The sequence below is a fragment of the Caballeronia sp. SEWSISQ10-4 2 genome, from assembly GCF_030464885.1.
Taxonomy (GTDB): Bacteria; Pseudomonadota; Gammaproteobacteria; order Burkholderiales; family Burkholderiaceae; genus Caballeronia.
In genome coordinates this window covers 1-56,249 of record NZ_JALPRJ010000022.1, presented here as the reverse complement: position 1 = coordinate 56,249, position 56,249 = coordinate 1, and the positions used below count along the sequence as shown (strand labels likewise).

General features: G+C 59.0%; 57 protein-coding genes and 2 pseudogenes (1 of these 59 running past the window's edge). 31 read left to right on the top strand and 28 right to left on the bottom strand.

Features of this window, described 5'->3' with window-relative positions; translation table 11 throughout:
• Window positions 1-744 carry the 5' portion of a LysR substrate-binding domain-containing protein gene (locus M0D69_RS16840; RefSeq protein ID WP_301783089.1) on the bottom strand. The gene continues 174 nt to the left of window position 1, outside the view, so only the first 744 of its 918 coding nucleotides appear in the window; the start codon lies at window positions 742-744; its stop codon lies beyond the left edge, outside the window.
• A gap of 152 nt (window positions 745-896) precedes the next feature.
• On the opposite strand from M0D69_RS16840, the gene M0D69_RS16835 reads away from it, so the two are divergent.
• The 5 genes from M0D69_RS16835 (at window position 897) to M0D69_RS16815 (ending at window position 5,960) form a co-directional block, all read left to right on the top strand.
• Entirely contained in the window at window positions 897-2,219 is a 1,323-nt protein-coding gene (locus M0D69_RS16835) for an FAD-binding oxidoreductase (protein WP_301783088.1), read from the top strand.
• A gap of 103 nt (window positions 2,220-2,322) precedes the next feature.
• The gene (locus M0D69_RS16830) at window positions 2,323-3,087 is read left to right on the top strand and encodes a substrate-binding periplasmic protein (protein WP_367619722.1); all 765 of its coding nucleotides are present in this window, start codon (window positions 2,323-2,325) and stop codon (window positions 3,085-3,087) included.
• A 29-nt stretch (window positions 3,088-3,116) separates the two neighbouring features.
• Window positions 3,117-3,905 (top strand): amino acid ABC transporter permease, encoded by a 789-nt coding sequence (locus tag M0D69_RS16825; RefSeq protein WP_301783086.1) that lies wholly within the window; start codon window positions 3,117-3,119, stop codon window positions 3,903-3,905.
• Window positions 3,906-3,924: 19 nt separating this feature from the next.
• Entirely contained in the window at window positions 3,925-5,265 is a 1,341-nt protein-coding gene (locus M0D69_RS16820) for an FAD-binding oxidoreductase (RefSeq protein WP_301783085.1), read from the top strand.
• 11 nt (window positions 5,266-5,276) lie between these two features.
• Window positions 5,277-5,960 (top strand): SDR family NAD(P)-dependent oxidoreductase, encoded by a 684-nt coding sequence (locus tag M0D69_RS16815; RefSeq protein ID WP_301783084.1) that lies wholly within the window; start codon window positions 5,277-5,279, stop codon window positions 5,958-5,960.
• A 13-nt stretch (window positions 5,961-5,973) separates the two neighbouring features.
• Here the strand turns inward: M0D69_RS16815 and M0D69_RS16810 are convergent, their stop codons facing one another.
• The 6 genes from M0D69_RS16810 to andAc form a co-directional block, all read right to left on the bottom strand.
• Window positions 5,974-6,555: a histidine phosphatase family protein gene (locus M0D69_RS16810; protein ID WP_301783083.1), complete on the bottom strand. Its 582-nt coding sequence runs from the start codon at window positions 6,553-6,555 to the stop codon at window positions 5,974-5,976.
• A 118-nt stretch (window positions 6,556-6,673) separates the two neighbouring features.
• Window positions 6,674-7,924, bottom strand: a complete 1,251-nt coding sequence (locus M0D69_RS16805) for an FAD-binding oxidoreductase (RefSeq protein WP_301783082.1) — start codon at window positions 7,922-7,924, stop codon at window positions 6,674-6,676.
• Window positions 7,925-8,105: 181 nt separating this feature from the next.
• Window positions 8,106-9,329, bottom strand: coding sequence for an anthranilate 1,2-dioxygenase system ferredoxin--NAD(+) reductase (andAa, locus tag M0D69_RS16800; RefSeq protein WP_301783081.1), 1,224 nt, complete (start codon window positions 9,327-9,329; stop codon window positions 8,106-8,108).
• Window positions 9,319-9,642: an anthranilate 1,2-dioxygenase ferredoxin subunit AndAb gene (andAb, locus tag M0D69_RS16795; protein ID WP_301783080.1), complete on the bottom strand. Its 324-nt coding sequence runs from the start codon at window positions 9,640-9,642 to the stop codon at window positions 9,319-9,321. Before andAb ends, andAa begins: the two co-directional genes overlap by 11 nt.
• Window positions 9,643-9,653: 11 nt before the next feature.
• Window positions 9,654-10,145: an anthranilate 1,2-dioxygenase small subunit AndAd gene (gene andAd / locus M0D69_RS16790; protein WP_301783079.1), complete on the bottom strand. Its 492-nt coding sequence runs from the start codon at window positions 10,143-10,145 to the stop codon at window positions 9,654-9,656.
• A 3-nt stretch (window positions 10,146-10,148) separates the two neighbouring features.
• Window positions 10,149-11,390 carry an anthranilate 1,2-dioxygenase large subunit AndAc gene (andAc, locus tag M0D69_RS16785; protein WP_301783142.1) on the bottom strand — a complete coding sequence of 414 codons (1,242 nt, stop codon included), beginning with the start codon at window positions 11,388-11,390 and terminating at the stop codon, window positions 10,149-10,151.
• A gap of 269 nt (window positions 11,391-11,659) precedes the next feature.
• Between andAc and andR the strand changes: the two genes are divergently transcribed.
• Window positions 11,660-12,628: an anthranilate 1,2-dioxygenase regulatory protein AndR gene (gene andR / locus M0D69_RS16780; RefSeq protein WP_301783078.1), complete on the top strand. Its 969-nt coding sequence runs from the start codon at window positions 11,660-11,662 to the stop codon at window positions 12,626-12,628.
• Window positions 12,629-12,699: 71 nt separating this feature from the next.
• Here andR and M0D69_RS16775 read toward each other — a convergent pair whose 3' ends face one another.
• Complete coding sequence (locus M0D69_RS16775; RefSeq protein ID WP_301783077.1) at window positions 12,700-13,476, bottom strand: SDR family NAD(P)-dependent oxidoreductase; 777 nt, start codon at window positions 13,474-13,476, stop codon at window positions 12,700-12,702.
• 144 nt (window positions 13,477-13,620) lie between these two features.
• Here M0D69_RS16775 and M0D69_RS16770 point away from each other — a divergent pair, with 144 nt between their 5' ends.
• A complete protein-coding gene (locus tag M0D69_RS16770) occupies window positions 13,621-14,193 on the top strand; it encodes a TetR/AcrR family transcriptional regulator (RefSeq protein WP_301783076.1) in 573 nt (190 codons plus the stop codon).
• Window positions 14,194-14,246: 53 nt separating this feature from the next.
• Here the strand turns inward: M0D69_RS16770 and M0D69_RS16765 are convergent, their stop codons facing one another.
• Window positions 14,247-14,468 carry a hypothetical protein gene (locus M0D69_RS16765; protein ID WP_301783075.1) on the bottom strand — a complete coding sequence of 74 codons (222 nt, stop codon included), beginning with the start codon at window positions 14,466-14,468 and terminating at the stop codon, window positions 14,247-14,249.
• A gap of 359 nt (window positions 14,469-14,827) precedes the next feature.
• Window positions 14,828-16,144 (bottom strand): MFS transporter, encoded by a 1,317-nt coding sequence (locus tag M0D69_RS16760; protein WP_301783074.1) that lies wholly within the window; start codon window positions 16,142-16,144, stop codon window positions 14,828-14,830.
• Between the two features lie 298 nt (window positions 16,145-16,442).
• Between M0D69_RS16760 and M0D69_RS16755 the strand changes: the two genes are divergently transcribed.
• Window positions 16,443-17,228, top strand: coding sequence for a class II aldolase/adducin family protein (locus M0D69_RS16755; RefSeq protein WP_301783141.1), 786 nt, complete (start codon window positions 16,443-16,445; stop codon window positions 17,226-17,228).
• Window positions 17,229-17,287: 59 nt separating this feature from the next.
• The gene (locus tag M0D69_RS16750) at window positions 17,288-18,214 is read left to right on the top strand and encodes a glyoxylate/hydroxypyruvate reductase A (protein ID WP_301783073.1); all 927 of its coding nucleotides are present in this window, start codon (window positions 17,288-17,290) and stop codon (window positions 18,212-18,214) included.
• Between the two features lie 31 nt (window positions 18,215-18,245).
• Here the strand turns inward: M0D69_RS16750 and M0D69_RS16745 are convergent, their stop codons facing one another.
• Window positions 18,246-19,196, bottom strand: a complete 951-nt coding sequence (locus tag M0D69_RS16745) for a LysR family transcriptional regulator (protein WP_301783072.1) — start codon at window positions 19,194-19,196, stop codon at window positions 18,246-18,248.
• Window positions 19,197-19,235: 39 nt separating this feature from the next.
• On the opposite strand from M0D69_RS16745, the gene M0D69_RS16740 reads away from it, so the two are divergent.
• The 4 genes from M0D69_RS16740 to M0D69_RS16725 are packed head-to-tail and all read left to right on the top strand — an operon-like array spanning window position 19,236 to window position 21,071.
• Complete coding sequence (locus tag M0D69_RS16740; RefSeq protein ID WP_301783071.1) at window positions 19,236-19,631, top strand: transporter substrate-binding domain-containing protein; 396 nt, start codon at window positions 19,236-19,238, stop codon at window positions 19,629-19,631.
• The gene (locus M0D69_RS16735; RefSeq protein WP_301783070.1) at window positions 19,618-20,163 is read left to right on the top strand and encodes a transporter substrate-binding domain-containing protein; all 546 of its coding nucleotides are present in this window, start codon (window positions 19,618-19,620) and stop codon (window positions 20,161-20,163) included. Before M0D69_RS16740 ends, M0D69_RS16735 begins: the two co-directional genes overlap by 14 nt.
• A gap of 26 nt (window positions 20,164-20,189) precedes the next feature.
• Window positions 20,190-20,354, top strand: a complete 165-nt coding sequence (locus M0D69_RS16730; protein WP_301783069.1) for a hypothetical protein — start codon at window positions 20,190-20,192, stop codon at window positions 20,352-20,354.
• Between the two features lie 15 nt (window positions 20,355-20,369).
• Complete coding sequence (locus tag M0D69_RS16725; RefSeq protein WP_301783068.1) at window positions 20,370-21,071, top strand: CoA ester lyase; 702 nt, start codon at window positions 20,370-20,372, stop codon at window positions 21,069-21,071.
• Between the two features lie 5 nt (window positions 21,072-21,076).
• Here M0D69_RS16725 and M0D69_RS16720 read toward each other — a convergent pair whose 3' ends face one another.
• Window positions 21,077-21,736: an isoprenylcysteine carboxylmethyltransferase family protein gene (locus M0D69_RS16720; protein ID WP_301783067.1), complete on the bottom strand. Its 660-nt coding sequence runs from the start codon at window positions 21,734-21,736 to the stop codon at window positions 21,077-21,079.
• A 313-nt stretch (window positions 21,737-22,049) separates the two neighbouring features.
• On the opposite strand from M0D69_RS16720, the gene M0D69_RS16715 reads away from it, so the two are divergent.
• From M0D69_RS16715 to chrA, 5 genes are all read left to right on the top strand, one after another.
• Window positions 22,050-23,036: a dienelactone hydrolase family protein gene (locus tag M0D69_RS16715; protein WP_301783066.1), complete on the top strand. Its 987-nt coding sequence runs from the start codon at window positions 22,050-22,052 to the stop codon at window positions 23,034-23,036.
• 88 nt (window positions 23,037-23,124) lie between these two features.
• Window positions 23,125-24,678: a DUF2235 domain-containing protein gene (locus M0D69_RS16710; protein WP_301783065.1), complete on the top strand. Its 1,554-nt coding sequence runs from the start codon at window positions 23,125-23,127 to the stop codon at window positions 24,676-24,678.
• 97 nt (window positions 24,679-24,775) lie between these two features.
• Window positions 24,776-26,362, top strand: a complete 1,587-nt coding sequence (locus M0D69_RS16705) for a Na+/H+ antiporter (RefSeq protein WP_301783064.1) — start codon at window positions 24,776-24,778, stop codon at window positions 26,360-26,362.
• 126 nt (window positions 26,363-26,488) lie between these two features.
• A complete protein-coding gene (locus tag M0D69_RS16700; protein WP_301783063.1) occupies window positions 26,489-27,055 on the top strand; it encodes a histidine phosphatase family protein in 567 nt (188 codons plus the stop codon).
• Between the two features lie 711 nt (window positions 27,056-27,766).
• Entirely contained in the window at window positions 27,767-28,984 is a 1,218-nt protein-coding gene (chrA, locus tag M0D69_RS16695) for a chromate efflux transporter (protein ID WP_301783062.1), read from the top strand.
• 66 nt (window positions 28,985-29,050) lie between these two features.
• Here the strand turns inward: chrA and M0D69_RS16690 are convergent.
• The 5 genes and pseudogenes from M0D69_RS16690 to M0D69_RS16670 form a co-directional block, all read right to left on the bottom strand.
• Window positions 29,051-29,503: pseudogene (locus M0D69_RS16690) on the bottom strand (chromate resistance protein ChrB domain-containing protein).
• Window positions 29,500-29,889, bottom strand: a complete 390-nt coding sequence (locus M0D69_RS16685) for a superoxide dismutase (protein WP_301783061.1) — start codon at window positions 29,887-29,889, stop codon at window positions 29,500-29,502. Before M0D69_RS16685 ends, M0D69_RS16690 begins: the two are co-directional and overlap by 4 nt.
• 119 nt (window positions 29,890-30,008) lie before the next feature.
• A pseudogene (locus M0D69_RS16680) lies at window positions 30,009-30,155 on the bottom strand (hypothetical protein); the annotation flags it as partial.
• A 118-nt stretch (window positions 30,156-30,273) separates the two neighbouring features.
• Entirely contained in the window at window positions 30,274-31,458 is a 1,185-nt protein-coding gene (locus tag M0D69_RS16675) for a chromate transporter (protein ID WP_301783060.1), read from the bottom strand.
• The gene (locus tag M0D69_RS16670) at window positions 31,455-32,432 is read right to left on the bottom strand and encodes a chromate resistance protein ChrB domain-containing protein (RefSeq protein ID WP_301783059.1); all 978 of its coding nucleotides are present in this window, start codon (window positions 32,430-32,432) and stop codon (window positions 31,455-31,457) included. The genes M0D69_RS16675 and M0D69_RS16670 overlap by 4 nt, the downstream gene beginning before the upstream one ends.
• Before the next feature lie 227 nt (window positions 32,433-32,659).
• On the opposite strand from M0D69_RS16670, the gene M0D69_RS16665 reads away from it, so the two are divergent.
• The 6 genes from M0D69_RS16665 (at window position 32,660) to M0D69_RS16640 (ending at window position 37,469) form a co-directional block, all read left to right on the top strand.
• Window positions 32,660-32,935: a metal/formaldehyde-sensitive transcriptional repressor gene (locus M0D69_RS16665; RefSeq protein ID WP_122178109.1), complete on the top strand. Its 276-nt coding sequence runs from the start codon at window positions 32,660-32,662 to the stop codon at window positions 32,933-32,935.
• An 8-nt stretch (window positions 32,936-32,943) separates the two neighbouring features.
• The gene (gene dmeF, locus M0D69_RS16660; RefSeq protein ID WP_301783058.1) at window positions 32,944-34,209 is read left to right on the top strand and encodes a CDF family Co(II)/Ni(II) efflux transporter DmeF; all 1,266 of its coding nucleotides are present in this window, start codon (window positions 32,944-32,946) and stop codon (window positions 34,207-34,209) included.
• Window positions 34,210-34,212: 3 nt separating this feature from the next.
• Window positions 34,213-34,413: a DUF1289 domain-containing protein gene (locus tag M0D69_RS16655; protein WP_301783057.1), complete on the top strand. Its 201-nt coding sequence runs from the start codon at window positions 34,213-34,215 to the stop codon at window positions 34,411-34,413.
• 384 nt (window positions 34,414-34,797) lie between these two features.
• On the top strand, window positions 34,798-36,813 hold the full coding sequence (locus M0D69_RS16650) for an alkaline phosphatase family protein (protein WP_301783056.1): 2,016 nt from the start codon (window positions 34,798-34,800) through the stop codon (window positions 36,811-36,813).
• A 211-nt stretch (window positions 36,814-37,024) separates the two neighbouring features.
• Window positions 37,025-37,237, top strand: a complete 213-nt coding sequence (locus tag M0D69_RS16645) for a LysR substrate-binding domain-containing protein (RefSeq protein ID WP_301783055.1) — start codon at window positions 37,025-37,027, stop codon at window positions 37,235-37,237.
• Window positions 37,185-37,469 (top strand): LysR substrate-binding domain-containing protein, encoded by a 285-nt coding sequence (locus tag M0D69_RS16640; RefSeq protein WP_301783054.1) that lies wholly within the window; start codon window positions 37,185-37,187, stop codon window positions 37,467-37,469. Before M0D69_RS16645 ends, M0D69_RS16640 begins: the two co-directional genes overlap by 53 nt.
• A gap of 441 nt (window positions 37,470-37,910) precedes the next feature.
• Here the strand turns inward: M0D69_RS16640 and M0D69_RS16635 are convergent, their stop codons facing one another.
• Window positions 37,911-38,366 (bottom strand): HU family DNA-binding protein, encoded by a 456-nt coding sequence (locus tag M0D69_RS16635; RefSeq protein ID WP_047849174.1) that lies wholly within the window; start codon window positions 38,364-38,366, stop codon window positions 37,911-37,913.
• Between the two features lie 737 nt (window positions 38,367-39,103).
• Here M0D69_RS16635 and M0D69_RS16630 point away from each other — a divergent pair.
• The 3 genes from M0D69_RS16630 (at window position 39,104) to M0D69_RS16620 (ending at window position 42,027) form a co-directional block, all read left to right on the top strand.
• Window positions 39,104-41,029, top strand: coding sequence for an FUSC family protein (locus M0D69_RS16630; protein WP_301783053.1), 1,926 nt, complete (start codon window positions 39,104-39,106; stop codon window positions 41,027-41,029).
• 355 nt (window positions 41,030-41,384) lie between these two features.
• A complete protein-coding gene (locus M0D69_RS16625; protein ID WP_301783052.1) occupies window positions 41,385-41,627 on the top strand; it encodes a hypothetical protein in 243 nt (80 codons plus the stop codon).
• Between the two features lie 151 nt (window positions 41,628-41,778).
• Window positions 41,779-42,027 (top strand): hypothetical protein, encoded by a 249-nt coding sequence (locus M0D69_RS16620; RefSeq protein ID WP_301783051.1) that lies wholly within the window; start codon window positions 41,779-41,781, stop codon window positions 42,025-42,027.
• Between the two features lie 11 nt (window positions 42,028-42,038).
• On the opposite strand, the gene glmS is transcribed toward M0D69_RS16620, so the two are convergent.
• On the bottom strand, window positions 42,039-43,868 hold the full coding sequence (glmS, locus tag M0D69_RS16615) for a glutamine--fructose-6-phosphate transaminase (isomerizing) (RefSeq protein WP_301783050.1): 1,830 nt from the start codon (window positions 43,866-43,868) through the stop codon (window positions 42,039-42,041).
• A 172-nt stretch (window positions 43,869-44,040) separates the two neighbouring features.
• Here glmS and M0D69_RS16610 point away from each other — a divergent pair, with 172 nt between their 5' ends.
• A complete protein-coding gene (locus tag M0D69_RS16610) occupies window positions 44,041-44,532 on the top strand; it encodes an Lrp/AsnC family transcriptional regulator (protein WP_301783049.1) in 492 nt (163 codons plus the stop codon).
• 37 nt (window positions 44,533-44,569) lie between these two features.
• Here the strand turns inward: M0D69_RS16610 and M0D69_RS16605 are convergent, their stop codons facing one another.
• The 5 genes from M0D69_RS16605 to M0D69_RS16585 form a co-directional block, all read right to left on the bottom strand.
• Window positions 44,570-45,136, bottom strand: coding sequence for a cysteine hydrolase family protein (locus tag M0D69_RS16605; RefSeq protein ID WP_301783048.1), 567 nt, complete (start codon window positions 45,134-45,136; stop codon window positions 44,570-44,572).
• A 105-nt stretch (window positions 45,137-45,241) separates the two neighbouring features.
• The gene (locus M0D69_RS16600) at window positions 45,242-46,795 is read right to left on the bottom strand and encodes a methyl-accepting chemotaxis protein (RefSeq protein WP_301783140.1); all 1,554 of its coding nucleotides are present in this window, start codon (window positions 46,793-46,795) and stop codon (window positions 45,242-45,244) included.
• Window positions 46,796-47,063: 268 nt separating this feature from the next.
• Window positions 47,064-47,591, bottom strand: coding sequence for a GNAT family N-acetyltransferase (locus tag M0D69_RS16595; RefSeq protein ID WP_301783047.1), 528 nt, complete (start codon window positions 47,589-47,591; stop codon window positions 47,064-47,066).
• Window positions 47,588-48,778, bottom strand: coding sequence for an amidohydrolase family protein (locus M0D69_RS16590; RefSeq protein ID WP_301783046.1), 1,191 nt, complete (start codon window positions 48,776-48,778; stop codon window positions 47,588-47,590). Before M0D69_RS16590 ends, M0D69_RS16595 begins: the two co-directional genes overlap by 4 nt.
• 64 nt (window positions 48,779-48,842) lie before the next feature.
• A complete protein-coding gene (locus tag M0D69_RS16585) occupies window positions 48,843-49,334 on the bottom strand; it encodes a RidA family protein (protein ID WP_301783045.1) in 492 nt (163 codons plus the stop codon).
• Window positions 49,335-49,636: 302 nt separating this feature from the next.
• Here M0D69_RS16585 and M0D69_RS16580 point away from each other — a divergent pair, with 302 nt between their 5' ends.
• On the top strand, window positions 49,637-51,130 hold the full coding sequence (locus M0D69_RS16580) for an MDR family MFS transporter (protein ID WP_301783044.1): 1,494 nt from the start codon (window positions 49,637-49,639) through the stop codon (window positions 51,128-51,130).
• 78 nt (window positions 51,131-51,208) lie between these two features.
• On the opposite strand, the gene M0D69_RS16575 is transcribed toward M0D69_RS16580, so the two are convergent.
• The 4 genes from M0D69_RS16575 to M0D69_RS16560 all read right to left on the bottom strand — a co-directional run bounded on the left by M0D69_RS16575 (window position 51,209) and on the right by M0D69_RS16560 (window position 54,351).
• Window positions 51,209-51,526, bottom strand: coding sequence for an AzlD domain-containing protein (locus tag M0D69_RS16575; RefSeq protein WP_277045883.1), 318 nt, complete (start codon window positions 51,524-51,526; stop codon window positions 51,209-51,211).
• Window positions 51,523-52,194, bottom strand: coding sequence for an AzlC family ABC transporter permease (locus M0D69_RS16570; protein ID WP_301783139.1), 672 nt, complete (start codon window positions 52,192-52,194; stop codon window positions 51,523-51,525). Before M0D69_RS16570 ends, M0D69_RS16575 begins: the two co-directional genes overlap by 4 nt.
• 191 nt (window positions 52,195-52,385) lie before the next feature.
• Window positions 52,386-53,207 carry an AraC family transcriptional regulator gene (locus tag M0D69_RS16565; RefSeq protein WP_301783043.1) on the bottom strand — a complete coding sequence of 274 codons (822 nt, stop codon included), beginning with the start codon at window positions 53,205-53,207 and terminating at the stop codon, window positions 52,386-52,388.
• A gap of 76 nt (window positions 53,208-53,283) precedes the next feature.
• Complete coding sequence (locus M0D69_RS16560) at window positions 53,284-54,351, bottom strand: acyltransferase (protein ID WP_301783042.1); 1,068 nt, start codon at window positions 54,349-54,351, stop codon at window positions 53,284-53,286.
• A gap of 242 nt (window positions 54,352-54,593) precedes the next feature.
• On the opposite strand from M0D69_RS16560, the gene M0D69_RS16555 reads away from it, so the two are divergent.
• A complete protein-coding gene (locus M0D69_RS16555) occupies window positions 54,594-54,989 on the top strand; it encodes a GFA family protein (RefSeq protein ID WP_301783041.1) in 396 nt (131 codons plus the stop codon).
• A gap of 159 nt (window positions 54,990-55,148) precedes the next feature.
• Window positions 55,149-55,961 carry a transporter substrate-binding domain-containing protein gene (locus M0D69_RS16550; protein ID WP_301783040.1) on the top strand — a complete coding sequence of 271 codons (813 nt, stop codon included), beginning with the start codon at window positions 55,149-55,151 and terminating at the stop codon, window positions 55,959-55,961.
• Window positions 55,962-56,249: the final 288 nt, after the last annotated feature.

The following is a 56,249-nucleotide window of genomic DNA, read 5'->3' as shown; positions in this document are numbered from 1 at the left end:
GGTATCGGACGTGGCAAGCGGATTCACTACACCCACGCCCAAACCACGCGCGACCATTGCGCAAATGGTCGCGCCGTATGGTGTCTCAATGGTCGGCATCTGGGTCGCGCCAGCTTGCCGCAACGCGCGATCGAGCGACGAGCGTGTGTCGTCGGCGTATGAGGGCAGGATGAGGCTCTGATCCCTCAAGTCGCGCGCATGTATCCGCTCGCGCGCGGTGAGCGGATGTTTTGCAGGCAGCGCGCACACCCCAGCCAGCCGATACAACTCCGCGCTCGTCACGCCGAACGCATCGGGCGTGGTGGTGGCAAAACCAACGTCGCAATATGCGGACGACGCCCAGCGTTGGATCGTGCCCTCGCTGCGCATTTCCAGCGACACCGCGATACGCGGATACGCCGCCAGGAACCGCTCGATCACAAGGGGTACGAACGATAACGCCAACACCGGCGCCGCCACCAGACGCAGCCGGCCACTGCCGAACTGGCGTATCTCACGCGCTGAATGCGCGAGCTTCTCGAGTCCGACGAAACTGCGGTCGACCTCGCGGTAGAACGCGCTGCCTGCATCGGTGGCCTGAATCCGGCCGCCGTTGCGCGTGAAGAGCGCAAGTCCCGTCGACGCTTCCAGCTCCCCGATCAGGCGGCTGATACTGGGCTGCGAGGTGCCGAGTTCTTCGGCTGCGGCGGTCATCGATCCACGCAGCATCACCAGCCTGAACGCTTCGATTTGCTTCTGATTCATGTGCGTGCCTCCCTCTGATTTTCCTAGCCGACACCCAAGCTTGTCATATCAAAAATGAATAGCAGGCGTTTTTGGCCGTATTTGACCGGATGATGGCGGCGCTCCTAGACTCGTTCCTGGACTGATTGCCGACTAGCCATTCCAAGCGAACCATGCGAGCCGACACACTGCTTTTCCACGATGACTTCCGCCTCGCGCCCTATTGGTGGGACGCGGCACCACCCGAAACGTCTCGCGTTGCGCTGCCGCCAAGCGTGGATCTCGTGATCGTGGGCAGCGGCTATTGCGGGTTATCGGCGGCGGCGGAAGCGGCGCGGCAAGGTGCATCGGTGGCGGTGCTGGATGCCGCCGAGATCGGCTCGGGCGGCAGCACGCGCAGCGGCGGTATGGTGTCGAGCGGGCAGAAGCTGGCGCTGACCGACGCGATACGCGGGGTATCGGCGGAACGGCTGGGCCGCTTGATGGCAGAATCGACGGCGAGCTTCGACTACCTGAAGCGCCTGATAGCCGATGAGGCACTCGACGCCGACCTTGAGATAACGGGCCGCTTTTTTGGTGCCTTCACACCCGGTCATTTCGAGCGGTTGCGCCGGCAAGGCGACCTGCTGCGCGAGAAAACCGGCGTGACGGTGCATGTGGTGACGCGTGCGGAACAACGTGTGATGGTCGGCTCGGACTATTACTACGGCGGCATTCTTGTGGATGAATACGGCGGGCTGCACACGGCGAAATATCACCGCGCGCTACGCGAGCTTGCGCGGCGGCGCGGCGCAAGCCTGCACTCGCACGCGGCAGTGGAACAGATTGAACGGACTGGCGCGCGCTTCCGTGTACATACAGCGCGCGGCAGGATCGATGCCGGGCAAGTGCTGGTTGCGACCAACGGTTATACGGGACGCTTGCTGCCGTTTTTCGCGCGTCGCGTGCTGCCGGTGGCGAGCTATCAGATCGCAACGGAACCCCTGCCGCCAGGACTGATGGAGGTATTGAATCCAGGCCGCCGCATGATCAGCGACTCCAAGCGCAACCTGTTTTATACGCGCCCCTCGCCCGACGGCACGCGCATGTTGTTCGGCTCGCGACCCTCGTTTCGCGAGGTCGGCGAACGGGCGGCGGCCCGAATCCTGCACGCAAAAATGGTGCACCTCTGGCCCGCCTTGCGCGACGTGCGTATCACGCATGCATGGAAAGGATACGTTGCGATGACCGGCGACAAACTCGCGCACATCGGCAAGCGCGACGGCGTGTTTTACGCGCTAGGCTGCAACGGCAATGGCGTCGCGCTGATGACTTACCTCGGGCAGCGCATTGCGAGAACCCTGCTGGGTCTCGATGCCGCGCCCGGCGCATTCGGCGAAGGTCCATTTCCGCTGAGTCCGGGCGGCATCGCCAGCACCTTGATCGTGCCGCTGGGCGCTGCGCTGTATCAACTCGACGACTGCTGGAACGGACGCGTGCGCGGCGCGTTGTCTTAGCAGTACCGCTTTACTTTCAATCCACTGCTGTCTTCCTGGAGCAACCATCATGCGGTTCCGACATTTTCTCAGCCTCGTTTCCATCGTCGTTCCCCTCTCCTTGATGGCCGCGACCAGCGCATATGCCGATGACCTCGGCACGCTTGCTCCGGGCAAGCTGATGGCGGGCGTGGACGCCAATAACAAGCCCTATTCGTACATCGACGACGGCAAGATGACGGGCTTCGACGTAGAACTGCTGCGTGCTATTGGAGCCAAGCTGGGCTTAAGCGTCGACTTCCGCGCACAGGACTTCAGCGGCTTGCTGCCAAGCGTGTCGAACCAGCAGGTTGACCTTGCCGCCGGATCGATTTCGATCACGAAAGACCGGCTGAAGATGGTCGATTTTTCCGAGGGTTATCTCACAGGCCTGCTTAGCGTAGCGACCTTGCCCGACAGCCCGATCACCAGCGACAAGGCCTCGGTGAAGGACAAGCGTATCGGCGTGGTGCAAGGTACGATTGAAGATACGTATTCGGACAGCTACTTGCCGGGCGCGCAGATCGTGCGTTTCCCCAATCTGAACGCAGGTTTCCTCTCCATGCGTTCGAAATACATCGATGGTTTTTTCATCGATAAATCGCTCGTCGACGGTCTGCAAAGCAAGTATCCGCAGTTGAACATTACGGACCGGCTGGATATATCGGCCGTCAACCTGCCGGCCGGTTTCCCGATGCGCAAGGGCAACGCCAAGCTCGAAGCGGCGGTCAACAAGACGCTTAACGAACTGGTGGCCGACGGCACCTGGATGAAGCTCTACACGCAGTTCCATCCCGGCTATCCGAAGCCCGCCAGCCTGCCGCCGTACGAGATGAAAACCGGTAGCTGAATGTCCGCCGACCTGATTCGGAGAGCGCCATGAACGCATTCCTGCAGAACTTCCTCGACTGGCAGTTGCTCACGGGATCGCTGCCTGCGCTGCTCGAAACCGGGCTTGTCAACACGCTTGTGCTGTCGCTGTTTTCGACCTTGCTCGGGATCGTCGCGGGCATGGTGCTGGCGTTGATGGCGGTGTCGCATATGCGCTGGCTCGAAGTGCCGGCGCGTGTGTTCGTCGAGGTCTTTCGCGGTCTGCCCGCGGCGCTGGTAATCCTGCTCGTGGGGCAAGGGCTCGCGCCGCTCGGGCTGTCGATCTTCGGGCCGAATCCGTATCCGCTTGCGATCGTGGCGCTCGGGCTGATTTCATCGGCGTATATAGCGGAGATTTTTCGCTCGGGTATTCAGAGCGTGGGCAAGGGGCAGCTCTCCGCGTGTCAGGCGCTTGGCATGACGTACTGGACCGCCATGCGTCATGTGATCGTACCGCAAGGCGTCCGGCGCATCCTGCCCGCGCTTGCGAACCAGTTCATTTCAATCGTCAAGGATTCAAGCCTCGTTTATTTTCTCGGCTTGCTGACCTCGCAACGCGACTTGTTCACGATTGGACAGAACACGTCGGTGAACACGGCGAACCTGTCGCCGCTGGTCGCGGCCGGCCTCGTCTACTTGCTGATTACCATACCGCTCACGCATGCAATCAATCATATCGACCGCTGGACCAACCGGCATTCGAATCCGCGTTATGGCGGCGCAAGCGCCACCACTCGTAAGCAACTCAAACGCGAGGCTGCGGCAGCCCGCGCGAGCATGGCCGAACAACACAACTAAAGCCAGGGAATAACAACGTATGGGACCACCAGTCGAGACCGTCGCCGACGACACCACCCTGCCGGACGAAGTGGATGTCGTCGTGGTCGGTGGCGGGATCATCGGCGTGAGTACGGCGCTGTATCTGAGCAATAGAGGCTTGCGTGTAGCGGTATGCGAGAAGGGGCATATAGCGGGCGAGCAATCCAGCCGCAACTGGGGCTGGGTGCGTGTCACGCATCGCGACATGCGCGAATTCGAGCTGAGTATTGAAAGCCTGAAGCTGTGGCGCACGCTCGACCAGACGCTCGGCATCGATACCGGTTTCAAGCAGTGCGGCATCCTGTATATGGCTAATGACGACACGAAGATGGAAGCTCATCGCGTGTGGCTAGAGAAGGCGCGAGCGTTGGCCGGCCGCGATGCATTCGATACCCGCGAAGTCGATCCCAAGACCGTCGCCGGTTTGCTGCCGGGCGCGACAAAGGCATTCAAGGGCGGCTTGTACACGCCGGGAGATGGCCGCGCCGAACCGCAGAAAGCCGCGCCGGCGATAGCGAATGCACTGCGCAAGCGCGGTGTGAAAATCCTGACGCCCTGTGCGGTGCGTGGTGTGGAAACAAGCGCGGGCCGAGTCAGTGCTGTCGTCACCGAGCTGGGTACGATTCGCTGCAAGAGCGTGGTGGTTGCGGGCGGCGCGTGGTCGCGGCTGTTCTGCGGGAACCTGGATATCAACGTGCCGCAGTTGATGGTGAAGGCTTCCGTGTTGCGGACAGCGCCTATTGAAGGCGGTCCCGCGGTGAGCGCAAGCAATAAGGAATTCGCGTTTCGCAAGCGCGCGGACGGTGGTTATACGATTGCGTTCGGCTTTCGTACGTACACGGATATCACACCCGACAGCTTCCGCCTGTTGCCCAAATATATCCCCGCACTGAAGAGTCAACTGGGCGCGTTGAGGGTTGGAATGGGCGCGCGTTTCTTCGATGAACTACGTCGGCCGCGTCATTGGGCGCTTGATAAACCGACTGCCTTCGAAAACGTCCGCACGCTCGATCCCGAGCCAATTTCCGCTTATACCGATGCCGGCCTGCGTGAGTTCGTGAAGGTCTTTCCGCACCTGAGCGGCGCACGCATCGCGCAGCGCTGGGCAGGTCTCATGGACGTTACACCGGACGCTATTCCGGTGATATCGGGCGTCGAAAGCGTGCCTGGGCTTTTCATCGGCACGGGCTTTTCGGGGCATGGTTTTGGCATTGGCCCAGCCGCAGGAAAGCTGATGGCGGATCTGGTCACCAACGACAAACCGCTGGTCGATCCGCACCTGTTCCGGCTAAGCCGTTTCAGTGACGGCACGAAGATTGTTATCGACGCAGGCTTTTAAGGATCTCGATAGTGAACAAGGTAGCGATGATCTCCGGCGCGAATCGCGGCATCGGCCTCGCGGTGGCGACGGAATTGCACCGGCGTGGTTATCGGCTGTCGCTGGGAATGCGTGATCCCTTGTCGGCGCAGATTCCATTCGATGCATTCACGTTCGCTTATGAAGCGCGCGATCCACTAAGCGGACGCCGCTGGGTCGACGCGACCGTCGAGCATTTTGGCGGTATCGATGTCTTGATCAGCAACGCGGGAATCTGCACTCACATCACGCTCGAGGAAGGTACCGACGAACTGCTGGAAGAGACACTCGATATCAACGTGAAGGCGCCCTTCCGTCTGATCCAGGCAGCGTTGCCGCACCTGCGCAAACCCGGCGATGCACGCGTCGTGCAGATTGCGTCGTTGTCGGGCAAGCGGGTGAAGAACCTGAACGCGGGTTACCAGATGTCGAAGCATGCGGTGATCGCGTTGAATCATGCTGTGCGGCGAGCCGGCTGGGACGACGGCATTCGCGCGACCGCGATCTGCCCCGGCTTCGTGAATACCGACATGGCGGCGGGGATAGCCGGTCTCGAACCTCAGGCGCTGACACAGCCTGAGGACCTGGCCTTGCTGATAGCGAACACCATCGCGATGCCGAATACGGCAAGCGTCGCGGAGATCCTGGTGAATTACCGGCACGAGGATTTATTCTAGCCTCTAAACCGCTCTACGACTGCGGATAACGTACGTTCCACTGCTTGAGTGCCCTTGTTTCCCGATCGAAACCAAGCACGCTGACTGACGCTGTATCGAGTAGCAAATGCGCCCCCAGCACCGCTGAATCGGCCATCCAGCAGCCACCGAGCACACGCAGGAAATGCGCATGCGAAAACAGCGCGATGCGCCCGCTCGCGGAAAGCAGCCGCTGGATCAGGGATTCCGCCCGCGCCTGAATTTCTTCAACGCTCTCGCCTTGCGGTATTGGCGAAGTCCACACCGACCAGTCGGGATCTTCAGCGCGAATGTCCTTCGTCTTGCGGCCTTCGTAGATACCGTAATCCCATTCGCTCAGGCGCGGCTCCTCTTCTGCCTGACCGCCGAGACCCGCTTCGGCGCAGGTATCGCGGGCACGGCTCATCGGACTGCACAGCACTAGATCGAAGGGCTGGGCCGCAAGCACGGGCCGCAGCGAACGGGCTTGTACACGGCCGTGGTCTGTCAGCGGAATGTCAGTGCGGCCCGTGTGCTGGCCGGATAGGCTCCATTCGGTTTCACCATGACGGATCAGCCAGATCTCGGGTTGGTTCACGTGGTTTTCGGTAACAGTAGCGTTCATTGGCGTTGGCAGGATGAGGGTGGGAACGATTGCGCCAGACCGATTCTACGGCGCTATCGGTAAATTTTCAGAGCGCGCATTCAACCCGCCTTCAACCCGCGTCAAACCGGTCGGCCCTGAACGGCGTGACATCGATGAGCGGTTCTTCCCCCGTCATCATGGCAGCGATAAGCCGCCCGGTCACCGCGCCGAGCGTCAACCCGTGATGCGCATGTCCGAACGCAAACCACATCGTCTTGTGACGCGGCGCCGGGCCGATAATCGGCATCATGTCGGGCGTGCACGGGCGCCTGCCCATCCACGGTTCGTCATCTACCCGTTCGCCTAGCGGGAACAGCGAACGTGCCACGGGCTCGGCACGCATTAGTTGCACAGGGGTCTTCGGCGCATCGCGATCCGCAAGTTCAACGCCCGTTGTCAGTCGAATGCCTCGTGCCATGGGCGCGATCAGGAAGCCGTTATCCACATCCAGCACGGGATGATTCAGCACCGTCCCGGGTTTCGGTGCGTAGTGCATGTGATAACCACGCTTGACCGCAAGCGGCAACCGGTAGCCCAACGCCGAGGTAACGTCTTTAGCCCACGGCCCCAGCGCGATCACCGCCGACGACGCGCTCACCGGACCGTCTTGCGTCATCACGCGCCAGCCATCGCCCTCTGCTTCAAGCGACGTCGCGTCGCCCATCAGGAAGCGTCCGCCCAAACGCTCGAAGTACGCCGCATAGCCCGCGACCAGCGCGCCCGGATCAGTGACCGATACCGCGTCCGTGTAATGCAGGCCACCTACTAGCGAGCGGTCGAGATGCGGCTCGGTTTTTTGCAACTTCGCCGGATCGAGTGCGTTGTAGTGCACCCCGAACTCACGATGCCACCGCTCGGCATCGCGCAACTCTTCGTCCTGAGCGGCAGCGGTGTGAAAAACCTTGATCCAGCCCGTTGGACGCAGCAACGCTTCGACACCCGCTTCCTGCGCGAGGATCTCGTGCTCGGTCACGCAATGTTCGATCAGGGTGGCGTACTGACGCGCGATGGCGGCATGGCGCGCGGGCTCCGAATTGCGCCAGTATGCCCAGAGGAACGGCGCAAGTCCGGGCAGTGCATCGCGGTGGTAATGAACATCGATCGATGCGTTGCGGGCGTAGTGCATCAGCGTGCCGATGTCGCGGGGAAGCGCGTATGGGTAGACGCCCTCGCGCTGCAAGAGCCCGGCATTGCCGAAGGAGGTTTCGAGCCCCGGAAGCTTGCGGTCAACCAGCGCAACAGAACGGCCACGCTTCTGCAGATGAATAGCAATTGAAACACCCACAATGCCCGCGCCCAGCACGACAGTGTCAAACTTCATGCGTTGAATCTCTCCTCTACGTCTAGTTTGTTTGCGGCAAGTGGGTGGTGCACAGCGATCCGCCACCGACCCTTCACCGCTCCAGAAACTTCCAGACGTAGATCATACGCGCGCGCTCCTTAAGCTTTAACAATAAGCTTTCGCTTCAGCGCGAACCCGCTTACCCAGCCGATACGGACCGCTATTTGAGCAACCCTTTAAGCGGTGTGTTCGGGTCAGCAAGATCAGCATGGTCCAGCACCTTGCCCGCGGCCATCAACCGTCGGCACACCGCGACTTCCCGGCCGCAATTTACCGTCACCGCGGCCTCGAGTCTGTTGTCCGCGCCGAGCCCCAGCATGCAGAACGCGTCCCCTTCAGGATCGCCTCGCGTGACTATCGACTGATGCGCCACAAAAACGCCCAGCGTCTGCAGATTGCAGGTGTATTGATCAGACCAAAGCCAAGGCATCTCGGCATAACGTTCCTCGTTGCCCAGCATGTTCGCGGCCGCTACAGCAGGCTGATTCTCCGCGACTTGCCACGACTCCACGCGCACATGCCGGCCGAGTAGCGCATTGAAATGATTCGTCACCTCGCCCGCCGCGAAGATCAGCGGATCGGTGGTACGGCAGTGTTCATCAACCACAATGCCGTTATCGACGATCAATCCCGCCGATACGGCAAGCTCCACGTTAGGCAGTACGCCTATGCCGATCACCACTACATCCGCAGCCACTTCGCCGCGATCGGTTTTGATCAGCGCGCCGCCTTCGGCCGTTTTGTTTATCGCTACCGGCGTGGTCTCGAGCTGCATATCCACGCCGTGACGCCGATGCAAACCGAGCATGAACGAAGAGACCTCGGGCGGCATGGACCGCTGCAACAAGCGGCTTGCTGGTTCGATCACCGTAACCTTGCAGCCACGCGATACCGCCGACGCTGCCACCTCTAGCCCGATAAATCCACCGCCCAACACCGCGACTCTCGCACCCGGCACAAGCGCTTCGCGCAGCCCGCGGGCGTCGGCCACGGTACGAACGTAATGCAGCTTCACGCTCTCATCGACCGGTCTGCTAAAACGGCGCACACGCGATCCGGTCGCAATCAGCAGACGGTGATAACCGATCCGCGCGCCATCGCTGAGATGTACACACTGCTCCACACAATCGATCGCCGCCACTCGAACGCCGAGCCGAATCTCGATGCGCTGCTCTGCGTACCAGCTTGCGTCGCGGATGAAAGCGCGTTGCTCACCTTCGACCCCAAGCAACGCATCCTTCGATAACACCGGCCGGTCGTAAGGCAGTTCCGCCTCTTCGCCGATCATCAGGATGCGGCTCTCCGGCGCCTTCTGACGAAGCGTTTCGGCTGCACGCCGCGCGGCATGTCCCGCGCCAACGATCACATACGCGTCATTCAACATGGATCTCGACGTTGCCCTCGTTGATGCGAACCGGATACGTGCGGACCGCTTCCACAATGGGCGCACACTGCGGCGCGCCCGTACGAATGTCTACGAGCCCTTGATGCAAAGGACACTCGACACAACCGTCCTCTACGAAACCCTCTGAAAGACGCGCGTGACCATGCGTGCAGAGATCGTGCAGCGCGAAGATATCGTCGCCCAGACGGAAAACCGCTATGGGTTTGTTACCCGCAACGACCGCGACCGGTTCGCCTTCTTCGAAGTCATCAAGCGCGCCCACTGGATGCCACGCGTGAGCCAACTGGTTCATTGTCGCCTCCATCAGATCGGTGTGGCGAGCAGTGTCTGCACGCGCGAGGTGTCATAGATCACGCGCTTCGACTGGTAACGCAAACCGGCATCGGTACGCACCACCTTGTCGTAATACTTGCCCGCCTGATACACATTCGATTCGCCGTTCGTGCGCGTCTGGATCACGACATAATTGCTTTCCGTCTCGATCACGCCGTCTTTCTGCGCCACTACACAGAGCCCCGACGTCATGTGCCGGTAACTGTGTTCCTCGAAGATATTGGCGTTGCGCAACGACACTACACGGTCACGCAGCATCTTCTGGTTATTGCAGTAGATGATGCCGATAGGCAGGCCCATGTCGGCGTTTTCCTTCGGCACGATCTCGTAGAAACAATCCTCCGTGAAGAGCGCCGGCCATGCTTCCAGGCGATCGTTGTCCAGCGTGTTGATGTACTGGTCCTGCAGCACGTGCAGTTGGAACCACAGCGTCATATCGTCCATGATGTTCAACGTCTCCATCGTTCAATAACCCATCAATTTCTGGTAACCGACCCAGAATTTTCGGATCAGGCTTTCGGTGATGACCGTGTCCTGCTGGTCTGGATTACCACGCGACATCTCGATCACCGAAGTGGCGCCTGCATCGCGGATCGTGCCGCGCTGGACCAGTTCGGTTGCTTCCGTGTCTTCCATCGAGATATAGCCGGCAGGCCCCACCAGATTCGCCTGCTTGATGCGCAGCTCGCGCATCTCGGGGGTGTCGTCGGTATATCCGAAGAAGTGGAAAATCAGCTCGAAGCTGTTGGTTCCTTTAGGCAGCAACTGCCGCGCGACCAGCGTGTTGTGAATCTGCTGGATCACGAGTTGCGGGAAGATCGGCTGGATATGATTAGTCGTGTCTTCTTCGTATTCCGAAATCAAGCCGAGAATGGAATCGTCTTCCAGTGCGAAACCTTCGTCGAAGGAGCGAATGTTCTGCTGCTTGTACGCAGCCGATGTGTCCTCGCCCGTCTTCGTCACCGTGATGATGCTGTGCAGTCCGTGCGTTGCATCGGGTATTGAACGTGCCTTCATGCCGACACGAAAGATGTTGAATGTCGTATGGAACAGATGCAGCATGCTCGCGTGATACGGGTCCTTCACGTTCTCGAAATAAAGCTTCCAGTTCGACTTTGAAAACTGGCGGGTGCAGCCGAGATATTCAATCGGTTTATGAAAGATACGATCAATCCAAGGCCGCATTTCCGCACCCAGATAGTCCGGCAAAGGACCGACCGTTTCGCTGAAGGTCGCGAACACCAGGCCGCGATAACTCTCAACACGCAGCTTTCTCAAACTGTGATTTTTCGGATCGAAATCGGCGGGCATGCCGGTCATGCCTTTTTGTCCCCGGCGAAACGGCACGCCCAGGAGGTTGCCGCTTTTGTCGAAACTCCACTGGTGATACACGCATGTATGCGAGCTTGCGTTGCCACGAGACTTCCTGCACACAGACGCGCCGCGATGCGCGCAGCGGTTGACCCACGCCGCCAGCGAGCCATCGTCGTTGCGCGTGACGACCACGGGTGTATCGCCGACAAAGGTGCTTTTGAAATCGCCCGGATTCGGAATCTCGGCTTCCAGCGCCACGAAATTCCAGGTCGGTCCGCGATAGATCCGCTCCTGCTCGCGCTCGTACACCGCCTGCGAGCTGAAGACCTTGTACGGCACGCGTGAGCCGTCGTCATGAGGAAAAATTACCGCATCGGAGTCAAGCGGGTTCATCGGGCGCAAGGGGAATTCAGCCCTTCCATCCGGTGCGTCCAGGGCGTCCATCGCGTTCGTTTCCACGGCGTCTCTCCTTTTGTGGGGGATTGGGTGTGGAGCGATTTTTGGAGCGCCAAAATAGCGGGTCTATCCGATAACGGCTATGCGCAGGCTCCGTTATCCACTTCCGGCAGGTTTTCACCCGGCGTTGTGCTACGACGGCCTACGGTGTAGCGGCCGGGTTGATTTACCATCGTCGTGATTGTTTTCACCGAACGGAACCGTCCATGTCTCCAGCCATCTTTCGTGCTGACGCGTTGCGGGGCTATCGATTATTCGAATCGACCGACCTCGATGAAACCCGCGAACTGATCTCGCGCGTGATGCAGCCGCACGCGCTCGTGCCCATGGGCTCGGGCCGTGGCCGTTCGCACATGGATTTCGTGAAGCTCGGCGGCCTGGGTCTCGGCACGATCGCGTTCGGCGACGCCATGCGCGTGGACGTCCAGGCGGTGGACGGCTATTACCTGCTGATGTTCTGCGTGACCGGCAACGCCGAAGTCCGCACGATGGGACGTTCCATGCTCGTGAACCGCGACCAGGGCATTTTATGTGCGCCAGGGCAGCCTTTCGACGCACTGCTGTCGCCCGGCTGCGAGCAGTTCGTGCTGCGGATCGATCCCGTCGCGCTGAACGCGCAAGCGGGTCGAGGCATACCGCATTTCGCCTCGCTCGTGCCGGTGGGCGGCTCGCATTTACGCGGCTGGATGCACCAATTGCAACTGGTGGCGAGTTCGCCCGAATTGCTCGCGTGTGCGCGCAGCAACCCGCGCGTGGCGACGCAACTGGAAAGTTTGCTGATCGATCTGTTCGCCACGGGGCACGTAGACAACGGAACAGACACGGGCTTCGCTTCGAAGCGTTCGCTGGTGTCGCCGGGCTTTGTGAAGCGCGCGGAGGCGTTCATCGAAGCGCATTGCAGCGAGCCGCTGGAGTTACTCGATATTGCCGGTGCCGCCGGCGTCCCGGCTCGCACGTTGCGCGATGGTTTCCAGCAATTTCGCGGCGTGAGTCCGATGCAATATGTGCGGCAATTGCGCCTGGAACGCGCGCGCGATGCGTTGCGCGCAGCGCCATCGGATATGCGTGTCGCTGAAATTGCGCTCGATTGCGGGTTTGCGCATCTCGGGCGTTTCGCGATGGTCTACAAGGCGATGTTCGGCGAGTCGCCGTCGGAAACATTGCGGGAACGCTAGGCGCGCCTGCTGCGCCCTTCATACAGCGCGGCCACGCCCTTGCGCGCGCCGCGCCGGGGGCAAGCGCGAGCTTAGCCTTTGCGAAGCGCTGGAGCGCCCCACGGTGCGCCGATGGTCCCGCCATCGACGACGATTTCGGCCGCCGTGATCCCGGATGCTCCCTTCGATGCAAGGAACACCACCGCCTCTGCGACTTCTTCGGCGGCAGCGAGGCGTCCCATCGGAATAGTCGGCGACAACCTTTCTTCCGTGCCGTCGAGCGTCGCGCCAGTGCGTGCACCCCGCGTCCAGATCGGCGTGCGTGTTGCCCCGGGTATGACCGTGTTCACGCGAATACCCCGTTGCACGAGCTCGGTGGCAAACACTTTCGCCATGCCGGTGATACCGGCCTTGGACGCCGAATACGCAGCCGATCCCGCACTACCGAGCTCACGCATGACCGAACCATTGAGCACGATCGCCCCCCCCGCCGACATCAGCGGCAGCGCCGCCTGAACCGTGAGAAAGACCGCCGTAAGGTTGGTGCGAAGAATTGCTTCGAACGCCGCGGCTGTGGTGCCGCCCAACGGCGTCGGCCCTGAAATTCCCGCGTTGGCAAACACGATATCGAGCGAACCGAAGGCATCGCTCACTTGCTTGATCATCGAATCGATTGCAGCAGGGTTGTCGAGATCCGCGTGAATCGCGAGCGCATTTGCGCCAAGCTCTGACACCGCCGCGTCGAGCTTCGCGCGATCCCGCCCCGTGATAGCGACGCGGGCGCCTTCAGCGATCAACAACCTCGCTGTCGCAAAACCGATACCGCTATTACCGCCCGTAATCAAAGCAGTTTTATCTGTGAAACGCATGAGTGACTCTCCTGTGTTGAGTACCGCCCGGCCGCGGCTGAACAAATGCATCGAGTGAATCGACCAGACTCTCCATCTGAATGTTGAACATAATCCACATTTTCAGTATTATCCTCATCATGCAGATTGTCAAGCGAGGTTTGGATGGGTTACTCACAGGCGCAGAAGGCGGAGAGCAGGCAACGCGTGCTGGACACGGCGGCGCGGCAGATTCGCGAACACGGACTCGAAGCGTTGGGCGTGGCCGACTGCATGCGCAGCGCGGGGCTGACGCATGGGGCGTTCTATGGCCATTTTCCGTCGCGCGATGCGTTGATCGTTGCCGCGCTCGAGCAGGCCTTGACGCAAGGTGAGAAACGCGTGATGGCACGCGCGGCTGGGCAATCCAAGACACGGTTTCAAGCGATCGCCGATGCTTATCTGCATCATGCTCACGCGGAGAATCCGGGTACGGGATGTGCGTTATGCTCGCTCGCCGGCGATACAGCGCATTCGAGGGTGGACGTAAAGGCGCTTTACACCACGCACTTGCGGCGGCTTGCAGATCAGTTGACGCAAGCGGCGGGTATCGACGGTAAAACGGTGGGGCTGGGGGTAGTGGCCACTATCGTGGGCGCGATCACGCTGGCGCGCGCAGTGGATGATCGCGAACTGGCGCAGTCGATTCTCGCTGCCGCACATGCCCTCGTGATGACGCAGGACGGCGCTGGTGAGTAACGAACCGGGCTGCTGTCGTGATCGGTGATCGGTGATCGGTGATCGGCGATCGGTTACCGGTAGTCGGCGAACTGACGCGTGCAGAACCGGTGTAATTGCTGCAATAGCTCGGAGCCTTGCGAGGTCAGGCGCGGCATGGCCTGACCATTCGTGCTCGCCTCAATGCGCACGAGGTGCTCGTGTTCGAGACTCGCCACGTCGGAAGAGCGTGGTTCCACCTGCGACGGCGAATGCTGGATCAGAAGCAGTGTCGATAACTCGTGAGGGCTGAGCATGAAAATCTCCTTGCATGAATGCCACAACGGTTTGCATGTCATGCATCCTAGAGAGCCAAATCGGCATTTGCGCTACAGCCATTTTTCACGACGTTACACGGTTACATTCTCGCAATGGGTGGGGGTTTTCGTTCGCACTCGGTTTGGGGGATGCTGGGTTGCTGCTTTCGGTGTTAGCGGTCTGCGTGAGTTAGCTGTTCTCTTTATCACTATTAGCCACTGTGCGTGGCTAATAGTGATAAAGAGAACAGCCAGCATAGACCGGCCACGGACGCCGAAAGCACCACCCCGGCATCACCCCCGACCGCTACCCCCAAAACCGCCAGCCCCCAAGCCCGCCAACATCAAGCCATCTGCGCTCACAGCGTCCCAAGCGATTCTTGCAGCGAATCGCTCTCGCGGCGCCCATTCCGAAGACGTGCCAGCCCCCGAATTCCAATCAGCGACACCGCCGACAGGATCGTAAAGAAAAGAGCAAGCGGCACCCATTGACCCTGAAAACGCTGCGCGATCATCGTGCCGATTATCGGTGTCGTGCCTCCGGCAATCGTCGCGCAGAGCTGGTACGCAATCGAGATACCTGAATAGCGCAGATGCCTGGGAAAGGCATAGGTCATGAAGCCTGCGATAACCGCATAGATAGCCGACAACACGACCACCGAAAACGCAATACCGGCAATGATCGCCACCGGATTTCCAGTATTGACGAGCAGGAACATGGGGTACGGCGTCAGCATCGAGAGCAATGCGGCGGCGGTGAGGAAACGGGCGTCGCCAAAGCGCTCGGCCAACATCGCCGAGACAGGCTGCGAGAGAAGCTGAATGACAGTGACGGCAAACAGGCAGTCGAGAATCAGCGACTTCGACATATGCAGATAAACCGTCACGTACGAAATCATGAACGTGTTGGTGAAGAAGAATCCCGCAGAACCGATAGTCGTTGCAGCGGCTGCAAAAAGAATCGGCACCCAATGCGACTTGAGCACTTCCTTCACGGGCGATTGCACCATTTCGTCCGAGCCCTTCATCTCCTCGAACTCGGGCGACTCATTGACCCCTGAGCGAATCACAAGACCGGTCGCGAGCAGCACGAAGCTCGCGAGGAACGGCAAGCGCCATCCCCAGGAGATGAAATCCTCATGATCAAGCGATGTCACCAGCCGGAAAGAAATCAACGAAAGGATCAGGCCCGCGGGACTGCCCATTTGCGGGAACGATGCGAAGAAGGTCTTGCGCCCTTCCGGAGCGTGTTCGCTCGACATCAGCACGGCACCGCCCCACTCACCGCCAACAGCGATACCCTGCACGATGCGCAGCATGATCAGCATGACTGGCGCCCAGATGCCGGCGGTTGCATAGGACGGCAGCAACCCGATGCCGGTTGTCGCCACGCCCATCAGGAACATGGTCAGCAATAGCATTTTCTTGCGGCCAAGTTTGTCCCCCAAGTGCCCGAAGACAGCGCCGCTAAGAGGTCGTGCAATGAAACCGACCGCGAACGTACCGAACGAAGCAAGCGTGCTGATGAAGTGATTGCTGCTCGGGAAGAACACGTCGCCCAGCACGAGCGCGGCGGCCGTAGCGTAGGTGTAGAAGTCGTAGAACTCGACGGTCGTGCCGATAAAAGCCGCAAACGCTGCGCGGACGGGTTGCCTGCCGGGGGCCGCTGCCTTCATGATCTTTGCCTTTCTCGAAAGTAGCTCGCTTGCCGTTCGATGCCCGGCAAGCGAGAGGGGATATCGACTTATCGAGCGTCAAAAATCGTTCGTACAATCGCGTTTTTGCATTGTCAGTATCAGCGCAGCTAATACTTCCGTGGTCGCGTTGCGGCTCGGGCGGCAGCGATCATAAGTGCAAACATTAGCCGGATTGATGATGAGGATAAGGACAGGGAATTTGACGAATGCTTTCCGTTCGACGAACACTACGCCCCATCACTGAGCACGAACCTGAGAGGTCTCAAGCATGCAAGCAATGCAAAACCCGCTTCCCGTTGGGGACCCGGCCGTGTTCGATACCGACGAATGGCAGGTCCGCTCGGACCTCGCGGCGCTGTACCGGCTCACTGCCCATTTCCGCATGACGGACATGATCGACACGCACATCACGGCGCGTTTGCCGGGCGCCACGCCAACGTTCCTGATCAATCGCTACGGTGTTTTGTTCCACGAGATGCGTGCTTCGGATCTGGTCAAGATCGATCATCTGGGCCAAGTCGTCGATGAACGCGCCGCCGCCGAGCCCGAACGCTTTCGCGTGAATGCGGCCGGCTTCACGATTCATTCGGCCATTCACATGGCACGCGAAGACCTTGGTTTTGTCGTTCACACTCATACGGCAGCTGGCACGGCTGTATCGGCGCAAGAGCACGGCCTGTTGCCGATCAGTCAGCATGCGCTCAAGTTCTACGGCAAGCTCGGGTACCACGACTACGAGGGCATTGCGTTGAATCTTGGCGAGCGTGAACGTCTGGTACGCGATCTCGGTCCGAACAAGGCAATGATCCTGCGCAATCACGGCCTGCTCGCTGCGGGCGCGACGGTTGCCGAGGCATTCCATGAAATCTACTTTCTCGAACGCGCTTGTCAGGCGCAAATCCAGGCGCTCGCCGGCGGCACAAAGCTGCGTATTCCATCCGCAGAAGTATGCGAACTGACCGCGAGCCAGTTCAACCGCGAAGAATCCGCGGAAATCATGGACATGGCGTGGCGTGCCGCGTTACGCTTGATTGCCGATCCCGCATCCGATTACCGTTGCTGACTCTTGTCACTGCATCTGCATGACGCCTGCGTGTGCGAGACCTGCCATCGACCCGATCAATGACCAAACTAGTCCTCATTAGCCGCGACTTCGACCTGTCGCACCTTGCACCAGCCATTCTCCGCGCGGCGCCTGAACTTGAAGTCACGCTGCATGGCCACGAGGACGCAGCCGACGCCGAAGTGGCCGTCTGCTGGAATCCACCGGTTGGCGCCATCGCGGCGCTGCCGAAGCTGCGACTCGTGCACAGCATTGCTGCCGGCGTCGACAACATCCTGACCGATCCCAGCCTGCCGAGCGTGCCCGTGTGCCGCGTTGTCGATCCACGGCATGCTCGCGGCATGAGCGAGTTCGTTGCGTGGGGCGTACTGCATTTTCATCGACAACTTGATCGCGTCATATCGAACCAGCGTGACGAGAACTGGTTTCGTCCCGAGCAGCGAGATCCGTCCACGTGTTCGGTGGGCGTCATGGGTCTTGGCGAGATTGGCAGCCGAGTGGCGACTGACCTTCATCGGCTTGGTTTCGCTGTACGAGGGTGGGCACGCCGGGCGAGAGACCTTTTGGGCATCGAAACATTTGAAGGGTCGCCGGGGCTTGAGCCCTTCCTGCAAGGCACCGACATTCTCGTGTGCCTGTTACCGCTGACAGATGAAACGCGGGGCATCCTGAACGCGCGCACGTTCGATTCATTGCGTCCCGGCGCGAAGCTGATTCACGTGGGACGAGGGGAACATCTGGTGCCGGGGGATCTGCTCAGCGCGTTGAACGAGGAGCGGATCAGCGGCGCCATTGTCGATGTTTTCCCAAATGAGCCGCTACCGCAAGGGGATCCGTTCTGGGGGGCGAAGAACATGATCGTGACCCCGCACATGGCGTCGGTCGCGAGCCCCGACACGATCGGTCTACAGGTCGCGGAAAACGTCAGGCGCTTGGTGAAGGGTGAAGCTTTGCATAATGTGGTTGATGTCGCGCGAGGGTATTAGAACCGGTGCACGGGGTTTTGCCGGAACCCGTCTAAACCACTGCACCGGTCTCCCTGTCGATAAACTTGTGCAACGCATCCAGAAAGGCAGTCTCAGCCGCACTGAACTTCCGGTCGCTCGACCAGAGAAGATGCAGGTCGAGATCGGCCACGCCCTCATCCGGCGGTAAGCGCTGAAAGCGCCCCTGTGCAATGTCCTCGCGGACCACATGCTCCGGGAGACAACCAATCCCGAACCCGGCGAATATGAACCGCTTCACTTCCCACATGCTCGACGACGATCCGATCACACGTTCGGTGAAACCCATCTCGTCACGAAAGAACGTAAGCGGCGACATGTGATCGCCTACCTTGTCGCCCGTGAAAGACACGAACTTCTCGCTGACAAGATCCGAGGTACGCAGGTCCGTGCGCCCGAACAACGGATGATGACGCCCGCAAAAAAGCGCATAACGCTGCCGCAGGAACACGCGGCTCTCGACCTTCTTGGGCAAGGTCCGGCGCGGTGTAAGCCCGAGCGTTGCAGCCTTCTGCTGCAAACTGCTGACCACGTCTGCGCTGCGCATCTCCTGGCTTTCGAGCTCGATGCGCGGATAGTCGCGATGGAATTCGGCAAGGAAACTGTCATAAGCGGGGAAATCAATGCCGCTCACAGTATTCAGCCGGACGACACCGGAGATGTCATGATCGCCGTCGACCTTGGCCAGCGAAAGCCGCGAGATCGTGCCGTACACGTCTTCAGCGATCTGTTGCACTTCAATGCCAGCCTGCGTCACTTCTATACGCGGCCCGTGGCGATCGACCAGCCGCATGCCAAGCTGATCCTCAAGGCGACGCAGCGCCTGACTCACTGCAGGCTGCGTCAAATGCAGCCGCGTAGCCGCACGACTCACACTGCGCTCCCGCGCGATGGCGAGAAATGTTCGCAGCAGATTCCAGTCGAGCCGATCATTCAAGTAGGTATCGGACCGTTCATTGCTCATTGCTTACCTCGGTTGTTGCATTCGGCCGCTCCATCATCCATGAAAATTATACTTAAAATAAATATTGGAAATTGGACTAATCATTTTGTATTCCCGATAAAGCTAAGGCCTAAGACCAGCACTTCCATTCCGCGCTCCGGCATTGACAAGGACTTCATCATGAAAGCGTTTAGCCTGCCCCCTTCGGTTGCACGTTGCATGGCATTGGCGCTGCTTATCTCATCCGCGGCGCTTGGTGCTCTCCCCTCCGCCTACGCCGATTCGCTCGGCGACATCAAGCAAAGCAAAGTGATGAAGATCGGCGTGTTCCAGGACTACCCGCCGTTCGGCTCGATCGGCGCGGACATGAAACCGCGTGGCATCGACGTGGACCTGGCTGCGGTGCTTGCGAAAAAACTCGGCGCGCGCAGAGCTCGTACCGGTGACCGGCACTAACCGGCTGGCGTATCTCGCCGATCACAAGGTCGACTTGCTGATGTCGGTCGGACAAACGCCGGCGCGCGATAAAGTCCTCGATTTCACGCAGGCGTATGCGCCCTACTACATCGCCGTGTTCGGTCCGAAGACCGTCGAGATCAAGCAAGCGGCCGACCTGGGCGGCAAGTCGGTTGCGACTGCGGGAGGAACAAACGAAGACATCAGCCTCACGAAAGTCGCGCCAGGCAATACGACGATCAAACGCTTCGATGATCAAAGCGGCGCAATTTCCGCGTATCTCGCGGGTCAGACTCAACTGATCTCGTTAGGCGGAGACGTGGCTGCACGCGTTCGCGCGATGCATCCGCAAACATCGATCGACGAAAAAATCCGTCTGCTCGACTCGCCGATGCACATCGCCGTGAACAAAGGCGAAGGGCCGCTGCGAGACGAATTGAATACCGCACTCGACGACGCCCGCAAAGATGGTTCCATCGACCAGATCGAGAAGAAGTGGCTTGGCGCATCTGTTCCCGCATCCTCATTCTGATGCGCTCAGGTCACGAGGAAACCGACATGAAAACCCCACGGCCTTCCCGTGCGCCCGCGTTGCGACGCGCATGGTTTTTCGTTCCCGGCGTCGATGCCAGCAGCCATGCGACCGCACTCGCAAGCGGCGCGGACGCCATTGTTGCCGACCTCGAGGAAATGACCACGCCTGAAGATCGGCCCGTGGCATGAGAGCGGATCGTCGCAATGCTGCGTGAGACCGAACGGCTGGGACTGATCGGCGCCGTACGCATCAACAAGCTGGAGAACGAAGGCCAAGCCGACCTTGAAGGTGTCATGTCCGGAGCCCCCCATGCAGTCTTCCTGCCCCACACCGAGACAACGGATCAACTCGTCGCGCTGGATGCGGCACTCAGCGAGTGCGAACGCCTCCACGGGATCGCGCAAGGGACGACGGAGATTGTTCCGACTATCGAATCCGCAAAGGGTCTGGTCGCTCTCGGCGCGTTATTGAACGTGAGTCCGCGCATTCGATGCTGCATGCTCGCGGTAGAAGATCTCGCGGCGAATCTGGGCGCGCGCCGCACGCCTGAGGGACGGGAACTGCTCTATGCGCGCAGCCGGTTTCTCATCGAATGCATTGCGGCGAATTGCGTAGCGATCGACCTGCCTTGTACTTATCGATCTGCTGGCGCGCTTGCCGCGGAGTTGGATCTATCGACGCAGCTAGGATTTACATCGAAGTGCGTGGTATTTGCCGAACATGTGGACGCAGTCAATCGCGCTTTGACTCCGTCGAGCGACGCCGCAGCGAACGCGCGAGCGACACTGGCTGCTTATGACGCGCAAGGACCGTATGCCGATGGAAGCGCGTGGATCGACGCGCCCGAACGCAATAACGCCAAACGTCTGCTCGCACGCTACGAGGCTTTTCAGGGCGATCGCTAAGCTTCTTAGTACGCCCCTGGAATCAGTCGCGACGTACGGGCGCGGTACGCATCGTATTCGGCGCCGAACTGCGCACGCAGCAGCGCTTCCTCCGAGTTTATTCGCGCGACGAGCGGCGCAATAGTGAGCACAGTGAGAAGCACGCCGACACCGGACCTAAAGGCGAAGGCCCACCCCAGCGCATTGACGAGCAAGCCAAGATAGCTGGGGTGCCGGATGACGCCATAGATGCCGGTCGTGACAAGCGTATGGCCGGGCTGGATAGCGACCAGCCCGCTGAACCGATGGCCGAGTATGAAGACCGGCAATATCCGCAGCGCTCCACCCAGGATGAACAGCACGACGCCAATCCAGCGGACGCTGTCGCCGTCGAGGGTCCAGAATCCCTTTCGATCCGTGTAGGCCGGCAGATAGGCTTCCAGCAGCCCTATCACGGCGAAGGCGGCGATGACCCAGCGGTTGTCGCGGTCCTCACGTTCACCGGAGCTCAGGTTGCCGCTACTAAAGCTCGCAACGATCGACATGACCAGCGTTGCAATAGCCACGACGGTTAGCGCGGGATGGGAGAAAAAAGCGGCGAAGCCACCCCAGCCAAGGACCGCGAGTCCGAGATAAACAACGGTCCCCGTTATGGTAATGAACACGAGTTTGGATGAAGGCGTCATGGGTTCCTCGCTTGGACGAACGCTCCTTTATAGTTTAGGACGCTAATCGAAAGAGCGAACCTGTTGCATGTCGCAAATGGAGGGGGCTCAAGCAGCAATTCCGGTTCCGGTCCCGGTTACTTACAAGAGTCCAACACGTATTTCTCCACGCGCCGAATATCAGATTCTCTAAAGGCATTCCCAATATGCTATTTTTCGCTTCGTCCCTCTCGGAACGAAGTCGAAAATATCCGGAAAACGCTACGCAACCGCTGAGTGCCTGCCCGACCGAAGCGCGCGCGGCTCCCGAAGATATAAAAAGAGGCCGTCTGCCATGCGCCTGTTTATCCTCGCGATCATCTTGATCGGGTCGGTGTTCACTGCCTCGGCAGCACCCCTGTCCTATCACGCGGGTGTCGCTCGTATCACCGTTCCAGACGCGACCGCGCCATTCGATACGGTCATCTTCTATCCGTCCGATACACAGGAAGTCGCCTGGAAAGCCGGGCCTTTCACTATAACCGCCAGCCTCAACGCACCCGTCGCGGAGGGTCAGCGTTTTCCCGTTGTCCTGATATCGCACGGTCACCGTGGGGCTCCTTTCAGTCACCGTGACCTGGCTACTCGCCTGGCCCATGACGGCTTTATCGTGATCCTTCCTACTCACATCGGCGATGCGTCGGGTCATCCGGAAGCTACGACGCCCGGCCAGATCCTCGAGGATCGGCCCCGCCAGGCAAAAGAAGCGCTCGACGCATCATTGACGGATCCGAGATTCGCGCAACACGCCGATACGGCACGCATCGGCATGATCGGGTACTCGGCAGGTGGATATACCGCGCTCATTCTCGCGGGCGCACGGCCCAATTTCGCCTATGCCGACACCTATTGCCGGTCACACGATGACGTGGCGTCATGCGCCCGGCACGCAGCAGGCGACGCTGGCCCGCCAGTCGATCTGATCGCCTGGCAGCCACCCGCGGAGCCTCGCCTGAAAGCGCTTGTCCTGATGGACCCGCTTGCAGTGATGTTCGATGCTGCCGGCCTGGCATCAGTGCGCATTCCGACGCTTCTGTATCGCCCCGACGATGACGCTTACCTGAATGCTCAACATAACGCCTTGGCGGTCGCGGCCGGGTTACCCAACCCGTCGCAGCAAGTCGTGGTGCCGGGAAGCCATTTCGTGTTTGTCGATCCATGCCCGGACGCGATCGCGGACGAAGCTCCGCTCATCTGCAAAGATGCAACGGGAGTTGACCGGGCATCCGTTCATCGCAGGATGGAGAGCGAGATATCGGCATTCCTGCACGCACATTTGTAGTGAAGCGACTGCGGGCGAACTTAGAATTGCCACCTCACGACATGGTTTAGCAGAGCGGCATAACTCATCGCTACAAGGAAGTCGATAAATGAAACGGTTATTCGTCTGCTGCGATGGAACCTGGAATTCAGATAGCGATGAATTCCAGGGCGTGCCGGTTCCGACAAACGTCGTGCGATTCTTCAACGCGGTGAGCGACATCAATGGCGATGGCGGAGAACAGCTCAAGTACTACCATGCGGGCGTAGGTGCAAACGAAAGCCGGCTGCGGCGGCTAATAGATGGCGCGCTTGGTGTTGGACTGTCACGCGACATCCGGACCGCCTATAAGTGGCTATCCGACCACTGCGAAGCCGATTCAGAAATTTATATTGTTGGATTTTCCAGAGGAGCCTTCACCGCGCGCAGCCTTGTGGGCATGTTGCATCGCTGCGGGCTTCCGCGCGGCGCCGACTGGTCGTTGGTCAGACAAGCCTGGACGCTTTATCGGCTCGATCCGAAAATGGAAGCGAACACACAACGGCAAGCGAATTTCCGTGCCATGCATGGAGAACCTCCCCGCATCCGGTTCCTCGGCGTATGGGAGACAGTTGGCGCGCTAGGCATTCCAGAAGCACTGAACCCGTTTGGCTTCCTCAAAAACCAATACCAGTTTCACGACACGACCCTGGCTCCTGAAGTCGAACGTGCAGTTCAGGCTCTGGCTATCGACGAACAAAGAAACAATTTCTTTCCAACGCTCTGGACTCCGGAGGATGGGACGGACGACGCGCGGGTTTCTCAGGTTTGGTTTCCCGGAGTGCACGCCGACGTAGGCGGTGGCTACAAAGAAACAGAACTCTCAAACGCGACGCTCCAGTGGATGTTATCCGAGGCGCAACTATGCGGAGCCACGTTCCGGTCGCAAATGCTCGAGCAGTTGCCGAAAGCGGACCAGGTGTTATCTGCCGCGGTGCATGGGGTCCTGCACAACTCCCTCACCAGTTTCTATCGAAGGGTTGGTTTTCGGCCGCGTTCTTTTCCATGCCTGAAGCAGGCGTCCCGTCGCGGGTCAGAATCGGTATCAACCCTGGCGTTAGCGAGGCAGGCCAATCCTCCCATCGCCCAAGCTCCCTACCGGCCGCACGTTGACCCGGTGAACGAACTGGAGGTACGCATCTTTGCGAACCCCTTGTGGAACTGGACCGGCATCTTCATGCAAGAGGGCGTCAGCTACCAGTTTCAAGTGATGGAAGGACAGTCGTGGCTTGACTGGCGTCGTGCTTGCGGCGCAGAAGGGACGAGGGGCAACTTTGTCCAGCGATTCCTCACTGGTTTCAAGCGTGTTACCGATGCGAACTGGTTCGAACTATGCGGCGCCATCACCTATCCGGCGCAGCCAACCATAGGGGGCACCCCTCCTGAGCCTCACTACTTTCGAATCGCGATGGGCACAACCATCACAGCACCAACGTCAGGATATTTATATTGCTTCGCCAACGACGCGCGATGGGCCTACTCAAAAAACCAGGGAAGTATTCGAGTGAAGATCTGTGCGCTCAACGAAGGTCCTTGCACGGCAACGACCGAGGGGACCGGCTCGGATGCCGAGGCGACTACGCCGCCTGCTTCGCCGAGTGGAACAGGGGCTAGCCAACCCTAAAGCAAGGGATAGCGCTCTCGACTCGGTACGGCTGAATTTCTGACGACTCGCTGCGGTCTAGTAAGCTTGGCTTAATCGACGCTCCGTAGGCAAATCCATGTCCTCCGTCTCCTCATTCAAGCTCGTCCTGCTCTCGCTAATCGTCATGATCGGTTTGCAGTTGCTAGCCAAGCGTCTCAGGTTGCCACCGGCTGCCGCGCTGCTGGTGGGTGGGATCGCCATGGCGTTCGTGCCGGGTCTTCCACCTGTCCACCTGGACCCGGACCTGGTGATTGTCGTGTTCCTGCCGCCGCTTCTCATGGACGGCGCCTACTTCTCAGTGTGGGAAGAGCTCAAGCGCAATTTCGGTGGCATCCTGCTACTCGCCATCGGTGCCGTTGCATTCACAACACTTGCAGTCGGGGTGGTCACTCATCTTGTTGTCCCCGGCCTGCCGTGGGCCGTCTGCTTTGCCCTCGGTGCCATCGTGTCGCCACCCGATGCCGTTGCTGCCAAGGCCGTGCTCGAACGGCTCGCGCTACCGCGCAAACTGATGGTCCTTCTAGAGGGAGAAAGTTTGCTCAACGATGCGGCCGGCCTCGTCCTGGTTCGTTTCGCCGTTGCGGCAGCGCTCACCGGAACGTTTAGCATCGGGCATGCTGCAGCGAGCTTTGCCATCCTTGGCCTGGGAGGTGTGGTGGTCGGTGGCGTCGTGGGCTATTTGATCGTGCAAATCGTCCGCTGCCTTGCTGACGACTATCTCATCATCACCACCAGCGTATTGACGCCATGGGTGAGCTACATTGTTGGCGAAACGCTCGGCGTCTCCGGCGTAATCGCGACGGTGACGGCCGGTCTGACATTGGGCTGGTATCAACACGAAGTCTTGAGCGCTACTGTTCGCATGCGCGGCACGGCATTCTGGCAAGTCATCGTCTTTCTTCTCGAAGCGCTCGTATTCATATTGATCGGGCTATCTCTCCGAGGTGTCATCGCCCGGTCAGGCGGCGCCGATGATGCACTTTCTACGCTGGCGCCAGCCGTGGCGGCTGTGCTTGGCGCGGTGGTTCTATCACGCTTCGTGTGGGTCTTCGCCACTGAAGTGCTCAACACGTCATGGCGCCGCATGACCGATCGTGGGAATGCGGTTCTGGATTGGCGCACGGCAACCATAACAAGTTGGGCGGGCATGCGCGGCGTAGTCACGCTCGCAGTTGCACTGTCGCTTCCAGAGACGCTGCCCGGGCGGGATTTGATCCTTGTCGCGTCGTTTGCCGTCATCCTTGTGACCGTGCTGCTGCAAGGAACGACTATCGGCCTTTTGATTGAATGGATCAATCCTGACCGCAGTTCAGATACCGGCGCCCAGCATCTGACGGAACCACAAGCATGGGCAAGACTCGAGGCGGCTCAACTTGCCGCTATCGAGCCGCTCGTGCGTGACAGCGATGGGAAGGTGATTCACCCGCGGCTTCTCGAACAATACAGTTACCGGGCGACAATCACCAAAGCGTACGGAGAGCGGACGGACTTTCCGCACGAAGTACGTGTCAGTCATTACGATGTCGTCTTGGCTGCCATCGCCGCTGGACGCAAGGAGTTGCTCCATATGCATCGCTCAGGGGCAATTCATGACGAGATGCTTCATGTCCTCGAGCACGACCTGGACCTGCAAGAAGTGTCCGCGCGGCATGCGCGCGGTTGATCTTCACTCGCACTCAGCCTTGCGCACGCGCCAGGTTCTGGTTCCATCACCTGAAGACGAATTTCGGATTGGTACAATTGGATCAAACTCCTCGTACCTTCTCACTACATGTCCGAAAAAAACTGGTTGTCCGAACCCAGCACCGCGTCCAAGCGCATCATCTTCGCGCGCCATGGCGAATATCCGTGCAACGTCCGTGGTGTTTGCAACAGCAATCCTCGCACAGGCTATTATCTGACGGAGAAGGGAGAGGCTCAAGGCAGGGCCTTGGGCGAGCGCCTGAAAGATGAAAAAATCGAGCTCATCGTAACCTCGGAATTTCTGCGCGCGCGCCAGACAGCATGGTTAGCCAACGAGGTACTGAAGGTGCCCCAAGTCGTTAATCGGCTTGCCAACGAAAACCGGGTCGGTACCGCATTCGAAGAGAAGTCGGGTGACGAATTTCAGCGATTCATCTCTCACGCGCCGGCTACTACCGCTACGGCAGACGGAGAACCGTTCATGGGATTGCTCGCGCGCGTTCAATCGCTGATCGCCGACCTGAAGCTGAGCAGCCCGGAGACCGTGCTGGTCGTTACACACGGCTGGCCGCTTCAGGCAGTACGGGTCATCCTGAACGGAATCGATGTAGATAACGCCGCTCGATGCGTGGGGATGCCGTCCAATTGCGAAATCGTTGAAGGATGGTTTTAACCGCCCGCGTTCAGGTGGCCTGAATCGACAGACGCCGCACGGCTTGCGTGAGCGATAACGAAGCACGTTGCAAACAAAACGACATGCGGGCTTACTCGATTCGAGTGGTTTTTCATTGGCCAGCCCGTGGAATGGAAGTGCCTTGATGCGGCTAAAGTCTTAGCGCCAGGCGCTGCCGACTTGAACATAAAACGCGTTCTGACCCGGGCCGCGTGGTTTGGGCCTTGAAGAGTGACGTTGGCATCCGCCGATAAGTTAGTAATTCGGACCGCTCCAGCCTAAGCGTTCAAATACAGGCGTGCCTCCACGGCGTGACATCTTCCATCTCCATGAATTGAACTTTGATACAAGCTTTCAGCAGCGATGACGCACTATTGAGCCGCTCGACTTACATAGCCGACCAGTATCAGGAACTCAAACAGGACTCAATCAGCGTTCGGGCGCACGGTTAGCGCCATCCCACCGCGCGGAATTTAACTTACCGGTAAGGTTCCAAGCACGACACGCCTGGCCAATTCTGTCTTTCTATTGACTCGTCAGACGGACCCTGGGCATACCCATTAAGATAACCAGACACAATGTCTTGCAACAAACCATGGTGATATCTATCGTCTGAAGGACATAAATGGATGTATTACTTCCGGGGCCTGGTAGCTGAAGCATGAGTCCACCTCACTTTAATCGCGACATTTCTGCTTAGAACAAAGCTCAATGGGTAAATTGCTTCCTAACCTCTCCGGCAAAGCGTCAACTCGAACGTCGCCGTGGACCTTGTTTCTGATTTTTCTCAGACTAGGCCTCACGTCGTTTGGCGGACCAGCCGCTCATCTTGGATATTTCCGCGACGAATTCGTCAGGCGGCGCGAATGGCTCGACGAGCATACCTATAGCGATATCGTCGCGTTATGCCAGTTCCTTCCGGGCCCGGGAAGCAGTCAGGTGGGAATAGCCATAGGGCGGATGCGCGGAGGGGTGCGAGGCGCACTCGCTGCATGGTTCGGTTTCACGCTTCCGTCGGTCGTGCTGTTGGTCGCGTTCGCCTACGGTTATGCGCATCTTGATACCGCATTTTCCGGGCGCCTCTTGCACGGCCTCAAACTGGCCGCCGTTGCAGTAGTCGCCCAAGCGGTGTGGTCGATGGGGAGAGCACTTTGCCCCGATAAGACGCGAGCGTCCATAGCAGTCGTTTCAACCGCCCTAGTCGTGGCTCTGGGCGCAACGTATGGGCAGATAGTGGCAATTCTTCTAGCGGGCTTGAGCGGTGCCGTACTGCTGAAAATCTCGACTGAGGTGCCCGATGCTCCCCTCGGCATGCCTGGGACGAAAGCAGAGGCCAGCGTATGCATCGTGGCTTTTTTGGCCTTGTTGCTTGGACTGCCAGTCCTGTCGGCGCTATTCCCCGGCTACGCGCTTGAACTGTTTTCCGGCTTCTTCCGGGTCGGTTCGCTCGTTTTCGGCGGCGGTCACGTGGTGCTGCCGTTGTTGCAGGCGATCGTAGTGCCACGCGGCTGGGTATCGACGAACGAATTCCTGGCGGGCTATGGCGCAGCTCAAGCCATCCCGGGCCCGCTCTTTACCTTCGCGGCGTTTCTTGGTGCTGTTGGGAAGGGAACACCCTCCGGGCCTGTCGGTGCGGCGCTGGCGACGGTCGCGATCTTCCTGCCCTCTTTCCTGCTGGTCGAAGCAGCTCTGCCTCTATGGGGCAAGCTTCGCGCCTTTACGTCAATGCGCCGGGCGATGGCCGGAATCAACGCGGCGGTGGTCGGCATCCTGCTCGCCGCGCTGTATGACCCCGTATGGATCAGCGCAGTGCATGGGGCAAGCGACTTCGCGCTCGCGGCCTTTGCCCTTTTGCTTTTGACCTGGTGGCGCATGCCCTCGTGGGCGGTCGTGATTCTGACCGCCGGGTTGACGTTCGTTGTGTTCTGAAAATCTCAATCCGAACGAAGGCGTTCCGCTAGCGAAACGAATGAACCACCTATCACCATGCACTGGCTAGGCCGCCGGCGGCCAGCCATGAGTTTCGGTCTGGCAGTCCCGACACCACGCAAAAAGAGCGTCATACATCACCATGCCATGGGCGAGCATCTCATGGTCGTTCTCGAACAGTCGCGAGAGCCCCAGAGACAGGGCGAGCAGTCCTGCCGCTTGCGGAGCCAGATCGAGCCGTGCCGTGTCGGCGCCACGTACGATGGTCGCGAGCGCGGCGAGTGCAGGGTCGGTCAATTGAAATTACGACAAGAACGCGTCAAAGCTGCAACGCTCGCCGACGTGAGAGAGCCGGACCCCGGGAACGTCGTACGGAGTCGCATCTTCGCGCTTCGCAATTTCCGTCACCTGGTCTGCGGGAACAAACAGAAATTCTGGCGACTCATCGATGAATCTGTGGATGAGCCATGGACATGCGACACGGTCGATCTTTGGGTGCTCGCGCGTACTCCATTTCATGTCATCCTCCGCGCAGGCGACGCCGCCTGCATTCTCAATGCCGCGTTGTCCCAGTTGATGAGGCTAAAGAGCTGATTGACGTAATCGTTACGCTTGTTCTGATACTTCAGGTAGTACGCGTGCTCGAAAACGTCGAGAACGAGGATGGGCTGGACGCCCCAGGCCGTGAGCTTTTGATGGTTCTCGCACTGCAAGACCATGAGCTTGCCCGTTGCGGGATGGTAGCCAACGATGCCCCAGCCAGATGCCTCCACGGCAATCGTTGCCGCGACCAATTGGGCCTTGAATTTTGCGTACGAACCGAAATTCTTGTTGATTGCATTTGCCAGGTCACCCTTCGGTTCACCGCCTTTACCCGAAATGCTTGTCCAATACAGGGTGTGCAAGATGTGACTCGATAGTTGAAAGGCCAACTCCTTCTCGTAGAACTTAACGAGGGCAAAGTCGTTCGAGTCGCGTGCCTTTGCCAGCCGTCTTCAGCCTTGTTGGCCGCGACCACGGCGGGTTTGTGATGGAAGTTGTAGTGCAGTTCAACGGTGCGCGCGTCGATAACAGGCTCAAGCGCGTCGTAGGCGAATGGTAGCGGTGCGGCGGCGTATTTACCGTCTGCATCTGTGATGCTTATCGGTGTAACCGGGGTCTTCTGCAGCATGACTGCTTTGTGCCTGAGCCAGCATGATTCCCGCACCAACAGCCGCGGTGTTGTGCAGGAAGTGACGACATGTTGCCATGATTGCTTTTCCTCGCAGACTGCTCGTACTCGCTTGCTGTCAGATGACATGAGAATGGACGAGCGGATAAACAACAAGACCAAATAACGCCGCCGCAACGACAATGACCGGCTCCTGCAATTTCTTGAAGCGCCAGAGGAGCAGCACGGTCGCGATTGCCAATACGACGGTGGGAATATCGATCAGCGAGCGTTTTGCCATCACCAATACGGACCCCGTAATGGCGCCCACTGCGGCGGCAGTGATGCCGTCAACGAATGCTTTAACGGCAGGCAGCTTCCCGTATTTCTTGAAGTACGGTGCGGGCAACACCATAAACAGGTAGCACGGCAGGAATGTGCCGAGCGCGGCGACGCAAGCACCGGCGAATCCGGCAACCAGGTAGCCGATGAAGCCCACCGTAATGACGACGGGCCCTGGAGTAATCATCGCGACTGCGACCGCATCGACAAACTGCCGGTCATTCAACCAGTGGTGTTCGGTCACTACGCCGCCGTAGAGGAACGGCACAATAGCGAGGCCGGAGCCGAAGACGAATGCTCCGGCCTTCGTGAAGAAAAGCCCGATCTGTCCAAGCAGCGACACGTCTAAACCACTGAGCACGCCGCTCGTCGCCGGAAGATGGACAATGGCCAGTCCGTGAATCGAGCCCTTATGAAGCCACTTTGGCGGTGCCCGTTTTAGCCAGCCAACGATGCCGGCGGCGATAAAAATCCACGCAATTTCGGACTCCGTCACGAACGTGACGATCGCGAGCGTCAGGTAAATAGCCCACAACACCTTGTCTGTGCCGACAGTCTTCGTAGTCAGCTTGTAGGCGCTCATCGCGATGATGCCGATGACAGCCGCCCCTACACCGTAGAAGACCGCTTGCATCCACGGCAGACCCCCGAAGTGCGCATAGGCCCACCCTAGCGCGACGACCATCAGAAACGAAGGAATAACGAACGCGATGCCAACTACAGTGGCGCCCAGCAAACGGAAGTGCACGTATCCGAGATAGATGGCCAGTTGCGCTGCCATAGGACCCGGCGCCAACTGCGCGAGCGTCAGTCCCTCCTTGTAGTCTTCTTCGCTAATCCATCCCAGTCGTTCGACCAGGTCCCGGCGCATGGAGCCGGCCAACGCGACAGGGCCGCCAAAACCAACGGTGCCTAGCCGCAACATGTAGCGGACCAATTGCCCCAGCGTATAGGCGGGCGAACTGTGCGTCGCTGAACTCATGGCCGCTTCACGACATTGGTCTTTTCGATTGCCGCGAAGTGCGCCAACAGCGAATCGAGGACGTGACTCATCTCGGTCAGCATCTCGTCGTCGCTCAACGCGCGCGCTTTCGCACCCGTCATTACCGCTTCGAAGCCGATGGCTTCCGGCACGACTTCGCCGCCGACATCGAGTACGTGCACCAGCGTGCCCAGCTTGAGCAGCCCCGGTTCGTCCTCAAGACCGAAGCTCGCGACCAACACCTCGAACGTCACGCGCTCGCCAATGTGCGAAAAGGCAGCGCCGTCGAAGTCGAAGCCCAGGGCGTCAGGCGGACTCTCGCTGGGCGACACCAGCCACATGAAGCACGCCTGAAAATCGATGAAACGCCGGATAAGCCATGCACTGGCGACACGGTCGACCCACAACCGCTGGCGGGTCGCCCAGGTCCGGCCTTGATAGTCCTCGCGACGCAATAGAGGGATTGCGCCTTCCACTTGATGAGGCTCGCCCGGCGACAGGACCGTGTTGGCCAGTGCGACGAAGTCCTGCCATGCGGCCTCGGCCCGTGTAAATGCCTCGTTCCGGAAAAAGTCGATGCTGGAGATCGCATCGAAATCCTTGCCCGCGCGCCGCAGCAGCCGGGTGATTTCGACGGGCGAGATGTCCGACAGGGTCTTGCGCGCATCGGCCAGCGACCGCACAAAGGCCGCGTACTCGTCGGTTCTGTCGAAGAGGGACCGGAATTCGGCCTCCTGGTCCGCTCCGCGGCTGGGAGCCCGCACCAGATGAGCTGCTCCGCCGGCTTCGCCGATGCTCGAGCTCAACTCCAGCAATTCAGCCTCGGCAATATCCGTCGCAGGCAGCAGGTAGACCCCGTCTCGCAGGACAGCACAGCCTTTTCCCTTAAGGGCGCGCCAGAAGCGCATCCGGGCCGTGGCGTTGTCGGTTGGAAGGGTTAGCACCAGGAGCAGCCAGTCGCTTGATGGTTTCATGTTGTATACGCTACAACATAGTTACGAACTCTACAATAAATATTATTGGGCGCGTATTTGCCTCGTCCAATGACTGGAAGTACGACGGCCGGCATAGAAATCCCTGCCGATCGTGAACCTGCCGAAGCGAAGCGCCGCACGCTCGGCGAAGAACGAGAAATACCCCATCCCCCTATATGGATTTGATAAACGATATATACTCCCCCCGGGTATAAAAGGGAAACGACATGAGCCACACGATTCAGGAAAAACAAAAGCTTCTAAACAGGGTTCGCCGCATCAAGGGCCAGGTTGAAGCCATCGAGCGTGCGCTCGACGAGGAGCACGGCTGTTCAGATGTCCTGCAGCGGATAACAAGTTGCCGGGGAGCGATGAACGGACTGCTCGCGGTGGTGCTCGAGGACCACATCCGGAATCACCTCGTCGATGCCGACACTGACGAAGATCCGGCCGGCAGCGCGACCGAGCAGCTCATTGAAGTCGTACACAGTTATTTCAAGTAGAGCCAAAAATGAGCGATTTCAAAGACGCCGCGTTCGGCGCGGGACACGACCATATCTTTCTTGGCGCTGGCCATGAAAGCAACGAGCGCAAAACCTGGGCCGTCATCGGCTTATGCAGCGCGATGATGCTTCTCGAGATCGTCGGCGGAAGCATGTTCGGATCTTTGGCGCTCGTAGCCGACGGCCTGCACATGTCGACTCACGCGGGCGCCATGCTGATTGCAGCGGTGGCTTATACCTATGCACGCAAGCACGCGGCCGACTCCCGTTTCGTGTTTGGCACGGGCAAGCTTGGCGATCTGGCGGGATTCACGAGCGCCATCGTGCTGGCCATGATTGCACTGCTGATAGGTTACGAGGCTATTTCCCGTTTTCTTTCCCCGGTACCCATCCATTTCGGCGAAGCGATTCCTATCGCCGTGCTAGGCCTGCTCGTCAATATCGCGAGCGTGTGGCTTTTAAGCGGTGGTGCTCACGGACATAGTCATGGGCACGACCATGGACACGACGGCCACGCTCATGAAGATGAGGCTCAAAAGATATTTACTCCCGCCGGTGTGTTCGCCGTTTCCATCTTTGAGGATGGCGTACCGCCGGTTTTCCGAATTACACCGGCAACCGAGGATTCGCGGCTAAACGCCTCGACGGTGTCCATCACCACTATCTGGCCAGACGGTGCTCAGCAGGTATTCGAACTGGCGAACCGTGGTGGCTACCTGGAATCGATGCAAGACATTCCCGAGCCGCACGCATTCAAAGCCATCGTTCGGCTAACGGACGACGAGCACGAAGTCGAATTCGAAGAGCATGAGCACCACGCCAACGCGCATGACGCCGCGGCTCGCGACCACAACATCCGGTCCGCGTACGTACACGTGATAGCGGATGCGGCAGTCTCTGTGCTGGCTATCATCGGCCTCGTGCTCGCACGCGCGTTTGGCTGGCTTTGGATGGACCCGCTTGCCGGTGTAATCGGCGCGTTGGTGATTGCGAACTGGTCTTACGGCTTGATGCGGGACACTGGCGCGATCCTGCTCGACATGAGCCCCGACCGGCGTATGGCGGAGAATGTCCGGCATGCTGTAGAGGACCGCGGCGACAAGGTTGTCGACCTGCATGTGTGGCGTGTGGGGCCCGGCCATATGAGCGCGGTGGTGTCGGTTGCGACCAATGAGCCGCAGCATGACTCGCGCTTTTATCACGCAGCGCTTAAGCGCTTCAAGGGGCTGTCGCATGTCACCGTTGAAGTGCAACCCGCTCACTCGGCGGCCTGACCCATGGCAGTCAAGTCGCCTTGCATCGATGTGTGCGCATTCGATGGCAAGACCAAGATGTGCGTAGGGTGCTTCCGCACTCTCGCCGAAATTCGCGCATGGAAGAAGAAGACCGACCACCGGCGTCATCAGGTGATAAACGACCGGTCGCGGCGGCAGGCCAGCACGCTCGTTTCCGCTTCGATGTACCTGATACGAGGGTGATGCAGATTGGGACCAACCGCGAAACGGTGATCCTTAGCTTATTTATTAGCCATCCTTATCAATGTTACTTGTGTTAGCTGTGGTTCATTCCAGGTTTCGTACCCCTGGCACTCAATACGAAATGCCGGAGATTTAAATCAGAAAAACTGATTTGTCGACTCCTGGCCGGCTGCGCGAAGTGAAATTCGAAAGTTTGATTAATGAAAGATATTACAAATTCATTCGTCAGCCAGGTCACATGAATAGCACGCACGAGACTTGTGCGCGTCCTCAATTCGTCATTGGATCTCTCTAAGTTCTCTCCGTGTAACGCCCGGTAAGAAACGAGGAGATTGCGTAAGACATCGCAAACCCTCGCAACCGTCTTATGTTCAGGAGAGTTCCATGCAACGAATGAGCCAGCAGTTGGCAAAGCCAGTGGTGCGATGCTGTCTTCTTGGCAGTGCCTTTGCTCTGACGATAGCGGGCGTGATTTTTCCATCGCTTGCGGAAAGCCAGTCCCAAACCCCTGATGCATCAACGTTGACTGCATCGCCGATCAAGCATGTGATCGTCATCGTCGGCGAGAACCGCACTTTCGATCACGTGTTCGGCGCCTATAAGCCGCGCAACGGACAGTTTGTTTCGAACCTGCTTTCCAAGGGAATCATCACCGCGGATGGCAAGCCAGGTCCGAACTTTTCGCTCGCCGCGCAAAACACCGCAAGCGCGACCAATACCAGTCGGTTCGAGATGAGTCCCGGATCGAAGAAACCCTATACGGTTCTGCCGGCGCCAAACACGGGCTTCACGACGACGTCCGCAAGCGATACGAACCCGCCGCCGTTCGCCACGCTAGCCGCCGCACAGGCAGCTGAAGGCGCCTTGCTGGAAGCGAAGGACGTAATACACCTGACTACCGGTGCAAGCGGTCTGCCGCAGCAAGTCGTGGACACGCGCTTTGGCGCGAACACCTACAACTTGCCGAACGGCCCTTACCAGATTTCGCGGGTCGGCCCCGACTACGACCAATACATGAACAGCCCCGTTCACCGCTTCTATCAGAACTGGCAACAGTCCGATTGCAGCATTTCGCACGCGACCGCAGAGAATCCCAGCGGCTGCAAGATGGACCTGTTCGCCTGGGTTGAAACGTCGGTGGGCGCTGGTTCGAACGGCAAGGCGCGGCCCGCGAACTTCACGGACGAGACGACCGGTGAAGGCTCTACCGCGCTGGGCTATTACAACGTCAATACGGGCGACATGCCCTACTTCAACGAGCTCGCCCGCCACTACACGATCAGCGACAACTATCACCAGCCGGTGATGGGCGGCACGGGTGCCAACAGCATCATGGTTGGAACGGCAGACGCGCTCTACTACACCGATGGCAACGGCAATGTGGCGACACCGCCTGCTAACGAGATTGAAAACCCGCACCCGCAAGCGGGCACTAACAACTACTATACGCAGGACGGTTATTCGGGCGGGACGTACAGCAATTGCTCGGATATCAATCAGCCTGGCGTTGGCGCGGTACGGCATTACCTCGACAATCTGTCCTACCACCCCAAGGCGAATTGCGCGGCCAACACCTACTACCTGCTGAATAACTACAACCCCGGGTACAACGGCGACGGCTCGGTCAATACCACTACCTTTACCATTCCGCCTTCGCCCGTTCGCACGATCGGCGACACCTTGCTTGAGAAGAACGTCTCCTGGAAATACTACGGCGAGGGATGGAACACCTTTGTCGCCAAATCGCCCACGAGCGTGTACTGCAACATCTGCAATCCGTTCCTGTACGAAACGAACATCATGACGAATCCGGCGATCGTGAAGGCGCACTTGCAGGATACGAGCGATCTCTACACGGACATCGCCAACGGAACATTGCCGGCGGTATCGTTCGTCAAACCGGGTGGATTACTGGATGGCCATCCTGAGTCTTCGAAGTTCGGTCTTTACGAAGGGTTCGTTCACAAGCTGATCGATACGGTGCAGCAGAATCCCAAGCTTTGGGCATCGACGGCGATCTTTGTCACGACAGATGAAGGGGGTGGTTACTACGATTCCGGCTATATCCAGCCGGTCGATTTCTTCGGCGATGGTCCGCGCATTCCGATGATCGTAGTGTCGCCGTTTTCGCGAGGTGGCCGCGTGGTTCACGACTACTCGGATCACGCCTCGCTCGTAAAATTTATCGAGCGTAACTGGCGCCTGAACCCGATCACGGATCGAAGCCGAGACAACCTGCCGAACCCGGTTCAACTCGCGTCCAATCCGTACGTGCCCACGAATCAACCGGCCATTGGCGACCTGTTCAGTTCGTTCCGCTTCGATACCGACGGCGATCATGATCACAATCAGGGTGGCGACCAGGGACAGCGCGGTGGTTTCGGCATGTGGCCCTTCTAACAAGCCATAGGCTTCGCTAAGCAGAAATGCAAAAAACTGAGTGGGCGTAGCGCGATTTTGTATCGCGCTACGCCCACTTTTTTGTGTAGACCTCTCAGCCCACGCCACCGCTTACTCCCATTGCTCGTGGGATCATAAAAGCGCCGTTCGTTCGCTCAGATCGACCGCGTGAAAATCGAACATCACCACGAACAGACGCGCGTCGGCTAACGTGAGGCCTTTCTTTGGCAGACAGTGCATCAGCCCACATCTGGGAGCGTTTTTAGCGAAGTACCCGAAGCTCGAGTTAGACCTGACGCTAAGCGATGCTATCTCGGACCTGGTTTCCGAGCGCTTCGACCTAGCCATACGACTCGGGACAGCGGCTCCCAATGCCGCGCTTGTCAGCCGCCCTTTGGGCTCGTTCAGCCGATTCGTATTCTGAAGTCCTCAGGGAGGCAGCACTGAACGGTTCGGGAATCGCTTTGCTGCCGAGTTGGCTCGTGCTTCCCGGCATACAAAGTGGACAGCTGACAAAGCTCTTTGAGGACGATGAAGTCAATCCAAACGACGCGCAGTCTTTGGTCGCGGCGTTATATCTACCGAACCACCGAGGCTCCAAACACGTAAACGCATTCATCGACCTACTCTTGAAAACCGCTCTGCCGCAGCCGTAGTCGATATCTCACTGGGCAGCGCCTTAACGAACAACGGAATCTATCAAGACCTGGCCAAAGGCCGTACCGAAGAACTCCGTCGCGCCAGGTCTGCGGTCACAGTATGTCACGCGGGTGCGCGGAGGCGTCATCACATGGACTAGCACGCGCGGTGATACCGCACGGGACGACGCGACCTCGTAAAAGTTCTGCGGGAAATGCGCGACACCGGCACTCATCACGTGACCTTGAATCTTCAAGCGTCAGGGCGCCCAACGCGCGCAATTCTGGAAGAGCTAGCGGCGGATGTGTTGCCCGAGTTCCAGACCGCGGACGAATCTTGACCACTCAATCCCGAGTGATGGAACTTGCTGCGCCGACGTAATGATCCAGCGGCGGAAAACAGAAAACGCCCCTCGGATTTTCGTCGCGAGGGGCGTGATTAACTGAGAACAGTTTCGCTTACAGCGCGGCGTCCTTCAGCTTCTTCAGCGGGCGCACCTTGAGGCGCACCGAAGCTGGCTTCGCCGCGAACCATTTGTCCTCACCCGTGAACGGGTCCTTGCCGAAGCGCTTCTTCTTGGCGGGAACGTCTTGCGCGACTACTTTCAGCAAGCCTGGCAGCGTGAACTCCTTCGCGCCCTTCTTGTGGATCGATGCCAGCACCGTTTCTTCCAGCGCCGCCATCAACGCCTTGGCTGCCTTCGGCTCCACGCCAGAGCGCTCAGCCAGGTGAATGGTCAGCGATGCCTTCGTGAACGAATCCTTGATGGGTTTCAAGGGAGCGGCGGCCACAACAGGCTTCTTCACCGCAGGTGCGGCGGCTTTCTTGGCGACTGGCGCAGCAGCTTTCTTGCTGGCGGGTGCTGCTTTCTTCGTGGCGGGAGCCGCAGTTTTCTTGGTAGCAGTTGTTGCCATAAATTCCTCGCTTCTAGTCAAAGGTTGCCCAAGACCTTTGCCTTTGCGCCGTCACCGACTAACGCAAAGGTGCAAATCCTCGGGTTGGGTGCCAGCGTACCAACACCGGCATGAAGACGCAACGTCTGAGGCCATGAATTAAGGGGGTTTCGGCACGAAAGTCACGAAAACGGTGACCTGTACGCCACTTTGTGCCGGTGGTTCCGATAAAACCCTCACAGAATGTGGCTTGGAGAGCGCTTGAAGACGGCCGAATCAAACAACGGAGCTGCTTTCGGACGGTCACTGCTTTGCGAAAAACAACGCGCCGTTTGCAACGAAGCCGCGTGACTCGCAGGGAAGGACCATCCACGAGTCAGGAGTTTCGAAAGGCAGATATTTCTCCACGAATTTTCATCGTTTTTTTCGGCTCATCCCAGTAGCCTCTTGATTATTAGCGCGTTTAGACTGACGCCGAAACTGAAGATTCGAGGATGCGTTGCGTGCGGCATGCCATTTTCCTCCTCGTTATCTACGGCAAAACCACATGATTCATTCACCAACGGACACCCATTCGAGCCATGTTCCGCCTGCGAGATATTCATCGACAATCAAGAAAGGCAGCCGGTCGACATACCAAGGCAGTATCCGGGCTGCTTGACTCGCTTGCGCGAAACCGCCCTGTCTGGATGGTTTCTTTCGCGGTAAGCCAGGCTGACTTATCTGAGGGACTGCGGGCAGCCTTCGCTTCGACAGTCATGCTGTTGCTCGGTAACGTCTTGCACATGCCCGAGTTTTCCTGGGCGGCAATAGGCGCGTTCTGGACCTGCCTGGCTGACGCCGCAGGCTCGAACCGCATGAGATTTGCGTCGATGAGCGCTTTTGCTTTGCTGTCGACCGTGTGCGGGGGACTGACCGCCTATGCCTCCGGTTCCGGAATCGTCGCGGCTGCCGGCGCGATCTTTGTCTTCTCAGGCTTAGGAGCACTGGGCCGCATTTGGGGCTCGGCGTCCGCCCAGGTCTCCATCCTCGCGGCAACGGCTTGCGTGGTGATGGTCGACCGGCCCATCCACGGTTCAGGCGGGGACCTCCGTTTCCTGACGCTCTACCTGCTGGGGTGTCTATTCGCAACGGTGCTCAGTTTTACCGTCTGGCGGATTCATCCATTCGGTGCGAGCCGTGCGGCCATGCGGTCGACATACTCACGATTGGCGGACATCGCGAACGATGGTGCACGCCTGCTCAAACGTGAACGCACCGGCTTTCAAGAGTGGGCGTCCCACGCGTCGCGGTTTCGCGGCCAGGCGCGCACCGCTATCGAACGGACTCGACGAGCGCTCGCTCGTGTTCCGTCGGTAAAGACCGACCGACGAGATACGTACAGCGCCCTTCTTCTCGCGCTCGGCGACAGTGAGCAAATCTTCGCGTATCTCATCGCGGTGACGGACGCGTGCGAACGGGGTCATCATCGTCTGCCCGATCCCCAACGCGCCGCTCGTGTACTGGAAGCGGTCGGCGAAGTTCTTTCGCGTCTCGCTCGCGCGATTGCCGACGGACCATGGGAGCCTTCATGGCAAGAGCGCGACCGGTTGCATTCGCTTGCCCGTCGACTGGAAATCGCACTCGGAGAAAGTATCGCCCTTCGATTCGACGTCGATTTCAGCGCGCTCGAACCGACCCCGATCCAACAGGCATCGTGGCCGTCCGCTGCGGTATCGAATTTCAAGCGCGGCATCGAAACCTTGAAAGCGAACGCCTCGACTCAATCCATCGGGGCACGGCATGCTGTCCGTGTCGCCGTCGCTACGACAATCGCGTTCCTGACCGTGCGTTTGCTTCATCTTCCGTTCGGATATTGGGCGACGATGGCGACCGTTTTGATTCTTCAGCCATCCGTCGGCACGAGTTGGCCCCGCAGCATCGAGCGCGCGGCAGGAAGCATCGTGGGTGGCCTGTTAGCCGCCGCGATAGGTTTGGCCGTCCACTCGCCGATTGCCATATCCCTGGTAGTTTTCCCCTTGGTATGCGCGACGATGGCGTTAAGGCCTGTCAGCTACAGCTTGTTCGTGCTCTTCATCACACCCACGTTCGTGCTGGTTGCGGACTTTGCCGCGCCTGGCGGCGCCGAAATTGCCTACGCCATCATCCGACTGGAAAACAATATCTTCGGTTGTGTCATTGCGTTGCTCGCAACGTTCTTGCTGTGGCCAAGCCGTGAGCCCGCCCGCTTCAACCAAAGGCTCGCGGAGGCAGTCGCCGCGAATTTCAACTATCTCGCCGAATCGCTCGGCCGGACGAAAAGCGATGAACTCGAACTGGAACGGCTCCGCCGCGCGGCGGGGTTGGCTAGCAATAACGCTGAAGAAATTCTTGCCCGCCTGCGATTGGAGAAGCTCGATACGACAAACGAGGACCGCTCCGGGTCAACCGCACTTGCTCTCCTGCGCCGGGTAGCGGGAACCGCGACCCGGGCCCGTTCCACCGCGACTGCTGCTTCGTCGAACGCGCGACTTGCCAGTTGGATTCAGAGTGTTGGCAAGAGTATCGAGGCCGGCCTCGCAGGCGGCCCTTACCCTCAACCGGACGAGGTTTATTCCAAGGAAGGGTTATCGCTGCTCGAAGCAGATGCGGTGAATCAGGTCGTGCTGCTGCGACGCTTGCTTCGTGAGGCCGGGCCGATTTAGGCGTTGAGAGATAAAGGTAAAGGGCGCCCGGAAGGCGCCCTTTAGTTGCTGCGGTTTCTAATTCTTTCAATATGCGTTCGATTCCGACTGCGTCACGATATCCAAATCATGACGATGCAGTGGTAACTCAAAAACGCGTGTCCGCAAATGCATATCGGCATCTTCGCTCGTTTCTTGAGTCCGCGTTGGACTTGCTCATATGCGACGGCGTGACACCAGCGGCGCAAGCGTACCGGCCGCACGGTAACTGCGTGTTACCAATCTCGCAAGCCAGTTTCACTTGTGAGCACGAGCCGCACATAGACTCCGGTGACTGGGACGGCATCCGGGTCCGACCATCTTTTTGGAGCTACGAATGAACACACGGAATGTGGTCGCTGCAATATCGGCGCTGACATTGCTTACGGCTGTCAGCTCGGCGCACGCAGCGGGATGTCTGAAAGGCGCAGTCGTTGGCGGAGTAGCCGGCCACGTCGCGGGTCACCATGCCGTAATCGGAGCGGTTGGCGGTTGCATCGTGGGACATCACTATGCAAAAGAAAAGGAGAAAGAGCGGGCGGTAGCCGCGAGCCAGCGTTCCGCGCTCGCGCCTTCCTGATGACTGGAAGCAGGTAGCGTGTATCGCGCACGCAAAAATTTGCGTAGTGCTCGGTCCAATAGACGGGTTGCTTCGCTCCGTCGTGCCTTGAGTTGCGGACGGTCGTGTCAGACGCTGACACGGTCACCGCCTCATCACATTGGAGAGACCAATGCTGCGAATCCGTAGCCTTAGAGTCACCACGCAGTCGGCTGATGCAGAGATGTGTGCCGACTATTGCGAGCAAACCGGCCGTCTTCGCATCCTCAAAGATGGCGTTCCGCTGCGCGAATGGTTTCCGCCAAACTCGTGGATGGCCATTGCTTCAGTCGCCGGTGCTCGAAATTGGGGAACACGACCTGATTCGAATGAGCTTCGTGCGCTGCTGGAGAACCAGATGTCGCTGCTGAATATCGGCTAGACAATCACCCCTCATTCAACCGTCACCGACTTAGCCAAATTCCTGGGCTTGTCGATATCCGTCCCCCTCGCGAGGGCCGCATGAAAAGCGAGCAGTTGCATCGGGATCGTGTGCAGAATCGGCGAAAGCGGACCGTAGTACTCGGTAAGACGGATGACCTCTATACCCGGACTCGGCGAGATGCTGCAGTCGGCATCGGCGAATACAAAAAGCTTGCCGCTGCGCGCGCTGACCTCATGCATATTCGATTTGAGTTTCTCGAGTAACCGGTCATTGGGCGCGACGGCTACCACGGGCATCTCGTCGCTGACCAGCGCAAGGGGACCGTGCTTCAACTCGCCGGCGGGGTACGCCTCAGCGTGAATGTACGAGATCTCCTTCATCTTGAGAGCACCCTCCAGAGCGACCGGATAATGCATGCCACGCCCGAGGAACAAGATGTTCTGTCGTCGCGTAAGTTGCTCCGCCCAGGCGATGACCTGCGGCTCCAGCGCAAGCACTTTACTCATCGCGTCCGGAAGATGGCGAAGCGCGCGAAGATGGGCTTGCTCATCGTGTTCGGATAAGCGCTTACGTGCCTGAGCCAGCGTCAGCGCAAGCAGGAACAACGCAACAAGCTGGGTGGTGAAGGCCTTCGTCGAAGCTACGCCAATCTCGATGCCTGCCCGCGTAAAGAAGGTCAACGCGCATTCACGAGCCAGTGCGCTGCTCGGCACGTTGCAGATCGCGAGCGTGTTCAGCATGCCTTGCTGTTGAGCGACCTGCACGGCGCCGAGGACATCCGCTGTCTCGCCACTTTGCGACACCGCGACAACAAGCGTCTTCGGGTTCGGCACGCTCTCGCGATACCGGTATTCGCTCGCAATCTCCACGCTCACTGGCAGTTGCGCCAGGCTTTCTATCCAGTACTTGGCGGTCAGTGCTGCGTGATAGCTTCCGCCACACGCGAGAAGCAGGACGGAATCCACGGAATTCAGCACTCGCCAGGCGTTGTCGCCAAACAGTTCCGGCATGATCGATGTAATGTCCTGCAGCGTGTCGGCAACCGCACGCGGCTGCTCGAGAATTTCCTTCTGCATGTAATAACGGTAAAGCCCCAGGTCAGCCGCCCCGCTACGCGCCGCGACGGTATGCACCCGGCGTTCGACACGGCGGCCACCGGCGTCGACCACCCTATGCCGGTGAAGCTGGATATCGACTACATCGCCGTTCTCAAGATAGGCAATCTGATCCGTAATGTTCGATAGCGCGATCGCATCCGAAGCCAGGAAGTTCTCGCCATCGCCTATGCCGACCACTAGCGGCATGCCGTCCCGCGCACCGACCAGCCGATGGGGCTCGTCACGACACAGCACCGCAATGGCATAGCTTCCGCGCAGTTGCGCGACGGCTTCCTTGACGGCCTCGAACAAGTCGCCGTTGTACAAGTGGTCGATCAAGTGCGCGATCACTTCGCTGTCGGTCTGGCTAGCGAAGACGTATCCGCTTTCCTCAAGCACCGCTCGCAACTCTTCGTGATTTTCGATAATGCCGTTATGCGAGAGCGCGATTCGCGGTGTTTCCGCGCTTGGCGAAAAATGCGGATGAGCATTCGCGGTAACGGGCTTGCCATGCGTCGCCCAACGCGTATGAGCGATGCCCGTATAACCGGACAAGGCCTCCTTGGTGATCACGTCCTGCAAGTGCGCAACGCGATCGACGCTGCGAGCGCGTACCAGTTTCCCCGCCTGATATAGCGCGACACCGCACGAGTCGTAGCCTCGATATTCCAGGCGTTTAAGTCCATCGACCAGATTGGGCAGGATGTTGCGTTGCGCGACCGCGCCGACAATTCCACACATGACGTTGTTCCCTGGACGGTCCCCCCTTGGAACCGCTGCTTGAATGTTAAGATCGGCTTGTCGGAATTTAATTTCATAATTATGCTTCATATGAAATATATACCCAGGCTATCAAGTCAATGAAATTTTATTTCACGCTAAGTGGCCTATAGCGATCCATACGGAGCCTCAAGTGCCGGGAATTTATCTGGACGACCTCGACCTTCGCATCCTTGGAATGCTGCAAAGAGATTCGTCGATCTCAAACATTGAGCTTGCCGCGCGCGTGCACGCATCGCCGCCTACGTGCTTGCGGCGGGTGAGCAAACTCAAGGAAGCGGGAGTTATTCAGCGCGAAGTGGCGATTCTCGATTACGCCAAGATTGGTGCGACACTGACCGCGATTATTGAAGTAAGCCTTGACCGGCAAGCAGCCGAAGACCTCGACAGTTTCGAAGCCTATATCTGCGCCGAAGCGGTGGTGACCCAGTGTTATCGGGTGTCGCCAGGACCCGACTTCCTGGTCGTAGCCGAAGTCGCCGACATGCCGGAATACGACGAACTTGCGCGCCGGCTATTCAAGGCGTCCTCGAACATTCGCAACGTGCGCACATTCTTTTCGACGCATCGCGCCAAGTTCGAGGCCAATGCTCCAGTCAGGGCAATAGCTGATCGAGGCAAATAACCTACTGCATAACGAACGCGCCACTCTGCCAGTCGAGTTACCGCGATGCGTCCAGCACCTCAGCAGTCGAAACCACCGTGCAATATTCGCCGTGTAGATTCGCTAGCGACATGGCGTGGACCTCTTCCGCACTTCGCGCCCGACCGTCCCAGTCCAGGCGACCGAACGTGAAGCATCCGTCCGCAACCAGATAGGTATTGAAACCGAGGTTACCGGCCATGCGAACCGTCGTCTCGACCGAATTGTTCGTAATCACGCCGACCACAACGAGGCTGGTATGCCCGCCCTCACGTAGCCGCGCTTCCAATCCCGTACCAATGAACGCGTTGTTCGTGCGTTTTGCCATGACTGGCTCGCCAGGCAACGGAGCGACCTCGGGTTTGAAATCGTTTCCCGTTTGACCTGGACGATAGTGCGAATCAAGCTCGACGGAATCATGCCGCACATGCCAGACGGGCCAGTTCTCAGCGCGCCAGCGCGCTAATAGACAGCCGATCTCGCTTTCAGCCGAGGGGTTGTTGCGAATTCCCCAGTCCGGGTGATCAATCGCTTTTTGCAGGTCGATTAACAGAAGCACCGACCCGCGAATAGTGGATCCGCTCATGGGTTGGTCCTAAGTGGATTAGTTGCAACGAAGTATAGCCGGGGCATATTCGCTTAGCCCAAGCTACGCGAATACCGCGCGACAAATGCTGAAGCCACCGATACGTCACACGCTAGCCAACCGGAACACGTCAACCGTTTCGCGCAGCATCTGCGCCTGCTCTTGCATCGACTGAGCGGCGGCCGTGGCTTGTTCGACCATCGCGGCATTTTGCTGAGTGGTTTCATCCATTTGAGCAATAGCGATGTTCACCTGTTCGATGCCGCGACTCTGCTCTTCGGACGCCACCGAGATTTCGCCAATGATGTCTGTGACACGCTGCACCGCTTGAACCAGCGACTGCATGGTCGTGCCGGCGCGCTCCACCAGCGCCTTGCCGTCGTCGACCTTGCCGGTGGACTCTTCAATCAGGCTCTTGATCTCCTTGGCTGCGTCAGCGCTGCGGCGTGCCAGGTTACGCACTTCGCCTGCCACGACTGCAAATCCCCGCCCTTCCTCGCCCGCGCGCGCCGCCTCAACCGCAGCATTGAGCGCGAGGATATTCGTCTGGAACGCGATACCTTCGATCACAGAGATGATGTCGACCACCCGCATGGAACTGGCTGCGATGCTTTGCATCGTCGCGACGACTTGTTGCACCGCGGTCCCACCCTCGCTCGCGATCAGCGATGCGTTGGCGGCCATCTTGTTCGCCTGATGTGCGTTCTCGGCGTTTTGCTTCACCGTCGCGGTCAACTGCTCCATGCTTGCGGCGGTTTCGCTGATCGACGACGCCTGCTGCTCCGTGCGCGCCGAGAGATCATGGTTGCCCGCCGCAATCTGCTGGGCGGCAACGGTGATGGTTTCAGTACCGCCGCGAATACTCCGGACCGTACCGGCGAGCCGTTGCTGCATGCGTTGCATCGCGGACAACATGCTGCCTGCATCCGTTGCGCTCAGCGCGACTTCGTGCGAAAGATCGCCGTTCGCAATGTCCTCGGCAACCGAAGCCGCATACGCCGGTTCGCCACCCAGACTGTGCTTCACGTTCCGTATGATCAATACAAGCGCCACCGAACTCACGCCGCCGATCAACAGGATCACGATCAAGTACTGCAGCAGACTGACTTTGAACGCGTCGTTGATATCGTTGACGTACACACCGGAGATCAGATACCAGTCCCACGCCGCGAAGCGCTTGACGAAACTGATCTTCGGCACGAAATCCGTTTTACCCGGCAAGCGGGCCATGTACGGCACGAAACCTTGCCCGTTTGCCTGGGCGACCTTGACCATCTCGACGAACAACAGCTTGCCGTTCGTATCCTTGTAGTCGCTCACGTCCTTCATGCGCAGGTCGGCAAGCAGCGGATGCATGATGACCACCGGGTGCGCGGTTGTAATGAGCATGTAGCCGTTGCCCGGATAGCGCATGGCGGCAAGTTTCGCCTTGGCTTGCTGCTGAGCCTGCTCCAAAGTCAGCTGATGCGCGTCTACTTGTTTGGCGTAGTCGGCAACAACACCATAGGCGGATTCGACTACGTTTTGGACTGCGCTCTTGCGCTCCGCGGTCGTGATTTCGCGCGACTGCCACGCGGCCCATCCGCCCAGGGACAAGAGTCCCAGCCACGTGACGAGCAACGCCAGCCATAATTTGGTGTTCAAACTGAGACGGTCCAATCCACTCTCCGATGCACGGCGCAAGCCATAACCCGGCGCATGCGATTCATGCGCCGTTCTGTGCATATCGGCCATCCGGCGGAAATCTGAAGTCAGGAAAATACCGAGCGGTGTCTGCACGAATGCGGCGCACATCAACTCGACAAAACCATCAAGTATGACCCGGTGAAGTCCGTGCTGAGCTACAAGATTGGCGACAAAGTCAGCCTGAGCGTGGTGGCCGGACTGTAGCAAGGAGCCGTGCGCCCTTTGGTGGCAGCGCCCGAGACTACGTAAGCCGTTTTATCTCCACGGCAAATACCAGCGTGTCACGCCACTCGCCCCGGATCAGCACGTTCTTGCGATAAAGGTCCACCTGTTGCATCCCAAGTTTTTCCAGGACATGGATGGACGCGGCGTTCTCGGGTCGGCTCGTCGCAAAGATTCGCCGCACGTGGAGCTCAGTCGTCAGGTATTCGATCAACCGCTGCGCGCCTTCAGTGCCGTACCCCTTGCGCCAGTATCGGGGATTCAACGAATAGCCGATCTCGGCGTCCGTGCCGCTCTCCGACAGAGTCGCCCGGTAGCCGCCAATCAGGCGGCCATCGTTGAGCACCGCTGCGAGTTCCACGGTCCTTCGCTCGGACAGCGAATTTTCAAACACACAATCGGCGATGTATTCCCTCGTCTGCTCGATCGTATTGGGTCCCCATTCCTGATCGGCTACGACCTCGGTCGAACTCGCGTATTCATGAACCGCATCGACATCGGACGCTACAAAATCCCGGAGATAAAGGCGCTCGGCGACCAGCTTCATATCGATACAACGCCATGCCGCGCGACGATCTTGCCGTGCGTTACCACGAGCTTGCGGACGGGTCGAGATACGACCGCATGCGCAACCGTTTCCGCGTCCACCAAAACAAGATCGGCCCGTGCGCCTTCGTGCAGCCCATAGTCATTGAACCCACATGCCCGAGCGCCGAGCGTGCTGACGCAATCGAAGGCAAGTGCGAGGTCCTCATCGCACCGAAGGTCGTAGCGCATGCCGACCAGCATCGCGCGCTCGAGCATGTCAGGCGTGCCAAAAGGCGTCCATGTATCGCGTATTCCGTCGTTACCCGCAAACAGCGTCACACCGGCTTCGATGCAAGCCCGCAACGCAGGAACGGGCACGGATGACGGCGCCGTAGTGAGCAGCGCGACGTCGAGATCCGCGATCCTTGCCAACAAAACGTCGCGTTCCCGATCCGCGAGCGTGCCCAGGCAAAACGCGTGGCTTACAACAATGCGTCCCTGCATACCCAACGCCTTCACACGGTCCAGCAGCAGGTTGAACGTGAATGCACCTATCTCGCCGGGTTCATGAAGATGGATGTCGATGGGCTTCTGATGACGGTTCGCGATCTCGAACGTGGTGTCGAGCGAGGCGACCGGATCTTGATCGATGAGCGCGGGATCCAGGGCGCCGAGCACGTCGGCGCCTTCGTTCAATGCGTCGCCAAGCAGCGCGTCGGTGCCTAGACGCCGCCGCATACCTGACTGCGGAAACGCCACTATCTGAATGTCCATCACATCGCTTAGTGCTTCGCGCGTCGCGAGCACGCCGTCCAAATGCCTGAGACCCGCGTCGGTGTCGATATCCACATGCGTCCTAAGCCGCGTTGTTCCCGCTGCAAGAAAAGCCCGTGCAAGTGCAAGCGACTGCGCGCCTGCGTCGTGTCCCGTGCTGGCACGCCATGATCGTTCGTTCTCGATCCTGTCGACGAGTCTTGGACCCACTTCGTTGCGATACCACGGCATGCCCCAGTTCGTTTTGTCGAGATGCGTATGGCCTTCGACGAACCCGGGCAGGACCATCGCACCCTCGCCGTCTTCACGCAACATACCGTCGCCGCACCGCAGGTTCGCCCCGATTTCTTCGATCCGGCCGCCGGCTACAGCGATATCCGTGGGGGTGCCGTCCGGCAGACGGACATTGGTGATCAACAAGCTGGCGTGCACTGGGACTCCTTACATCGAGAATACGAATACGCGGTTGCTTCATGGCGAACCGATAAGACCGGGCTCAGCGGACTTCAAAGATCGCGTCCACTTCTGCCGACGCGCCCGCAGGAAGCGTAGCAACGCCTACCGCGGTCCGTGCATGCCGGCCTCGTTCGCCGAACACGGCGAACATGAGATCGGAGGCTCCGTTGATGACTTTCGGCACGTCGGGATAACCGGGCGTGCAATACACGAATCCGCCCATGCGAAGACAACAAACCACGCGATCGAGGTCACCATCGAGTGCGAGTTGAAGTGCGGCAAGCAGGTTGAGTCCGCAGATCTGCGCTGCGCGCTGGCCCGCTTCAAGATCGTGTTGTGCGCCGACGGGACCGGCGTATCGAACCTCGCCTTCCCATTCGCAAATCTGTCCTGACAGGAAGATCAGCGAGCCCGAACGCGAGAAAGGTTTGAATGCGCCGCGAGGCGCGGGCACCTTCGGCAGGACGAGGCCAAGCGCCTCAAGACGGTTGGCAGGTGAATCAGGATCGACTGGAACGGACGTGGATGTCATTGACGGCTCTTAGTTGGAAAACATATTGCCTGATCAAACGAAGCGGACGCACGGATCGGTTCGCGCCATACATCCAAGTGTGTCACAAGATCTCGCGAACGAACGCACCTGGATGACCCAGCTTGAAATGGCGATTGAACAACGCAACGTCGCCAGTCAAGGAGGTTCTTGCCCAATCGTGGGTCAAGCGAATAATTCCATCAAGGTGCATACTCGTCGACGGTCGCGCCGTCGCGGCCGCCTCATGCGTCGCGGCGCCAAGACTGCGACGTTGCCCGATGTCCCCTATTACAACAGCCCCCATGTCCCGCAGCCCGCAGTCGTCGCGTCCCCTTGTCATTGCATCGGTCATGGCATCAATGGCAATGGTTGCCATCGAAGCCACCATCGTTTCAACCGCCATGCCGCAGATCGTCGCGCAACTCGGCGACCTGCATCTCTATAGCTGGGTCTTCTCGTCCTTCCTGCTGACACAGACCGCGATGACCGTCATCTTCGGCAAGCTTGCGGACCTGTATGGCCGCAAGCCGGTCATGCTGGCCGGCATCGCGATCTTCCTGGTCGGCTCGGTGCTTGCTGGCTTCGCCTGGTCGATGCCGGCCATGATCGTGTTCCGCCTGATCCAGGGAATCGGCGCGGGCGCAATCCAGCCGGTCACGCTGACGATCGTCGCGGACCTCTATCCCGCGCGCGAACGAGGCAAGGTGCAGGGTTATCTTGCGAGCGTGTGGGCCATTTCAGCGGTCGTCGGGCCGATGGTCGGCGGCTTCATCATCCGCGATTTCTCGTGGGCCTGGATCTTCTGGATGAACGTGCCGATCGGCCTCGCGTCGGCGGCCGGTTTCATCGCGTTCCTGCGGGAACCTGAGCGGCATGCCCGCCCGTCCATCGACTTCGCCGGGGCGGCGCTGTTCATGGTCTCGATCGCGGCGCTGATGATGTCGCTGACCTATGCCGGCAATGACGACATCACGAAGTCCCTCATTGCAGGCGGGGTTTTTATCGTGTCCCTGCTGTTCTTCCTGATGCAGGAAAAACGCGCCACCGAACCCATGATCTCATTCGCGCTCTGGAGCCGCCGGCCGATCGCCGCGTGCAACGCATCGACGGTCTTGTCCGGCATGATCCTGATGGGCGCAACCACGTTCCTGCCAATGTACGTCCAGGGCGTCCTGCATCGTTCGCCGGTTGTCGCCGGTCTTGCGCTGACCATGATGATGGTCGGATGGCCCGTCGGCGCAACGCTCGCGGCGAAGTCGTTTCATCGTATCGGGCTGCGTCGCATCCTGATCGGCGGCAGTGCGTTTATCCCGGCCGGCGCGATCTGCCTGCTCGTGTTGTCGCCGGATAGTTCGCCGCTGGTCGCGGCGTTCGGTTCCCTCATCATGGGCTTCGGCATGGGGACAGCGAGCGTCAGTGCGCTCGTGCTGATCCAGGAGATAGTGGATGTTGCGCAGCGCGGCAGCGCGACCGCATCGAATCTTTTCTCTCGCAATCTCGGCAGCACGATTGGCGCGACGTTGTTCGGCGCCGTGCTCAACTTCGGCCTGAGTCATTCGAAGGGCGTCGCGGCGGTGACATCGGACCAGTTGAAAGCACTGCTGCAAAATCAGGCAACAAGTCTTGGCAGCAGCGACGCAATCCGCCAGGTGCTGCATCAATCGCTTCACCTGACGTTCCTGTCGATATTCGCGATCGCGATTTTTGTCGTCGCGTGCGTTGCCTTCGTCCCCACGATCACCTTGGGGCACGAGAAAAAGATGCCTCTGGAAGCGTTGTCGCCACTCGAAGACTGAGTACAACGCGGCACGGTTGCGTGAACGGTGTTTCACTCGCGCGGGTGGATCGAAAGATCCTGCCAGCGCGAGCGAACCCTACACCATCATTTGCCAGAAAAAGAACACCGCAAGCGAAACCGCAATGGTCAACAGCGGCTTGCGAGTAAGCGCGCAAACAACGACAGCCACCACCGCCGCGACCAATTGCGAATTACGCCACGTAAGCTCGGCAGCGCCGCCATGAGGTGCAAACGTCATCGGCACGATGATGGCCGTCAACACCGTCACCGGCACGAAATTGAGCGCCATGCGCACGACAGGCGGAAAGCTCAGCCGCTCGCCGAACACGAAGACGGCAGAGCGGATTCCATACGTGATCACCGCCATGCCGAGGATCAACAAAACGTATTTCATTTGGCGCGCTCCATTTCCGTGGGACGCTTCTCGACACGCATCGACAACAGCATGCCCACTGCCACACCCACCACGACCGCCGCAAGCAAGCCGAGCTTGTAAGGCCAGTCATTCCACGCAAACGACAGCACGCCGGCCGCCAGCGCCGCTGCCACAAAACGCAATGCAACAAGCTGCGGCACGATGATCGCAATAAACGTGGCGACCATCGCGAAGTCGAGGCCCTTCGACTGGAGACCGGGAAATGCCGAGCCAAACAGCAGCCCGGCGACGGTCCATATCTGCCAGTTCACGTACATGGATACGCCCGAGCCAAGGAAGTAATACGGCCCGGTTTCACCCGGCGCACGACGCTGGTAATGCGCGTACGAAACAGCAAAAACTTCGTCGGTCATGAACGCGCCGAGCGTCCAGCGCCAGCTTGCCGGCAAGTGCGCGACATACGGTGCGAGCGTCGCGGAATACAGCACATGGCGCAGATTGACGATAAACGTGGTCGCCCAGATCACCGCAAAACTCGCGTGACCGGCAATCAGTCCGAGCGCGATGAATTGCGCCGAGCCGGCAAACACCGCAAGCGACATCAGCTGCACCGACCACGCATGCAGCGGACCGGTAGCCGCAAGCGTGCCGAAGATCACGCCAAAGGGCGCGGCGCCCACCATCATGGGAATGGTGTCGCGTGCGCCCGCGCCGAATTCAGCGAGATTGCCCGCCTGATGCGCCTGATTGAGTTGATGCGTTGAGTTCAATGTCTCCTCCCTTGATAGCGAGGATAGAACACGCCGCAAGAACGTACTTGTACGTTCTTGCGGTCCGCTTACATGGAAGGGAAGTATTTGGAACGCTAAACGAGGCGCTAACGCCAGCGTCCGGGCGGCACGCCAAACGTCTTTTTAAAGTGCCGGGTGAAATGGCTCTGATCGGTAAAACCGCTCGCCGCCGCCACCTCGGTCACCGGAACGCCTGCACGCAATGCTTCCAGCGCGCGCGTGACACGCATCTGGTTACGCCATGCATGCGGCGCAAGTCCGGTCTCGCGCGTGAACAAGCGCGCTGCGTGGAAGGTCGAGAGCCCCACCGTCTGCGCCAGTTCGGCAAGCGATAACGGCACAGTCAGGTCGTCGGTCAGGCGGGCTTTCATGGCGTTGACACGTGTCGTGTCCAGACACATGCGCTGCACCGGCGGCCGCTGTCCGGCATGACGCGCAAGCAGCGTGGATACCGCGTCGAGCAACGCATGTTCCGCGGCAAGCGGATCGGCGCCGGCTTCCATCGCCCGATGCGCAATCTGCACACGTTGTGCGAGATCGGCGTCGCGGATGACGTCGGCGGAGAACCACGGCATTGGCTGGGCGCGGCCGGCTACTTCGTCGGCGACCGACTGAACGAACTCGACCGGCAAATAAAACACGCGATACCGCCAGCCGAAATCCACCGCCCGCGCGCCGGTATGCACTTCGCCCGGATTGATGACCGGCACCGAGCCCGCCTCGGCCACGAAGTTCGATCCGCGATAGTCGTACTGCTCCGCACCCGCTTCGATCACGGGAACGGTGTACGCGTCGTGCCAGTGAGGCGTAAAGGAGTGGTCGTAATACTCCGCCGTGAGCATCTCCGCGCCGGGCACGAGCGGCGAGCGCCAATAGCGCGCGGAATTGCTGAAACGAGAGGCGGTCATGGCTTTGCGTTTGCCGTGGACGGAAACCGCAAGTTTAGCCCCGGCCGCGTTTTCAGCGGCTTTTGAAGAAGTTTGATCAGACCGTCGCGGGAGATGTCTTGATGAAACTCGTCAGTTTCCTCCTGAGTTCCTGATCCGCTCGCGCAAGCAGCAAGGCCAGCACAATCGAAATGGCAGCGACCACCAGCGTCTGAGCCACCGGATTCAACACCCTGATCTCGAACGACTCGAACACCAGCCGGTAGATCGGGAAATGGATGACGTAAAGCGGATATGAAAGCTCGCCCAGCACCTTGCAGATCCGCTTGCCAATTCCTTCCATGGACACGGAACACAGCAAGGCGACCGACAAAGGAACGAGCGTCAGCGAATTAATGAAGGCAATTTTCGGATTGCCGATGGTAAAGCACAGCAGCGCTGCAATCGTGACCGCCGCGGTAAAGACCGGATGCGCTTTTTTATACTGGAGCCCCATCGAAAAGATGAAAACCCCGGCAAAAAATTCAGCGATAACGCGCGTGAATCCAAGCAGGAAGCTCTCCGCACGCCAGCCTGGATTGATTTGCCGAAAGATGACTGTGCAGGCAATAAAAGCGACGAACGCGAGTATCGAATAAGTGGCATTCGGCAGCTTGCGAAACTTGTACAGATAAGCGGCAAAAACGACGTTGACGAATAACTCGAAGAATAACGACCACGACGGATCGTTCAAAGGGAAAGTCGCGCCCACGATCGCGTCCGCACCAAAAGGCCAGGCGATATTATTAAAGTACGGCAGCCAGAACGCGCCGACTGCCGTGGCTGTCGCGAGTTGCGTACCGGTTATCTGCGGCGTGCCGTTTTTTGCCATCGACAACAATACGGCGCACACGCCGAGCGCCAGCCCCAGCAGGTAGAGCGGCCCGAGCCGGGCGAGCCGGACGAAGGCAAACTCGCGAAACGACATTCCGTTCAGGATCTTCTTGCTGTAGCTATGTGCAATCACAAAGCCTGACAGCACGAAGAACAGGTCGACCGCGACCCATGCGCCGCCGAACCAGTCCCAACCCGTGTGTTGCGTGTAGTGGTGAAGCATGACGGCGATTGCTGCAACACCTCTCAAGCCGTCAAGCAAATCGAATCTTGTAGACTTTATGGCGTTCATAGTGGCGGACTGTCATTATCGAGCGCTCAGTGTAGGGTGGAAAAAATGCGATCCGGAGGCGGAAAAATATCCCCTTGAGGTGTTACACCGAGAAAATATTAGAAAATAATTCGGTAAGACTTTTCGCCGGTGGGCAATGAGCACTTAGCGTTCGCTTCATGTGGATTTATCAAAACGATTAACCGGCATCGATTGCTTTAAAGCTTTCGTTTTCATTACTTTGACCCATTTGGAGAACCACCATGCTCAAAGGCGGTTGTTACTGCGCTCAGGTGCGCTATGAAGTGCAAGGGCTGCCCTTTCATTCCACGCTCTGCCATTGCGCCGACTGCAGGCGCATTGCGGCCGCACCGGTTGTCGCCTGGTTCAGCGCGTCGATTGATGGATTTCGTTTTGTCGCGGGCGAGCCGAAACGCTTTGCATCGAGTGAAAAAGTCACCCGCACTTTCTGCACGAATTGCGGCACGCCCTTGACGTACCAGCATGCGCATCTGCCGGATGAACTCGATATTTCGACCTGCAGCCTCGATGCGCCTGAGACCGTCAGGCCAGACGATCACACCTATACCGCGGGGCAGTTGCCGTGGATTCACTTCTCCGACGGGCTTAAGACCTATCCGGGTTCACGATCGTCGTGATGACGCGAACACGTTTGCGTCATCCCCTACTTCGTTTCGGCAAGCGTGCGAATTTTGAATCGTTTAGAAAACAAAAGACTTGCTAATAGACTTTGCGATGGCAAACGCAAACAACGCGACGTTCGACGTTGATCGACCACTCCACGTTTCAGGGCGAACATGAAAATTTCGAAGCTGTTGATGACACTTGGCGTAGTCGCGCTCAGCGTGTTCGCACGTTTGGCGCCTGTCCACGCGGAAGCGCTGGATGACATTGAAAAACGCGGCGTGCTGCGCGTTGCCGTGCCACAGGATTTCGCGCCGTTCGGATCGGTCGGTCCGAGCATGCAACTGGAAGGTCTCGATATCGACGTCTCCGGGCTGCTTGCCAAGAAACTCGGTGCCAAGCTGGAACTGGTGCCGGTCACGAGCGTCAACCGCATTCCGTATCTGCAGACGAAGAAAGTCGATCTGGTGATCTCCACCCTTGGCCGCGATGCGGAGCGTGACAAGGTCATCGACTTCTCGCAGTCGTATTCGCCTTATAACAATAGCGTGTACGGTCCCGCTAATATGAAAATTGACGGCCCGGCGGACATGGCTGGGAAGACGGTAGGTGTAGCTCGCGGCACGTTCGAAGACCTGATGCTGACGAAAAGCGTGCCGCCTTCGACCACGATCAAGCGCTTCGAGGACAACAGCGGCATGATCTCGGCGTACATCGCGGGTCAGGTGCCGCTGGTGGGCACGGGCGATTTCGTGGCTAACAAGATTGCCGCGACCTTGCCGGCTTCAGCGCCGAACAAACCCGCGCTCAAGTATGTGATTCATGAGTCGGCGTGCCATGTGGGGCTGAACAAGAACGAGCCGAAGCTGATGGCGAAGGTCGATGCGATTCTCACGGAGGCCAAGAAAGACGGCGAGTTGAACGGTATTGTGGAGAAGTGGCTGCATGTGCCATTGCCGCAGAAGATGGCGCAGAGTACGGAGTGAGGTGTTTCGTTCGCACCGGTGGACGGGGGTTTGGGTTCTGGCGCTAGGGGTCGGGGTCGGGGTCGGGCGGGGTTTTCGGGCCTAGTGGTCGGGGTCGGTGCTGGGTTGCTGCTGCTCAGGTCTGCGGTCGTTATATGTTGGATGTTTTCTTTATCACTATTAGCCACTGTGCGTGGCGGCACTTCATTTCTTTGTCCAAAGCCCCCCATGTCAGGCTAGTTGTCGCGTCACCCGATTTTACTTTTAATGCAAAACTGGGGGGCGGCAAGCGAATGAAAGATGAAGCGT

Coding starts and splice junctions, on each gene's coding strand:
- M0D69_RS16580 (WP_301783044.1), top strand. CDS start 49,637: ATGTCCCGCAGCCCGCAGTCGTCGCGTCCCCTTGTCATTGCATCGGTC.
- M0D69_RS16705 (WP_301783064.1), top strand. CDS start 24,776: ATGTCCTCCGTCTCCTCATTCAAGCTCGTCCTGCTCTCGCTAATCGTC.
- M0D69_RS16550 (WP_301783040.1), top strand. CDS start 55,149: ATGAAAATTTCGAAGCTGTTGATGACACTTGGCGTAGTCGCGCTCAGC.
- M0D69_RS16640 (WP_301783054.1), top strand. CDS start 37,185: ATGCCGCGCTTGTCAGCCGCCCTTTGGGCTCGTTCAGCCGATTCGTAT.
- M0D69_RS16710 (WP_301783065.1), top strand. CDS start 23,125: ATGAAACGGTTATTCGTCTGCTGCGATGGAACCTGGAATTCAGATAGC.
- M0D69_RS16630 (WP_301783053.1), top strand. CDS start 39,104: ATGCTGTTGCTCGGTAACGTCTTGCACATGCCCGAGTTTTCCTGGGCG.
- andAc (WP_301783142.1), bottom strand. CDS start 11,390: ATGAACCCGCTTGACTCCGATGCGGTAATTTTTCCTCATGACGACGGC.
- M0D69_RS16725 (WP_301783068.1), top strand. CDS start 20,370: ATGCTGCGTGAGACCGAACGGCTGGGACTGATCGGCGCCGTACGCATC.
- M0D69_RS16765 (WP_301783075.1), bottom strand. CDS start 14,468: ATGCTCAGCCCTCACGAGTTATCGACACTGCTTCTGATCCAGCATTCG.
- M0D69_RS16575 (WP_277045883.1), bottom strand. CDS start 51,526: ATGAAATACGTTTTGTTGATCCTCGGCATGGCGGTGATCACGTATGGA.
- M0D69_RS16775 (WP_301783077.1), bottom strand. CDS start 13,476: ATGCGTTTCACAGATAAAACTGCTTTGATTACGGGCGGTAATAGCGGT.
- M0D69_RS16670 (WP_301783059.1), bottom strand. CDS start 32,432: ATGAAACCATCAAGCGACTGGCTGCTCCTGGTGCTAACCCTTCCAACC.
- M0D69_RS16820 (WP_301783085.1), top strand. CDS start 3,925: ATGGGACCACCAGTCGAGACCGTCGCCGACGACACCACCCTGCCGGAC.
- glmS (WP_301783050.1), bottom strand. CDS start 43,868: ATGTGTGGAATTGTCGGCGCGGTCGCGCAACGCAACATCCTGCCCAAT.
- M0D69_RS16760 (WP_301783074.1), bottom strand. CDS start 16,144: ATGAAGGCAGCGGCCCCCGGCAGGCAACCCGTCCGCGCAGCGTTTGCG.
- andAb (WP_301783080.1), bottom strand. CDS start 9,642: ATGAACCAGTTGGCTCACGCGTGGCATCCAGTGGGCGCGCTTGATGAC.
- andAd (WP_301783079.1), bottom strand. CDS start 10,145: ATGGAGACGTTGAACATCATGGACGATATGACGCTGTGGTTCCAACTG.
- M0D69_RS16595 (WP_301783047.1), bottom strand. CDS start 47,591: ATGAAGCTGGTCGCCGAGCGCCTTTATCTCCGGGATTTTGTAGCGTCC.
- M0D69_RS16655 (WP_301783057.1), top strand. CDS start 34,213: ATGGCAGTCAAGTCGCCTTGCATCGATGTGTGCGCATTCGATGGCAAG.
- M0D69_RS16585 (WP_301783045.1), bottom strand. CDS start 49,334: ATGACATCCACGTCCGTTCCAGTCGATCCTGATTCACCTGCCAACCGT.
- M0D69_RS16835 (WP_301783088.1), top strand. CDS start 897: ATGCGAGCCGACACACTGCTTTTCCACGATGACTTCCGCCTCGCGCCC.
- M0D69_RS16740 (WP_301783071.1), top strand. CDS start 19,236: ATGAAAATTATACTTAAAATAAATATTGGAAATTGGACTAATCATTTT.
- M0D69_RS16830 (WP_367619722.1), top strand. CDS start 2,323: ATGGCCGCGACCAGCGCATATGCCGATGACCTCGGCACGCTTGCTCCG.
- M0D69_RS16730 (WP_301783069.1), top strand. CDS start 20,190: ATGAAAACCCCACGGCCTTCCCGTGCGCCCGCGTTGCGACGCGCATGG.
- M0D69_RS16715 (WP_301783066.1), top strand. CDS start 22,050: ATGCGCCTGTTTATCCTCGCGATCATCTTGATCGGGTCGGTGTTCACT.
- M0D69_RS16620 (WP_301783051.1), top strand. CDS start 41,779: ATGCTGCGAATCCGTAGCCTTAGAGTCACCACGCAGTCGGCTGATGCA.
- M0D69_RS16570 (WP_301783139.1), bottom strand. CDS start 52,194: ATGATGGTGGGCGCCGCGCCCTTTGGCGTGATCTTCGGCACGCTTGCG.
- M0D69_RS16770 (WP_301783076.1), top strand. CDS start 13,621: ATGGGTTACTCACAGGCGCAGAAGGCGGAGAGCAGGCAACGCGTGCTG.
- dmeF (WP_301783058.1), top strand. CDS start 32,944: ATGAGCGATTTCAAAGACGCCGCGTTCGGCGCGGGACACGACCATATC.
- M0D69_RS16665 (WP_122178109.1), top strand. CDS start 32,660: ATGAGCCACACGATTCAGGAAAAACAAAAGCTTCTAAACAGGGTTCGC.
- M0D69_RS16605 (WP_301783048.1), bottom strand. CDS start 45,136: ATGAGCGGATCCACTATTCGCGGGTCGGTGCTTCTGTTAATCGACCTG.
- M0D69_RS16745 (WP_301783072.1), bottom strand. CDS start 19,196: ATGAGCAATGAACGGTCCGATACCTACTTGAATGATCGGCTCGACTGG.
- chrA (WP_301783062.1), top strand. CDS start 27,767: ATGGGTAAATTGCTTCCTAACCTCTCCGGCAAAGCGTCAACTCGAACG.
- M0D69_RS16675 (WP_301783060.1), bottom strand. CDS start 31,458: ATGAGTTCAGCGACGCACAGTTCGCCCGCCTATACGCTGGGGCAATTG.
- M0D69_RS16720 (WP_301783067.1), bottom strand. CDS start 21,736: ATGACGCCTTCATCCAAACTCGTGTTCATTACCATAACGGGGACCGTT.
- M0D69_RS16650 (WP_301783056.1), top strand. CDS start 34,798: ATGCAACGAATGAGCCAGCAGTTGGCAAAGCCAGTGGTGCGATGCTGT.
- andR (WP_301783078.1), top strand. CDS start 11,660: ATGTCTCCAGCCATCTTTCGTGCTGACGCGTTGCGGGGCTATCGATTA.
- M0D69_RS16825 (WP_301783086.1), top strand. CDS start 3,117: ATGAACGCATTCCTGCAGAACTTCCTCGACTGGCAGTTGCTCACGGGA.
- M0D69_RS16625 (WP_301783052.1), top strand. CDS start 41,385: ATGAACACACGGAATGTGGTCGCTGCAATATCGGCGCTGACATTGCTT.
- M0D69_RS16755 (WP_301783141.1), top strand. CDS start 16,443: ATGCAAAACCCGCTTCCCGTTGGGGACCCGGCCGTGTTCGATACCGAC.
- M0D69_RS16805 (WP_301783082.1), bottom strand. CDS start 7,924: ATGAAGTTTGACACTGTCGTGCTGGGCGCGGGCATTGTGGGTGTTTCA.
- M0D69_RS16635 (WP_047849174.1), bottom strand. CDS start 38,366: ATGGCAACAACTGCTACCAAGAAAACTGCGGCTCCCGCCACGAAGAAA.
- andAa (WP_301783081.1), bottom strand. CDS start 9,329: ATGTTGAATGACGCGTATGTGATCGTTGGCGCGGGACATGCCGCGCGG.
- M0D69_RS16560 (WP_301783042.1), bottom strand. CDS start 54,351: ATGAACGCCATAAAGTCTACAAGATTCGATTTGCTTGACGGCTTGAGA.
- M0D69_RS16565 (WP_301783043.1), bottom strand. CDS start 53,207: ATGACCGCCTCTCGTTTCAGCAATTCCGCGCGCTATTGGCGCTCGCCG.
- M0D69_RS16555 (WP_301783041.1), top strand. CDS start 54,594: ATGCTCAAAGGCGGTTGTTACTGCGCTCAGGTGCGCTATGAAGTGCAA.
- M0D69_RS16750 (WP_301783073.1), top strand. CDS start 17,288: ATGACCAAACTAGTCCTCATTAGCCGCGACTTCGACCTGTCGCACCTT.